At 38.3% G+C, this 57,671-nt stretch carries 46 protein-coding genes (1 of these 46 running past the window's edge); 26 read left to right on the top strand and 20 right to left on the bottom strand.

What is annotated here, in order from left to right; genetic code table 11:
* The 8 genes from H6G68_RS16875 to H6G68_RS16840 all read left to right on the top strand — a co-directional run.
* A protein-coding gene (locus H6G68_RS16875; protein ID WP_190907678.1) for a glucose-1-phosphate adenylyltransferase crosses the window boundary here: on the top strand, window positions 1–70 show its final stretch. It extends 1,220 nt beyond the left edge of the window; only the last 70 of its 1,290 coding nucleotides appear in the window; its start codon lies off the left edge, out of view; its stop codon occupies window positions 68–70.
* Between the two features lie 66 nt (window positions 71–136).
* Complete coding sequence (locus tag H6G68_RS16870) at window positions 137–610, top strand: AAA family ATPase (protein WP_190907677.1); 474 nt, start codon at window positions 137–139, stop codon at window positions 608–610.
* A 275-nt stretch (window positions 611–885) separates the two neighbouring features.
* The gene (locus H6G68_RS16865; RefSeq protein ID WP_190907676.1) at window positions 886–1,875 is read left to right on the top strand and encodes a DnaJ C-terminal domain-containing protein; all 990 of its coding nucleotides are present in this window, start codon (window positions 886–888) and stop codon (window positions 1,873–1,875) included.
* A gap of 159 nt (window positions 1,876–2,034) precedes the next feature.
* Complete coding sequence (locus tag H6G68_RS16860) at window positions 2,035–2,901, top strand: glycine-rich domain-containing protein (RefSeq protein ID WP_190907675.1); 867 nt, start codon at window positions 2,035–2,037, stop codon at window positions 2,899–2,901.
* A 111-nt stretch (window positions 2,902–3,012) separates the two neighbouring features.
* Window positions 3,013–5,382 carry a tetratricopeptide repeat protein gene (locus H6G68_RS16855; protein WP_190907674.1) on the top strand — a complete coding sequence of 790 codons (2,370 nt, stop codon included), beginning with the start codon at window positions 3,013–3,015 and terminating at the stop codon, window positions 5,380–5,382.
* Window positions 5,383–5,459: 77 nt separating this feature from the next.
* Window positions 5,460–6,125 carry a sigma-70 family RNA polymerase sigma factor gene (locus tag H6G68_RS16850; RefSeq protein WP_190907673.1) on the top strand — a complete coding sequence of 222 codons (666 nt, stop codon included), beginning with the start codon at window positions 5,460–5,462 and terminating at the stop codon, window positions 6,123–6,125.
* 6 nt (window positions 6,126–6,131) lie between these two features.
* The gene (locus tag H6G68_RS16845; protein WP_190907672.1) at window positions 6,132–7,253 is read left to right on the top strand and encodes a DUF1822 family protein; all 1,122 of its coding nucleotides are present in this window, start codon (window positions 6,132–6,134) and stop codon (window positions 7,251–7,253) included.
* 168 nt (window positions 7,254–7,421) lie between these two features.
* Window positions 7,422–9,863, top strand: a complete 2,442-nt coding sequence (locus tag H6G68_RS16840) for an ABC transporter substrate-binding protein (protein WP_190907671.1) — start codon at window positions 7,422–7,424, stop codon at window positions 9,861–9,863.
* 104 nt (window positions 9,864–9,967) lie between these two features.
* Here H6G68_RS16840 and H6G68_RS16835 read toward each other — a convergent pair whose 3' ends face one another.
* From H6G68_RS16835 to gap, 3 genes are all read right to left on the bottom strand, one after another.
* Window positions 9,968–10,969, bottom strand: coding sequence for a transaldolase (locus H6G68_RS16835; RefSeq protein WP_190907670.1), 1,002 nt, complete (start codon window positions 10,967–10,969; stop codon window positions 9,968–9,970).
* A gap of 169 nt (window positions 10,970–11,138) precedes the next feature.
* Window positions 11,139–12,569: a pyruvate kinase gene (gene pyk, locus H6G68_RS16830; RefSeq protein WP_190907669.1), complete on the bottom strand. Its 1,431-nt coding sequence runs from the start codon at window positions 12,567–12,569 to the stop codon at window positions 11,139–11,141.
* Between the two features lie 128 nt (window positions 12,570–12,697).
* Window positions 12,698–13,723, bottom strand: coding sequence for a type I glyceraldehyde-3-phosphate dehydrogenase (gap, locus tag H6G68_RS16825; RefSeq protein WP_190907668.1), 1,026 nt, complete (start codon window positions 13,721–13,723; stop codon window positions 12,698–12,700).
* A 508-nt stretch (window positions 13,724–14,231) separates the two neighbouring features.
* On the opposite strand from gap, the gene H6G68_RS16820 reads away from it, so the two are divergent.
* Entirely contained in the window at window positions 14,232–14,582 is a 351-nt protein-coding gene (locus H6G68_RS16820; protein ID WP_190907667.1) for a hypothetical protein, read from the top strand.
* Between the two features lie 222 nt (window positions 14,583–14,804).
* Here H6G68_RS16820 and H6G68_RS16815 read toward each other — a convergent pair whose 3' ends face one another.
* The 4 genes from H6G68_RS16815 to H6G68_RS16800 all read right to left on the bottom strand — a co-directional run bounded on the left by H6G68_RS16815 (window position 14,805) and on the right by H6G68_RS16800 (window position 20,017).
* The gene (locus H6G68_RS16815) at window positions 14,805–15,326 is read right to left on the bottom strand and encodes a DUF29 family protein (protein WP_190907666.1); all 522 of its coding nucleotides are present in this window, start codon (window positions 15,324–15,326) and stop codon (window positions 14,805–14,807) included.
* Window positions 15,327–15,470: 144 nt separating this feature from the next.
* Window positions 15,471–17,852 carry a phosphoketolase family protein gene (locus tag H6G68_RS16810; RefSeq protein ID WP_190907665.1) on the bottom strand — a complete coding sequence of 794 codons (2,382 nt, stop codon included), beginning with the start codon at window positions 17,850–17,852 and terminating at the stop codon, window positions 15,471–15,473.
* Window positions 17,853–18,091: 239 nt separating this feature from the next.
* Window positions 18,092–18,421: a helix-turn-helix domain-containing protein gene (locus tag H6G68_RS16805; RefSeq protein ID WP_190907664.1), complete on the bottom strand. Its 330-nt coding sequence runs from the start codon at window positions 18,419–18,421 to the stop codon at window positions 18,092–18,094.
* 114 nt (window positions 18,422–18,535) lie between these two features.
* The gene (locus tag H6G68_RS16800; RefSeq protein ID WP_190907663.1) at window positions 18,536–20,017 is read right to left on the bottom strand and encodes a protein kinase domain-containing protein; all 1,482 of its coding nucleotides are present in this window, start codon (window positions 20,015–20,017) and stop codon (window positions 18,536–18,538) included.
* Window positions 20,018–20,162: 145 nt separating this feature from the next.
* Between H6G68_RS16800 and H6G68_RS16795 the strand changes: the two genes are divergently transcribed.
* Together H6G68_RS16795 and H6G68_RS16790 are read left to right on the top strand one after the other, a co-directional pair.
* A complete protein-coding gene (locus tag H6G68_RS16795; RefSeq protein WP_190907662.1) occupies window positions 20,163–20,903 on the top strand; it encodes a dienelactone hydrolase family protein in 741 nt (246 codons plus the stop codon).
* A gap of 111 nt (window positions 20,904–21,014) precedes the next feature.
* Entirely contained in the window at window positions 21,015–21,866 is an 852-nt protein-coding gene (locus tag H6G68_RS16790; protein WP_190907661.1) for a Uma2 family endonuclease, read from the top strand.
* Window positions 21,867–22,012: 146 nt separating this feature from the next.
* Here the strand turns inward: H6G68_RS16790 and rimM are convergent, their stop codons facing one another.
* Both rimM and H6G68_RS16780 read right to left on the bottom strand, forming a co-directional pair.
* Complete coding sequence (gene rimM, locus H6G68_RS16785; RefSeq protein WP_190907660.1) at window positions 22,013–22,702, bottom strand: ribosome maturation factor RimM; 690 nt, start codon at window positions 22,700–22,702, stop codon at window positions 22,013–22,015.
* 5 nt (window positions 22,703–22,707) lie between these two features.
* Window positions 22,708–23,991, bottom strand: a complete 1,284-nt coding sequence (locus tag H6G68_RS16780) for a valine--pyruvate transaminase (RefSeq protein WP_190907659.1) — start codon at window positions 23,989–23,991, stop codon at window positions 22,708–22,710.
* 360 nt (window positions 23,992–24,351) lie between these two features.
* Between H6G68_RS16780 and H6G68_RS16775 the strand changes: the two genes are divergently transcribed.
* Window positions 24,352–25,461, top strand: a complete 1,110-nt coding sequence (locus H6G68_RS16775) for an S-(hydroxymethyl)glutathione dehydrogenase/class III alcohol dehydrogenase (RefSeq protein WP_190907658.1) — start codon at window positions 24,352–24,354, stop codon at window positions 25,459–25,461.
* 173 nt (window positions 25,462–25,634) lie between these two features.
* Here H6G68_RS16775 and H6G68_RS16770 read toward each other — a convergent pair whose 3' ends face one another.
* The 4 genes from H6G68_RS16770 to H6G68_RS16755 all read right to left on the bottom strand — a co-directional run bounded on the left by H6G68_RS16770 (window position 25,635) and on the right by H6G68_RS16755 (window position 29,517).
* Window positions 25,635–26,327, bottom strand: coding sequence for a manganese catalase family protein (locus H6G68_RS16770; RefSeq protein WP_190907657.1), 693 nt, complete (start codon window positions 26,325–26,327; stop codon window positions 25,635–25,637).
* 61 nt (window positions 26,328–26,388) lie between these two features.
* Window positions 26,389–26,661 (bottom strand): GlsB/YeaQ/YmgE family stress response membrane protein, encoded by a 273-nt coding sequence (locus H6G68_RS16765; protein WP_190907656.1) that lies wholly within the window; start codon window positions 26,659–26,661, stop codon window positions 26,389–26,391.
* Window positions 26,662–27,093: 432 nt separating this feature from the next.
* The gene (gene hemN / locus H6G68_RS16760; protein ID WP_190907655.1) at window positions 27,094–28,476 is read right to left on the bottom strand and encodes an oxygen-independent coproporphyrinogen III oxidase; all 1,383 of its coding nucleotides are present in this window, start codon (window positions 28,474–28,476) and stop codon (window positions 27,094–27,096) included.
* Between the two features lie 366 nt (window positions 28,477–28,842).
* Complete coding sequence (locus H6G68_RS16755) at window positions 28,843–29,517, bottom strand: biliverdin-producing heme oxygenase (protein ID WP_190907654.1); 675 nt, start codon at window positions 29,515–29,517, stop codon at window positions 28,843–28,845.
* Between the two features lie 394 nt (window positions 29,518–29,911).
* Here H6G68_RS16755 and H6G68_RS16750 point away from each other — a divergent pair, with 394 nt between their 5' ends.
* The gene (locus tag H6G68_RS16750) at window positions 29,912–31,207 is read left to right on the top strand and encodes a thioredoxin domain-containing protein (RefSeq protein ID WP_190907653.1); all 1,296 of its coding nucleotides are present in this window, start codon (window positions 29,912–29,914) and stop codon (window positions 31,205–31,207) included.
* 129 nt (window positions 31,208–31,336) lie between these two features.
* Window positions 31,337–32,413: a magnesium-protoporphyrin IX monomethyl ester (oxidative) cyclase gene (gene acsF / locus H6G68_RS16745; RefSeq protein ID WP_190907652.1), complete on the top strand. Its 1,077-nt coding sequence runs from the start codon at window positions 31,337–31,339 to the stop codon at window positions 32,411–32,413.
* Window positions 32,414–32,984: 571 nt separating this feature from the next.
* Here acsF and H6G68_RS16740 read toward each other — a convergent pair.
* The 3 genes from H6G68_RS16740 to H6G68_RS16730 all read right to left on the bottom strand — a co-directional run bounded on the left by H6G68_RS16740 (window position 32,985) and on the right by H6G68_RS16730 (window position 36,551).
* On the bottom strand, window positions 32,985–34,109 hold the full coding sequence (locus tag H6G68_RS16740) for a HAMP domain-containing protein (protein ID WP_190907651.1): 1,125 nt from the start codon (window positions 34,107–34,109) through the stop codon (window positions 32,985–32,987).
* A 133-nt stretch (window positions 34,110–34,242) separates the two neighbouring features.
* Entirely contained in the window at window positions 34,243–34,911 is a 669-nt protein-coding gene (locus H6G68_RS16735) for a response regulator transcription factor (RefSeq protein WP_190907650.1), read from the bottom strand.
* A 119-nt stretch (window positions 34,912–35,030) separates the two neighbouring features.
* On the bottom strand, window positions 35,031–36,551 hold the full coding sequence (locus tag H6G68_RS16730; protein ID WP_242045296.1) for a sensor histidine kinase: 1,521 nt from the start codon (window positions 36,549–36,551) through the stop codon (window positions 35,031–35,033).
* 768 nt (window positions 36,552–37,319) lie between these two features.
* On the opposite strand from H6G68_RS16730, the gene H6G68_RS16725 reads away from it, so the two are divergent.
* The 7 genes from H6G68_RS16725 to recN all read left to right on the top strand — a co-directional run bounded on the left by H6G68_RS16725 (window position 37,320) and on the right by recN (window position 48,013).
* The gene (locus tag H6G68_RS16725; RefSeq protein ID WP_190907648.1) at window positions 37,320–38,606 is read left to right on the top strand and encodes a glycosyltransferase family protein; all 1,287 of its coding nucleotides are present in this window, start codon (window positions 37,320–37,322) and stop codon (window positions 38,604–38,606) included.
* Between the two features lie 78 nt (window positions 38,607–38,684).
* Window positions 38,685–39,908, top strand: coding sequence for a glycosyltransferase family 4 protein (locus tag H6G68_RS16720; RefSeq protein WP_190907647.1), 1,224 nt, complete (start codon window positions 38,685–38,687; stop codon window positions 39,906–39,908).
* 176 nt (window positions 39,909–40,084) lie between these two features.
* On the top strand, window positions 40,085–41,242 hold the full coding sequence (locus H6G68_RS27810) for a glycosyltransferase (protein ID WP_190907646.1): 1,158 nt from the start codon (window positions 40,085–40,087) through the stop codon (window positions 41,240–41,242).
* 1 nt (window position 41,243) lies between these two features.
* Window positions 41,244–43,073: an ABC transporter ATP-binding protein gene (locus H6G68_RS16710; RefSeq protein ID WP_190907645.1), complete on the top strand. Its 1,830-nt coding sequence runs from the start codon at window positions 41,244–41,246 to the stop codon at window positions 43,071–43,073.
* A gap of 229 nt (window positions 43,074–43,302) precedes the next feature.
* Window positions 43,303–44,307 carry a phosphotransferase family protein gene (locus tag H6G68_RS16705; protein ID WP_339327870.1) on the top strand — a complete coding sequence of 335 codons (1,005 nt, stop codon included), beginning with the start codon at window positions 43,303–43,305 and terminating at the stop codon, window positions 44,305–44,307.
* 104 nt (window positions 44,308–44,411) lie between these two features.
* The gene (locus H6G68_RS16700; protein WP_190907644.1) at window positions 44,412–45,956 is read left to right on the top strand and encodes an iron uptake porin; all 1,545 of its coding nucleotides are present in this window, start codon (window positions 44,412–44,414) and stop codon (window positions 45,954–45,956) included.
* 329 nt (window positions 45,957–46,285) lie between these two features.
* Window positions 46,286–48,013 carry a DNA repair protein RecN gene (recN, locus tag H6G68_RS16695; RefSeq protein WP_190907643.1) on the top strand — a complete coding sequence of 576 codons (1,728 nt, stop codon included), beginning with the start codon at window positions 46,286–46,288 and terminating at the stop codon, window positions 48,011–48,013.
* Between the two features lie 500 nt (window positions 48,014–48,513).
* Here the strand turns inward: recN and H6G68_RS16690 are convergent, their stop codons facing one another.
* Window positions 48,514–48,681: a hypothetical protein gene (locus H6G68_RS16690; protein WP_190907642.1), complete on the bottom strand. Its 168-nt coding sequence runs from the start codon at window positions 48,679–48,681 to the stop codon at window positions 48,514–48,516.
* Window positions 48,682–48,727: 46 nt separating this feature from the next.
* Here H6G68_RS16690 and H6G68_RS16685 point away from each other — a divergent pair, with 46 nt between their 5' ends.
* Window positions 48,728–49,810, top strand: coding sequence for a photosynthetic reaction center family protein (locus tag H6G68_RS16685; RefSeq protein WP_190907641.1), 1,083 nt, complete (start codon window positions 48,728–48,730; stop codon window positions 49,808–49,810).
* A gap of 84 nt (window positions 49,811–49,894) precedes the next feature.
* Here H6G68_RS16685 and H6G68_RS16680 read toward each other — a convergent pair whose 3' ends face one another.
* Both H6G68_RS16680 and H6G68_RS16675 read right to left on the bottom strand, forming a co-directional pair.
* Window positions 49,895–51,250 (bottom strand): aminotransferase class V-fold PLP-dependent enzyme, encoded by a 1,356-nt coding sequence (locus H6G68_RS16680; RefSeq protein WP_190907640.1) that lies wholly within the window; start codon window positions 51,248–51,250, stop codon window positions 49,895–49,897.
* A gap of 112 nt (window positions 51,251–51,362) precedes the next feature.
* Window positions 51,363–52,244: an ATP adenylyltransferase family protein gene (locus tag H6G68_RS16675; protein WP_190907639.1), complete on the bottom strand. Its 882-nt coding sequence runs from the start codon at window positions 52,242–52,244 to the stop codon at window positions 51,363–51,365.
* Between the two features lie 370 nt (window positions 52,245–52,614).
* On the opposite strand from H6G68_RS16675, the gene urtA reads away from it, so the two are divergent.
* From urtA to H6G68_RS16655, 4 genes are all read left to right on the top strand, one after another.
* Entirely contained in the window at window positions 52,615–53,913 is a 1,299-nt protein-coding gene (gene urtA / locus H6G68_RS16670; protein WP_190907638.1) for an urea ABC transporter substrate-binding protein, read from the top strand.
* Between the two features lie 19 nt (window positions 53,914–53,932).
* Window positions 53,933–56,020, top strand: a complete 2,088-nt coding sequence (locus H6G68_RS16665) for a HAMP domain-containing sensor histidine kinase (RefSeq protein ID WP_190907637.1) — start codon at window positions 53,933–53,935, stop codon at window positions 56,018–56,020.
* Between the two features lie 169 nt (window positions 56,021–56,189).
* Window positions 56,190–56,546 (top strand): Rieske (2Fe-2S) protein, encoded by a 357-nt coding sequence (locus tag H6G68_RS16660; RefSeq protein WP_190907636.1) that lies wholly within the window; start codon window positions 56,190–56,192, stop codon window positions 56,544–56,546.
* A gap of 220 nt (window positions 56,547–56,766) precedes the next feature.
* Window positions 56,767–57,114 (top strand): hypothetical protein, encoded by a 348-nt coding sequence (locus H6G68_RS16655; RefSeq protein ID WP_190907635.1) that lies wholly within the window; start codon window positions 56,767–56,769, stop codon window positions 57,112–57,114.
* 52 nt (window positions 57,115–57,166) lie between these two features.
* Here H6G68_RS16655 and H6G68_RS16650 read toward each other — a convergent pair whose 3' ends face one another.
* A complete protein-coding gene (locus H6G68_RS16650) occupies window positions 57,167–57,571 on the bottom strand; it encodes an FHA domain-containing protein (protein WP_190907634.1) in 405 nt (134 codons plus the stop codon).
* Between the last annotated feature and the right edge of the window lie 100 nt (window positions 57,572–57,671).

Here is a 57,671-nt window from a genome sequence, read left to right as displayed (position 1 = left end):
TTTCTACATTCGCAGTGGTATTGTAGTTGTCCTTAAAAACGCCGTAATTCAGGACGGTACAATCATTTAGTTAGTTGTCATTAGTCATTAGTCATTAGTCATTGGTCATTAGTTAAGGACTCAGGACAAAGGACAAATGACAAAACTCATCTTACTGATTGGTCTTCCTGGTAGCGGTAAGTCAACTTTAGCAAAACAATTACTGACAGAAAGCCCCCAGATGCAGCTAATTTCTACAGATGCTATCAGGGGGCAACTCTTTGGCTCAGAAGCGACTCAAGGGGCGTGGCTGTTGATTTGGGGAGAAATAGAGAGGCAATTTCAACAAGCTACAGGGGCAGATAGAGGGGTAATTTTTGATGCTACCAACGCCAAACGATGCGATCGCCGTAAACTCATTATCCAAGCCCGTAATTTGGGTTTTACTCACATTACTGGGATTTGGGTAAAAACCCCAGTTTGGCTATGTTTAGCACGCAATAAAAGGCGGATTCGCCAGGTTCCAGAGGAAATAATTTTGCGAATGCATCGCCAACTCCGAGATGCACCCCCCAGCTTAGAAGAAGGATTAGATCGGCTGATTTACTTTCCTGAAAGCGAAGTCAGCTAATCGGCATTTAAATTGCATATTTTTCATTTTGTGGAAAAAGCGTTAATCCTTCTCCCCAGCCCCCTGCACCCCAGCCTACCTCAATGTCCAACTCTTATTGGTTTAACAGCTTAGTACGGGAATTGCCCTGCCAGTGAGAGCGAGAACCCCACTTGAGTTTTGAGATTGTTTGTTAATTTAATATCAGAATCTTTTGCCCAGAACTATAGCTGGCAAAGAGTAAATCTCATATCTTAGAAAAAAACATAACAGAAATTTGTATAGGAGGCTGGTAGATGGCTGCAACCGACTTTAAAGACTATTACGCAATTTTAGGAATCAGTAAGACTGCCACGCCAGAAGAAATTAAACAAGCTTTTCGTAAACTCGCCCGCAAGTTTCACCCTGATGTCAACCCCGGTAACAAACAGGCAGAGGCAAGCTTCAAAGAAGTTAACGAAGCTTACGAAGTTTTATCAGACCCAGATAAGCGCAAAAAGTACGACCAATTCGGTCAATACTGGAAACAAGCTGGCGAAGGCTTCCCCAGTGGCGGTGCTGGCGTTGATATGAACGGTTTTGACTTCAGTCAATACGGCAGTTTTAATGACTTTTTAAATGAATTATTTGGTGCTGCTGGCCCTCGCAGTGGACGACAAAGTTATTCTTATCGCACTTCTACCGGTAGACCTAGTAGTGGTGTTGGCGGTTTTAATGATTTTGGGTTTCCCGATGCTGGTGTAGGTGCTACCCAAGATACGGAAGCTGTGATCAAGTTAACTTTTGCAGAAGCATTTGCTGGAGTTCAAAAACGTTTTAACTTAGGTAACGAAACAATTGATGTCCGCATTCCCGCTGGTGCTAAATCTGGTACTCGTCTCCGGGTGCGAGGTAAGGGTCAAATCAACCCCATGACTCAACAACGGGGAGATTTATATTTAAAGGTAGAACTCCAACCTCATTCTTTTTTCCAAATTGAGGGTGATAATCTCGTTTGTGAAGTGCTAATTACACCAGATGAAGCTACATTAGGCGCTACTATTGATGTACCTACACCCGATGGCAATGTAAATGTTAAGCTGCCGGCAGGTGTGCGTTCTGGTCAATCTCTGCGCTTACGTGGTAAGGGTTGGCCTCTAGCTAAAGGTGGACGTGGTGATCAGCTTGTAAAAGTAGCGATCGCACCTCCAAAAGACCTCAGCGCCCAAGAGCGGGAATATTATGAGAAAATCCGGGCTATCCGTACATATAACCCCCGTAGTCATTTGGAGCAAGTTAAATTATAACCACCATCAAACTGAACCATTTTCGCTAGTTCATCTTGGAGACGGGAAATTTCCCGTCTTTATATTTTTTTATATTTGTAAAGTTTTGTAAAGATATAGATAACATAACTCTGTCTGCACAGAAGAACTCATAGAACCAAAAATTAATTCCCAAAATCTATGAATCTTCAACAAGCAGAATTATATCAACGTCTTCAAGAATTTTCTTTAGATGAACAAAACGTTTCTTTCTCTTTTAGTCAGAGATTAGCAAGGGAGAATAACTGGACAATTGAATATACTCAGCGTGTAATTGATGAATATAAAAAGTTTGCAGTTATTGCTGTTTTTGCTGGACATCCAGTTACACCATCTGATCAAGTAGATCAAGTTTGGCATTTACATTTAACATATACCCAATCTTATTGGGATGATTTTTGCAGAATATTAGGCACACAACTAGATCATGGCCCCACTCGTGGTGGTGACAAGGAATATAATAAATTTAATAATTGGTATCTGAATACTGTAGCCAGTTACGAACAGTTTTTTGGAGAAACTCCACCCATAGATATTTGGCCAGCTTCTCATATTCGTTTTGATAAAGAAGCTAATTTTCAGCGGATAGATACTCACAAAAATTGGGTTTTACCCAAACCTGTATTTAAGTCACCAAACATAAATATTTCTCGTTTTCTTCCCCCAAAATTTTATCTGGCATTTTTGTTTACCTTGACATTAATCCTCACCAATTCTCAGATTTTATTAGCATCAAATAATAGCAATTCCCAAAGTTTTCAAAGTTCTCAAAATTCTATAGGATTCTGGTTTTTCTTGATAGTAGTTGGTTCTGTGATCTTTGTGATATTTACATCTGCTAGAAGTGGTGGTGGTGGTAGCAGTGGTGGTGGTTGCGGTAGCAGTGGTGGTGGTTGCGGTAGCAGTGGTTGCGGTGGTAGTGGTTGCGGTGGCGGAGGTTGCGGTGGTGGTGGCTGCGGTGGCGGAGGTTGTGGTGGTGGTGGTGGCGGTTGCGGTGGTGGTGGTTAATAGTTTTCTAGGCTATTGATTTTTGTCTCACGCAGAGGAGCCAGTGCGTTGGGCGGCTCTGCCGACTTATAGCAACTGGCGTAGCGCAAAGAACGCAGAGAAAAGGAAAATATGAATAAATTTTTGATGAGAAGAATTGGGTTTTCTTTAATAGCTGTATTAATGACAGTTCTAATTACATTTACTCATGCTTTTGCCCAGGAATTACCGTTTTATTGGGACTATATCAACGTTAACATTGACGTACAAACCAACGGAGATATGTTGATTACAGAAGAACAAAAATATGTGTTCAAATCTGATTACTCAAATCAACGATATCGCTATATTCGTTTAGATAAAGTTGATGAAATTAAAGATGTAACAGTTGAAGAAAATAATCAAATCATTCCTAGTGAAACAGGAATTGAAAATAATCAATTTTGGATTCGTTGGCAACATGAATTAAAACCGCCAGAAACACATACTTTTGTTGTAAAATATCGTTTAATTGGTGGATTACAAATTAATGATGATAATACTCAGGTTTACTGGAAAGCGATTTTTGCAGATCGCAAAGCCCCAGTTCAAGCAGCAAAAGTTCAGGTACAATTACCGGAAGCTTTATCTGGTAAAGTCTTAGAGTTTAAAAATTTTGGTACTGCGGCTACAGCCCGTCAAGTAAATCCGAAAACATTCGAGTTTGTTGCTACTCAGCCTATTCAAGCACAAGAAAACTTAGAAATTCAGATTACATTTCCTAGCAACATTCTCAATATCACTAAACCTAATTGGCAACAAGGTAACTTCTGGGACAATTGGCAAATTATACTGGCTGGGTTATTTGTACTAGTTTTTTTTTCAAAAATAATTTTAGCAATTAATAATCGCCAATGTCCTCACTGCAAAAAATTTACCCTCAACTGGACTTATCAAGAGTTTATTGTTACAACGATTAGAGGAAAACAAAGAGTTATCCGATTTATACAGGAATGTAAAAACTGTTCTGACCATAACAAGGATGAAAAAGCGATTCCAGTAACTAGTAAAAGTAGTAGTGTTCGTGAGGATGGCGGTAATACACCCGGTGAATTAGGAGATGTGAAAGAGGCAATTAAATATTACAATCAAGGTAATGCCTGCGCTCAATCTGGTGATATGAAGGCGGCAATGGAATATTACAGTCAAGCCCTAAGTATTAATCCCAACTTTGCAGAAGCATACTGTAACCGAGGTAATGCCCGCAGTAAATTAGGAGATATGAAAGGAGCGATGGAAGATTATAATCAAGCTCTAAGTATTAATCCTAACTCTGTAGAAGCCTATTTGAGCCGAGGTTTTGCCCGTCTTCAATCGGGAGATATGAACGGGGGGATGGAAGATTACAACCAAGCTCTAAGTATTAATCCCAACTTTGCAGAAGCATACTGTAACCGAGGTAATGCCCGTTGTGAAGCTGGAGATGTGCAAGGAGCAATTGAAGATTGCAACCAAGCCCTGCGTATTAATCCTAAATTGGCAGAAGCTTACCTTAACCGAGGTTTTGCCCATTGTGAATCAGGAGATTTTAAAGGAGCAATTGAAGATTGCAACCAAGCCCTGCGTATTAATCCTAACTTGGCAGAAGCTTACCTTAACCGAGGTAATGCCCGACGTGAATCAGGAGATATAAAACGAGCAATTGAAGATTACAACCAAGGACTGCGTATTAATCCTAACCTTGCACAAGCCTACCAAAATCGAGGTTTTGCCCGCGCTCAATTGGGAGATATGAAAGGGGCGATAGAAGATTTCAACCAAGCTATACGTCTTAATCCTAACTTGGCAGAAGCATACTGTAACCGAGGTGCTGCCCGTTGTGAATCGGGAGATGTGAAAGGGGCGATAGAAGATTTCAACCAAGCTATACGTCTTAATCCTAATTATGCAGAAGCTTACTATAACCGAGGTCTTGCCCACAATTATTCAGGAGATAAGCAAGCGGAGATTGAAGATTTTGATCAAGCTTTGCGTATTAATCCTAACTATGTAGAAGCTTACATTAACCGAGGTGTTACCCGTCGTGAATCTGGAAATGTGAAAGGGGCGATAGAAGATTACAACCAAGCTCTGCATATTAATCCTAACTTGGCAGAAGCTTACTATAACCGAGGTTTTGCCCGCGCTCAATTGGGAGATATGAAAGGGGCGATAGAAGATTTTAACCAAGCTCTGCGTATTAATCCTAACTTGGCAGAAGCATACTTTAACCGAGGTCTTGCCCGCGCTCAATTGGGAGATATGAAAGGGACGATAGAAGATTTTAATCAAGCTCTGCGTATTAATCCTAACTATGCAGAAGCTTACTATAACCGAGGTGCTGCCCACCTTCAATCACGAGATAAGAAAGGTGCAATCGCTGATTTGCAAAAAGCATCTAAACTATTTGAACAACAAGGGAAAATAGTCCAATATCAATATATTCTCGATTTAATTCAGAAGATAAACATTGATCGAAAATAGGGGAAAATGTTTTTTGCCGCTTTATAGCAATCTCAAAAGAATAGTATTATGTATCACGATCAAATTAACCTAATCAAATGGATGAATTAGAAGCAAAAATCCTCCAACTTATTCAAGAAACCTGTCAACATCCTAGTGGTAGTCTTGCCCGTCAAAAAGGACTCAATCAAATTATTTTACTGATTCAAAAAACTGGTAAATTATTGCGCGGAGTTGGTATACCTGATGCAGAAGAAGCTTTACAGGAAACTTGGTGGTTTTTTTGCCGAAATCTTTGTGAAGCGACTACTGCAAAAGAATCTTATAATCCTGAGAAAAGTAGCGTTATCACTTGGATTAATAATTACTTAGGTTATCGATTGCAAGATAAAAAAAATAATTATTATGAACAAAAAAATAAATTTGATTTACTCCTAGAAGACAATGAACAACAAATAGATCCTACAAATTTAATTCCTGCACCACCAGAACCAAGACCAATATTAAATGAAATTAAAGAATGGTTAAAAACAAATTCTCTCGAACTACAACGTATTCATATAAGAGATCGTCCTGATGTTAATTGTTACGTTTTAATTGCTCGTCGTTTACCACCGGAAACATCTTGGATAGATTTATCTGTAGAGTTTGGTATACCTGTAGCAACTCTCAGCAATTTCTATCAACGTCAGTGCTTTCCCCGTCTCCTCAATTTTGGTAAATCTCAAGCTTATTTTGATAGCGAAGGTTATTTTGATATATAGTACCTCATGAATTATCCTACTGAACAGCAAAGCATTTCTATTCCTATTTCCGCAAAGTTCCGAGATACAGCCTTACAATTTGCCCAAGAACAACCAAATCAACAAAAAGCTAAACAAGTATATCTGAATACTTTAGCTGTACAAGTTGTAAATAATTATTTGCAAATGTTAGATATTTCTACAGCCATAGAAGCTAGTCATAGTTGGGATTGCTGGGGAAGAATGGGTGCAGATGTGGCAGATTTAGTATTAACTGGAATCGGACATTTAGAATGTAGATATATCAGAACAGGAGAAGAAGTTTGTTATGTTCCTCCTGAAGTCTCGAATAATCGTTTTGGTTATGTGGTAGTTGAAATTAATAAAACCTGCCAAGAAGCCAAAATTAGAGGATTTTTACCACAAGTTAGCACAACAGAAATTAACCTAGAACAGTTACAACCATTAGAACTTTTCATAGAACATTACCATCAATTTTCAGGTGTACAATTAAGACAATGGTTAGAGGGAATATATACATCTCAATGGCAAAGTATTGAGGAATTAGCTTTACAGAAAAGTCCGCAATTAGCCTTTCGTTCTTTAAAAGTGCGGGGATTTGAAATAGACACACCCAAAAAAGTTTGGCAAGTTATTGAACAATTATATCCCCAGCGCAGTTGGGAAAAAATCTTGCCATCAACATTATTACCTAATTCAGATGTAGAAGTAACGGATATTCTTGTTCATCTTTTACAAACTACCAATGATGAAGAAATTCGTTGGACTCTAGCAGAAGTTTTATGGAATATAGCACCAAATCATCCTGTAATTACTGCTAGAAGGATTATGGATTTAGGAATGCAGTTAGCGGGAAATCCTGTAGCTTTAATGGTGGCTATTTTACCCAAAGTAGATAAAAGTTTTGCTGTGCTTTTGCGAGTATATCCAATGGGAAATCAGACTTATTTACCAACAGATTTATTATTAGCAGGATTATATGAAAATGGACAGCCATTTTTAGAAGTTCAAGCTAGACAACAAAGAGATAATTACATCCAATTAAAATTTTGTGCTGAATTAGGTGAAAAATTCCAAATTCGGGTTACTCTAAATAATGCAATCATTACAGAAAAGTTTGTCATTTAAACCAATACGGTTTAGTTAAGAAAATTGTAGGTTGGGTTGAACAACGTGAAACCCAACATTAGCGGTAGTATAGTAAGAGTTGTTGGGTTTCGTTCCTCAACCCAACCTACATAGACTAGCACAGAAAAATTTGTCATTTAATCAGACGAATCAATTAAGGTAACAACAGTGGGTAAGCTGGTAATATTTGAAATTGGGGAAGGTAGTTTTGAAACAGGATTTCCGGTCAAAATCAGAATTGGGGAAGACGGTAAACCCCATTTCGCAGAAATTTCTGGCAGGTTTCCGTCGGCTTTAGAAATTCCTCAAACTTATTATGAATGGCAATCAGCTTATTATAAATTGCCTGGGAATTGGTTAATTACTGTTCCGCAAACGCAAATCACTAATGTATCTACTACAGAAGTTTGTGATACTGCTGCTCAAAAATTTCAATCTAGTTTTAATGATTGGTTAAATCAACCATCTGTAAGAAAATTAGAAAGGCAATTTTTACAAAAAATCGGTGAATGGGATAATGTCCGCTTTATTTTAGAAACACAAGATTCACTGTTAAGAAGACTTCCTTGGCATTTATGGGAAATATTTCATACCACTCATATTCAACCAGAGGTTGTAATTAGTTCAGAGTATAAACCATCAAAAATCCAATTAAAAACTCCAGTGAAAATTCTGGCTATTTTAGGGAACAGTGAAGGAATTGATATTCAACCAGATTTACAAGCATTGACAGCAAAATTACCAGGTGCAATTATTGAACCTTTGCTGCAACCTTCACGTCAAGAAATAGTAAATAAATTATGGAATCAATCTTGGGATATTTTATTTTTTGCTGGACATAGTTGTAGTCAAGAAGGTGATAGTTGGGGAGAAATTCAAATTAATGACAATGAAAGTTTATCACTTTTACAGTTGCGTCATTCTCTGGGATACGCTGTTAAAAAAGGATTGAAATTAGCAATTTTTAATTCTTGTGATGGATTAGGATTAGCACGCAATTTAGCTGATTTGAGAATTCCTTATACAATTGTGATGCGAGAACCTGTTCCTGATATTGTCGCTCAACATTTTCTAGAATATTTTCTCACAGTTTTTGCATCTGGTGAATCTTTATATACTTCTGTTCAACAAGCGCGTGTGCGTTTACAGGAAGAATTAGAAAATCAATATCCTTGTGCTTCTTGGATACCTGTAATCTTTCAAAATCCAGCCGCAGCATTACTCAAATATCCCCAACCTCGTAATTTACAAAAGATAGCTGTACAGTCAATCATAGCTACGATGTCATTAGTAATAATTGGTGCTGTTTTCTGGCTGAGTTTAAAGGAAATCAAATTGCAGAATCGGTTTAGTTATGGTGATAAAATATTATTTAGTTCGTTGACTAATTTAGATAAACCAGAAGCCGTAAAATTATTTTGGTGGAAAAATTATCATCAAGCAATTAGAAGATTTACTACTTATTTACAGGAGTATCCCCATGATCCAGAAGCGAGAATATATTTAGAAAATGCGAAGATTGCTAATAAAGAAGTAATCAAAATTGGTGTAGCTGTACCTATAGGTAATAATCCTCTTGTAGCGCAAGAAATTCTTAGAGGAGTCGCACAAGCGCAACAAGAGATAAATAATGATGGTGGAGTGAATAGTAAGTTTTTACAAATACAAATTGCTAATGATGATAATAATCCAGAAATTGCTAAAGAAATCGCTCACAGATTTGTAAAAAATGCGGATATTTTAGCAGTGGTTGGTCATAATAGTAGTGATGCCAGTGTACCTGCTGCTGATATATATCAAGCTGGAAAGTTGGTGATGATTTCCCCAACTAGTAGCTCTACAAAATTAACAGATCGTCAAGATCGAACTCATGGTAATTATATTTATAGGACTGTAATTAGTTTTAATGCTACTGCGGAAGCTCTGGCTGAATATGCCAAAAACACTAAAAACAGTAAGATTGTTATTTGTAGTGATTCTAAAGCCACAGACCAGTCTTTTGATCGAGCTTTTGTTAATGCTATGAATAGTAGAAACTTGGAATTAGTTAATGATATTAATTGTGATTTCGCTGCTGAAAATTTCCAAAGTGAGAAGATTATTCAAAATGCAATTGAGCAAAATGTAAATACTATTCTCCTTAATCCTCAAGTTGACAGAATTAATCAAGCTCTTGAAATTGCTAAAAGTAATCAAGGCAAGTTATTATTATTAGGAAATCCCAGTTTAGAAACTCAAAAAACTATTGCGGCTGGTAATGCAGTTAATGGTATGATATTGGCAGTTCCTTGGAACATTAATGTTGCAGATAATCAAGAATTTGTGCAAAATGCTAAACACCTTTGGGGTGAACAAAGTTTAATTACTTGGCGTACAGCTACGGCTTTTGATGCTACTAAAACGGTGGCTATTGCTATCCAAAAAAAAGGTAGTACGAGAATAGATATTGAAAAGGCTTTGACTAATAATTTTTCCTTTCCAGGTGTTACAGGGACAATTAAGTTTTTATCATGGGGCGATCGCACTGGCGATAGAATTGGTAAAGCTGTGATAGTTCAGATACAACCAGATTCCACTACACCCACTGGCTACAACTTTGTACCAAAATAGGTAATTAGTGAAAGGACGGGCAGGATGCCCATCCCACAAGATTGGATAATTTATTTTCTGGAACTCCTTAAAAAGGTATAAGGTAGCTCAATTATCTCAAATGATTACGCTGTCACCTTTTCACTTTCTAAACGAGCTAATCTTTCTGCTAGTAGTTGTTCTAAAGAAATCAAAGCCTTGGTAAAACCATCAATACCTTCCGCAAGTTTATCAGATGCCATCCGGTCAGCGGCGTGCATCTTGTCAAAGGTGGCTTTATCAACGGAGATTTTTTCCATAGATAACCCTGTAACCTTCGCAGGGTCAAGTTTGCGGGGTAGTTCGGCGACAGTATTTTGCAATTCTGTCAATAGACCAGGAGAAATGGTCAACAAATCACAACCAGCAAGTTCAGTAATTTCGCCAAGGTTACGGAAGCTGGCTCCCATAACTTCAGTTTTGTAACCGAACTTCTTGTAGTAGTTATAGATTTTAGTTACAGACAATACACCAGGGTCTTCAGCAGAGGGGTAGCTATCGCGTCCGGTATCTTTCTTGTACCAGTCGAGAATGCGACCAACGAAAGGAGAAATGAGAGTGATACCAGCTTCCGCGCAAGCGATCGCTTGGTGAAGACCAAATAGTAAAGTCAGATTACAGTGAATACCTTCTTTTTCCAGAATTTCCGCAGCCTTGATACCTTCCCAAGTAGCAGCAATTTTAATCAAAATGCGCTCTTTAGAAATACCAGCAGCTTTATATTGAGCAATCAAATCCCGTGCTTTAGCGATAGTAGCTTCTGTATCGTAGGATAAACGAGCATCTACTTCTGTAGACACCCGACCGGGGATAATTTGCAAAATCTTTAATCCAAAAGATACCGCCAAACGGTCAAAAGCTAGAGAAACTACCTGTGATTGAGTAGCACCTGCACCCGCATCTTTCTTAGCTTTGAGTAAAGTTTGATCAACAATTTCTTGATATTCCGGCATTTGTGCCGCAGCGGTAATCAGTGAGGGATTGGTGGTAGCATCTTGGGGCTTGAACTTGCCAATAGATTGGATATCGCCAGTATCAGCCACTACAACGGTTACTGCCCGCAATTGTTCTAGTAAATTCTTAGGCATAACATACTCCGTGATTTTTTTGGTTTAGGATTTACCCAATCCCCAATTATTTAAACTCTTTCATCTTCCACAAAATTCCGATTCTGGCAATTTTTCTTAACTATTGCCTAATGAAAGCCGATTAAGCAAGGTAGAAACTGCTTCCTTCCTCAGCCCCATTTTAGATGTCTCATGCTGTAATTGGCTGTCCAATAGAATGCACTTTAATTAAACTAGTTGTTCCTGACATACCAATTGGGACACCAGAGGTAATGACCACCTTGTCATCTTTTTTCGCAAAACCCATCTCCACAATAGTGTTGACCACATTGGTAAACATCTCTTCTGCATTATAAACCGGTGGAATTAGCAAAGGTTCTACACCCCAAGATAGTGCTAACTGTCGGTAAGCAGTGGCCTCAGATGTGAGGGTAATAATAGGAGTCAGAGGACGGTATTTAGAAACAAGTCTAGCTGTACTGCCTGATGTAGTATTACAAAGAATTGCTTTAGAACCAGTTTCATAAGCAATACGACAAACTGCTTGTGCTACTGATTCGGTAACACTCAGAAGACCAGCTTCATGATTCCAAGAATGTCTACTACCTGGTTTGAGCGCCTTTTCTGTTTCCACAGCGATATTGTGCATCATCTGAACGGCAGCAATGGGATATTCCCCCACAGCGGTTTCTCCAGAGAGCATGACTGCATCCGTACCATCTAAAATGGAGTTAGCAACGTCGGTAGCTTCTGCACGGGTAGGGTCAGGGGCGCTAATCATCGACTCTAACATTTGGGTAGCTGTAATAACAGGCTTACCAGCTTGATTACAACGACGAGTAATGTCCTTTTGAATCAGGGGGACTTGATGAATCGGTACTTCGACTCCCAAATCACCACGAGCAATCATAATTGCGTCAGCAACTTCGAGAATAGAATCTAGCTCTTGTACAGCTTCTGCGCGTTCGATTTTGGCAATGAGGCGAATTTTTGCACCAGCGGCTTCAATCATTCTCCGGGCTGGTTCGAGGTCTTGGGGCGATCGCACAAAAGAAACTGCCACCCAGTCTACACCTAACTGAATCCCAAACCGCAAATCCATTAAATCCTTTTCTGTAATCGAACTTACAGGTAAAGGAGTTGCGGGTAAATTCACACCTTTATGAGTCGAAACCAAACCCCCAGTATTGACATGAGCGCGAATTTTATCAGCATCACGACTCGTCACAGTCAATTTCACCCGACCATCATTAATTAAAATCGGTTCACCAGGGCGCACCATTGCAAACAAAGTGGGTAGCGGTAGGGGTAATTCATCAATAGTTTCACCCTTATCTTGCAACAGAAAAGTCACTTCGCTACCAGCTTCTAACATCAGTCCTTCCGGTGGTAACTTCCCCAGACGGATTTTCGGACCACATAAATCTTGCATAATAGCGATCGGTCTTTGTAAGTCGCTACTAATGCGCCGCAAATGGTGAAAAGTTTGGGCGTGAGCCTCATAAGCCCCATGAGAAAAATTCAGCCGCGCCACATTCATTCCCGCCCTCACCAAAGCTTCTAGCTTTTCAGGTGTACAAGTAGCAGGACCAACAGTACAGATAATTTTAGTTCGACGCATAAAAAAATTAGGGAGTAACGGTAAAGTAGCGCACCCCGTTAAGCCCTGGTTTGTAATTCGTAATTCGTAATTCGTAATTAGAGAAACTCTTACCAATTACCCATTACCAATTACCCATTACCAATCACCTAAATCAATCCTTCTTTCTGTGCCATTGACAACATCAAATCAACAACACGGTTGGAATAACCCCACTCGTTGTCATACCAAGAGACAACTTTGAAGAAGTTGGAATTAAGTTCAATTCCTGCACCTGCGTCGAAGATGCTAGAGTTAGTATCACCCTGAAAATCTGTAGATACTACCTCTTCATCTGTATAGCCCAAAACACCTGCTAACTCACCAGCAGATGCTTTTTTCATCGCCGCACAGATTTCTTTGTAAGTAGTAGCTTTAGTAGTTTTGAAAGTTAAGTCAACCACCGAGACATCTGGTGTGGGAACTCGGAAAGCCATACCAGTTAACTTACCTTTCAATTCTGGTAACACCAAAGCCACCGCTTTCGCTGCACCCGTAGCTGAGGGAATAATATTTTGAGCCGCACCCCGTCCACCGCGCCAGTCTTTTTTGCTGGGGCCATCTACTGTGGGTTGGGTGGCTGTCGTCGCGTGAACTGTAGTCATTAACCCTTCAGCTAAACCGAAGTTATCATTAATAACTTTAGCAATAGGCGCTAAACAATTTGTAGTACAACTAGCATTAGAAACAATTAAATCCTTTGCTGGATCAAACAAATGATGATTTACACCCATCACCATTGTTTTTATCTTGTCTGGTTCTTTGGTAGGTGCAGAAAGTATTACCCGCTTTGCACCTGCTTTGAGATGGTTTTCTGCACCAGCGTAATCTGTGAAAAGTCCTGTAGATTCCACAACATAATCTACACCCAATTTAGCCCAAGGCAATTCCGCCGGATTTCGCACCGACACACAAGGGATAAAATGACCATCAATGACCATTCCATCTTCTCTAGCTTCCACCTTACTTTTTAATCTACCGTGTGTAGAGTCATACTTTAAAAGGTAAGCGAGATTATCAGGTGGAACTAAATCATTAATTCCCACAAACTCAATATTGGGGTTAGTAATACCAGCACGAAGTACCAACCGTCCAATACGACCAAATCCATTGATACCAACTTTCAACTTCGTCAAAATTAAACCTCCTGTTTTTGGAACTGCAACCAAGGATGATTGGCCGGGTTAATTCTAATCTGACTTAGCTGATCGTTACAGTCACAAAAGGCATAAAGCCGATTTAGCTGGCATATTTTAATATTTGAGTCAGGTGAGGGATAATCTATCCTACTAGTGCTAGAAGGCAGGAGGCAGGAGGTAGGAAAGTTTATTTAATAGGTATTTATTTTGAAACTATTTGAATTGGATAGTTATTTCTGTCAAACTGCACAAGATTTAATATTAAAACGCAGAGGGGCGCAGAGAATTAAAATTTTCAATTATGTATATTTGTAACAATTTTAACGATTAGATAATATTTTGGCATACTTAATATTAGAAATATCTATCCAAAGATAGAAGACGGCAGGGAAAGCCTCTGATCATCTGAGTTTTCAGTTTTAGTTTATACCTCATTTACCTGAAATGTGGTGTAAAAATTGTAATTAATGGCTCAAAAATTAAGTTATTTAGAGGGTTTCTAATAATGTTTAGAAGAAAAGCAGGTTTATTATTATCTGTTGCGGGTTTAACGACTACTTTCATCATAGGAACAGCTAAAATTGGTTTAGCCGAAGAGCAAATGTTTTCAAATCCTCTTGTAAGAGGAGGTCCAGTAGAAGTTGCTAGAAAAGGAGAAAATGGTGGTGATGCTGATGCACAACAGAGAGGGGCAAATGCCTACTGCAAATATGTTGGCTATAGATATGCACTAGATTTTGAAATTAAAAGTCTCGGATCTGAAACTGGTGCATGGCAGTGGGATGTAGCAACTAGAAAATGGTGGTATTGCCCTACTTGTAGTTTAACTTTTGATTACGTGCTTTGTAAAAAGTAGTAAAACCTGAATTTGCTGCTTAGGCAGTCACTGCTAAAAGGTATTTAATTTTACGATCGCTCATTTTGTGTAGTAGCGCAACCCGACATTAATTTTAAAATATAAAGAGGAAATGTTGGGTTTCGTCCCTCAACCCAATCTACGATAAATATGTTTTGCTAATTTATAGTTGATGCACATTAAAAAAAGTTTTCAATTTCTGGACAAGAAGGAATGCAAAATTTAATTTTTCCGGTTCATCCAATTTTCTCCTCCTGGTAATTGGATCAAAACTTCAGCGATTGCAGCAGGTAAGGTTTTAGCTGAATGTTCATAAGTTAGGTGTAAAAATTTCAAGGCTGTTTGTACTAAATCAGTTTTATCTACCATTTCTCCTAGTTGAAATTGATTGTATGCACCGTTTAAAACTTCTTCACTAGCATTAGCGATCGCTTCTTCTATTACTTCTTCTAAAATTAAGTTTTCCCATTCATCTAAGTTGACATAATATGATTTTTTATTATCTTTAAGATTCAGTCTTTTAATTTCCGTGACTGAATTACGAATTGAAGCTACCCAAGAATGAGTTAATCGTTGTTCCAGTTGATTCTTAATCAAATGAATTAACAGAATCCTTAAAAAGGCTTGGATATTGCGTAAAATAGCTTGTCTACTCATCCCCTCTAATTCGTCAACAATAGCCAAAGCATCAGCATAACGCCCTGCTAAAATACTATTTCTGAGGTCGATTAACTCCTGCGTCATCTCCATTAACCTCCAACCCAACTAATTTCAATATAACAAAAACCTCCGCGAACCTCTGCGTTTACCTCCGCGTCCCTCTGCGTTTAAAAAATTCCCCTCAAAAAAAGTAGAGACATTTACAAAAAACGTCCCTACATTCTCATTCTAATAAGTCCACTTCCAATCGCGGATTTCTGGCATATCTTCGCCGTGAGTCTCGATATAATGCTTATGTTCAATCAGCTTATCTTGCAGTTTTTGCTTCACATAAGCAGCTTTATAACCTAATTTTGGTACACGGTCTATCACATCCATTACCAAGTGGAATCTATCTAAATCATTCATCACCACCATATCAAAAGGTGTGGTTGTTGTTCCCTCTTCCTTATAACCACGGACATGAAGATTTTTGTGGTTGGTATGACGATAAGTGAGGCGATGAATTAACCAAGGATAACCATGAAAAGCAAAGATAATCGGTTTATCAGTTGTGAAAATAATATCAAAATCTTTGCTGCTTAAACCGTGAGGATGTTCACTTTGTGGCTGTAGTTTCATCAAATTAACTACATTCACTACCCGCACTTTTAAATCTGGGAAGTTCTGACGCAAAATATCTACTGCTGCCAGAGTTTCCAAAGTAGGAATATCCCCAGCACAAGCCATGACTACATCTGTTTCTCCATCTAAATCACTGCTGGCCCATTCCCAAATACCTAAGCCTTTGGTGCAATGTTTAATTGCCGAATCCATGTCTAAATATTGTAATGCTGGCTGCTTGCCGGCAACAATAACATTGACATAATGACGACTTCTTAAACAATGGTCAGTAACAGATAGCAAAGTATTAGCATCAGGTGGCAGATAGACGCGAACAATTTCGGCTTTTTTGTTCATTACATGATCAATAAAACCGGGATCTTGGTGAGAGAAACCGTTGTGGTCTTGTCTCCAAACGTGGGAGGTTAGCAGATAATTTAAAGAAGCTATAGGTCTTCTCCAGGGAATTTCATTAGTTGTTTTCAACCATTTGGCGTGTTGGTTGAACATGGAATCAATGATGTGAATAAATGCTTCGTAACAGGAGAAGAAACCATGACGACCTGTGAGGAGATAGCCTTCTAACCAGCCTTGACAATTGGTTTCACTGAGGACTTCCATGACTCGACCGTTGGGTGATAAATGGTCATCTTCTGGGAGAATTTCAGCAACCCAAGTGCGGTCTGTGACTTCTAATACTGGGTCTATGCGATTTGATGCGGTTTCGTCAGGACCAAAAACTCGGAAGTTGCGGCTTTCTTCGTTGAGTTTCATGATATCCCGCAGGAATTTACCACTAACTTTAGTAGCTTCTGCGATCGCTTTACCAGGAGAAGGAACAGGTACAGCATAATCTTCAAATTCGGGCATAATCAAGTCACGCAGCAAAATACCACCGTTTGCGTGGGGATTATCTCCCATGCGACGTTGACCTTGGGGTGCTAGTTCTGCAAGTTCGGGAATTAGTGTACCGTTAACATCAAAGAGTTCTTCTGGCTTATAACTCTTCATCCAATCTTCTAGAAGTTGCAGATGTTCCGGTTTACCAGCTATATCACCAAAGGGGACTTGGTGCGATCGCCAATAATCTTCTGTTTTCTTCCCGTCAACTTCTTTCGGACCAGTCCAACCTTTAGGAGTCCGCAATATAATCATCGGCCATTGCGGTCGTTCTTTGAATCCATGTACCCGCGCTTCTCTTTGGATACCTTGAATTTCAGGAATAATGGTATCTAATACTGCTGCCATTTTTTGGTGAACATCCACAGGGTTAGAACCTTCGACAAAGTAAGGTTTATAGCCATAGCCGATAAACAGGCTTTCTAATTCCTCATGGGGTATCCGTGCTAATACTGTGGGATTGGCAATTTTGTATCCATTCAAATGCAGAATTGGTAAAACCGCACCATCAGTAACGGGATTGAGGAATTTGTTAGAATGCCAACTGGTAGCTAATGCGCCGGTTTCCGCTTCTCCGTCTCCGACAACCGCAGCGACAATTAAATCAGGGTTATCAAAAGCAGCACCAAAGGCGTGAACTAATGCATAACCTAATTCTCCCCCTTCATGAATAGAACCAGGGGTTTCTGGGGCGACGTGGCTAGGAATACCACCAGGAAATGAGAATTGTTTGAACAGTTTTTGCATCCCTCCAGCATCTTCGGAGATGTTGGGGTAATATTCGCTGTAAGTTCCTTCTAAGTAAGTGTTGGCGACGAGTCCGGGGCCACCATGTCCAGGGCCTGCTATGTAAATTGTACTTAAATCGTACTTTTTAATGACTCGGTTGAGGTGGGCGTAAATCAGGTTTAGTCCTGGTGTAGTTCCCCAATGTCCTAATAGTCTGGGTTTGACGTGTTCTTGTTTTAGTGGTTCTCTCAGTAGGGGGTTGTCGAGGAGGTATATTTGCCCGACTGAGAGATAGTTAGCTGCACGCCAGTAGGCGTTGATTTTCTGTAATTCTGTGTCTGATAATGGCTTTATTTGTGGAGTGCTGGTAATGGTCATTTTAAACTCCAAAATGGTATTTGCACGAATGGTGTCAGTGTATTGATTTGCTGACTCTGTGTCATCTTACCTGTGATTAATTTTTTTGGTGGGAAGTTAAATATTTTTTTTATCTCACGCAGAGACGCAGAGGCGCACAGAGGAGGAAATGATTTTAAAGTTATTTTTTCTTAAAATAAAAGTAGGTTGGGTTAGCGACAGCGTAACCCAACATTTATTAGTAGTAATATGAACTTAAATTAAGCTATTCTTTGATAAACAACATTAATTTGAGGATTAGATTTATTTGAAATTTGATTTGTTACCACTATTTCTATATTTTGTACCAATTTTATTAAGTAAGTTAATAAATTCTCAATTGTAAAATCTTTGAGAATCCCATTACTTAAATTATTTACTTTTTCAATTTCTAACCCTAAAAGTTGTGCAGCTTGTTGAGGTGTGATTTTTTGCTGTTCTAAAATATCAGCAATGACAGAAGCTAATTTAACTTTGGCTAGTTTTTCTTCGGCATTAGCAAATCCTAAATCTTGAAAGATGTTGCCGGAACTGATTGTATAATCTAACATAATTTTTATATCATGATTATCTAATTTGTGAAATTTTCATTGCTGTGTGTAATCGCTGTTGAATTAAATCAATAAAGCTGATAAAACAGCGAAATTAATTCCTACTGTAATTGACTAATTAAGCTGCTGTGATTGCTTTAATGAGTCATTCAAATCATTCCAATTTTTTATGCTATCCATAAAATCTTTCAGGCTATTCATAAAATTAATTAACTCTTGATTATCTGGCTTAATATCGATTGCCTTTTCGCATGATTGTATTGCCTCTTCATGCCTTTCCAATCTGAATAGACTGACACTTCGAGACCACCAACCAAAATAGTTGTCAGGTTTAATGGCAATAACTTTATCGAAGGATATAATCGCTTCTTCATATCTTTCTAATTTATTTAGGGTAGAACCTCGCCCATACCAAGCATGATCGCTATCAGGTTTGATAGTGATAGCTTTGTTATAGGATTCAAGTGCTTCCATGTACCTCTGTAATTTTTGTAGGGAAAAACCTCGGTTATACCAAGCATTATCATCATCAGGATTGATAACAATGACTTTATCGAAAGATGTGAGTGATTCTGTATACCTTTCTAAATTACCTAGAGCAACACCTCGACTATGCCAAGCATTATCATCATCAGGATTGATAGCAATGGCTTTATCATAAGATATAATTGCTTCTTCGTAAAGTTTTAACTCAAGTAGCTTATTTCCTTCTTCAAACCAATCTTTACTTGATTGAGTTGGTGTTAATGGAAGCATATTTTGCTGTTTAACAATTCCAAAAATTTGATTTAATTCCTCTAAAGCTTCCTTTGCATCTCGATAACGTTGTCGCCAATCATAACGTACCATTTTATTTATGAACTGCTCCAACTTATCACTTACTTGAACTTGATCACTCCAAACAATTTCCCCATCATTATCTTCGTCGTGTGGTAATAAATGGGGAGACAGATCAATTAATGCCTGAATTGCTGTCATCCCCAAAGCATAAATATCACTACTCAATTTAGGTTTACCGATAGCCTGTTCTGAAGGCATATATCCCCATGTTCCAATGTTAATAATACTACTGCTAGTGAAGCCAGATTTAAGAGCAATATTAGTATTAATTTGTTTGACTATTCCAAAATCAATCAATACTAATTTTCCATCTTTGCGGCGCATTATATTTGCAGGTTTAATATCACGATGAATAACTTTATTGTCATGAACATAAGCCAATATTTCTAAAATGTCTCGTAACAGTTGAATTACATCATCTTCACTCAACTTTTTGCCAGGACTTATTTCTTGAGTTAAATCATATCCATCAATCAATTCTTGAATCAGATAAAATTCTTGATTCTCCTGAAAATAGGCATACAATTTAGGTATTTGATCGTAATTTTGTCCTAATTGATATAAAATTTGTGCTTCTTGTTCAAATAAACGGCTAATATCTCGGTCAATTTCTGTAGGTTTTAACCGTTTCACGACACAAGTCGGTTTAGGAGTAACGGGAATATCTAAATCTTCTGCGAGGTAAGTTTCACCAAACCCACCTGCACCTAGTTCTTTGACAATCTGGTAACGTTGACGGAGGATATTACCAATCATAGGATGTTGCTTTTATAACCCTGTTTCTGTATATCATAACTCAGAGATCCCTGGCTTCTTTAAACAATCGGGTATTTTGGGAAAATTTACTGATTATTATTAAATCTGAAGAATTACAAATTAACACATTACCAAAAAACGAAAAATGCAAATCGTTAAACGCAATATTGAATTAAGAGTAGATGATAGCTTAATGCGGGTTTATGTTGCATCTCCTAAACCAGAGGGTAAATATCCAGGAATTGTTTTTTACAGTGATATTTATCAGTTAGGTGATGCCATAATTCGGTTAGTTAATTATTTAGCTGGTTTTGGTTATGTTGTCGCCGCACCGGAAATTTTTCACCGCATTGAACCTGTGGGTTCTGTGATTGAACCTAATGATCTTGGCAGAATGCGCGGTAATGATGATGCACGACGCACGTTAATTTCTGAATATGATGCTGATACTCGTGCTGTAATTGATTTTCTCAAAAATGATAATTCAGTTATTGCTGATAAAATCGGCACTTTGGGTTTTTGTATTGGTGGACATTTAGCTTTTCGCGCTGCTTTTGAAAGTGAAATTAAAGCTTGTGTTTCTTGTTATCCTACTGGTATTCCTAGCGGTAAATTAGGTAAAGGTGTGGCGGACACTATTCACAGATTTGAGGAAATTAAAGGAGAAATGTTGTTAATTTTCGGAACTCAAGATCCACATATTCCAGAAAATGACCGACATACGATAATTAATGCTTTAGAAGCTGCAAAAATACCTCATCAACTTTTCTGTTATGAAGCGGAACATACTTTTATGAGAGATGATGGTTATCGTTTTGATGCTGTTGCTGCTACTTCAGCTTGGGGAGAAATTATCGCTTTCTTGGAACGGAAATTTAAAAGGTAATTATAAACATAGATCCTCGACTTTTTAAAGAGGTCAAGGATCTTGTTGTTCTTGTATTATAAGAGTTTGTTAAACTAGAATTTAAGGAAGCGAAATTTATTTAATTTATTTATGACTTTCTCCCCTCTCCTGATTTCTCAATCAGATCCTCCCCTTCCCCCTTGGGAAAACCTACCGACAATGTATGATTTACCTAGTGAAAACCCAGAGGAACCCGGTTTGCCAGACGAATTTCATTTTTTACAACCTTTACTTTTATACCTAACCTTTCAACCTATAAACTGGAGTCCAGAACTTGTTTATAGTGCTGCGGATCTTAATCTTTATTATGATCTTGAACATCCTTTATGGTATAAACGTCCAGATTGGTTCGGTGTTGTTGGAGTTTCCAGGTTATATAAAGGTCAAGATTTACGTTTAAGTTACGTTACTTGGCAAGAAACAGTAAATCCTTTTGTGGTGGTAGAATTATTATCTCCTGGTACAGAAGATGAAGATTTAGGTAATAAGGAAAGTCAAAAAGATAAACCTCCGACAAAATGGGAAGTTTATGAGCGCATTTTGCGGATTCCTTATTATATTGTTTTTAGTCGTTATACTAATGAACTCCGCCCATTTAATTTAGTCGGTGGTCATTATGAACCGATGAATTTGACTGAAGGGCGTTTACCAATGCCAGAATTAGGGTTAAGTTTAGGATTATGGGAAGGTTCATTTCGAGGGATTTCTAAGTTGTGGTTAAGGTGGTTTACACTCGAAGGAGAATTAATTCCTGAACCTACAGAGGAAGCTGTTGCTGCTACAGAACAAGCTGCTGCTGCGACAGAAAGAGCTATTCTTGCTGAGGAAAATGCTAAAGAAGCTAAACAAGAAGCGACTGAAGCAAAAAGAAAATCTGAACAATTAGCAGAAAGGTTGCGTCAGTTAGGCATTAATCCTGATGAATTAGATGATGATTTATAGTTAGTATGCAAATCCCCAATTTGTTAAAGAAGTCGGGGATCTCAATTTCACTCTATTGGTAGGTTTTGTTCAGCGATAGTGCAACTCAATAAAGTCTCGATCATGTTGGGTTTCCTTGCGTCAACCCAACCTACAATTATTAAAAACTAATCATTAATTGACAACAAACCGGGGGGAGGAGTAATTTCAACTCGACGGGTTTCTAAATCTACAACAGGAACAATTTCCATAACAAAAGGAATTAAAACATTTTTTCGTTCTTTTTCCGTTGCTGGTTCTTCTTTATTAGTTGCAAAAGCTGGATCTAATTGTACTTCTAATAAATCATGACCTGAAGGTAATATATCCACCACTGTTCCTACAAATTCCCCAGATTCTTGCATGAAGACTTGCAATCCTATCAAGTCTAAAACATGATATTCCCCTTCGTCTAATTCTGGGCGATCGCTAATTGGGACAAAAAATCGACAATCACGCATATTTTCAGCTTGATGGCGATCGCTTACTCCCTCCAATTTAATCACATAAAGATTCTTATTCTCAATATACCGCCCATCTAATAACTCTACCTGTTGAAGTTCTGTTTCCCCTGGACGTAATAACCAGCGTGTTCCCGGTTCCTCAAAGCGTTCGGGAAAGTCAGTATTAGGATAAACCCGCAACTCCCCAGCTAAACCTTGAGGTGAAACAATTTTACCAATTTCCAACCAATCATCAAGATTGGGAACTGGGGACTGAGGCTTAGGAGTTTTAGGTTTAGGAGGGCGGGGAGACCCCGCCCCTACAGCCTTCCCTTGCTTCTTCTTCTTCGCGTTCTTTGCGTCTTCGCGGTTCATTTCTCTTACACACTCACAGGCGCAACTTGATAAACTCGTTCAGCAACCTTAGCTAAACGCTGCATACCGATAGTAATTTCCTCATCACTACCAGTTAAACTAATTCGCAGACATTGGTGTTTGTGTTCCCACTCCTCTTTTAAACCAGGGAAGAAACTACTACCAGGGACAACAATGACACCCACTTTCTTTAATTCCTGGTAAAATTCCCAGTCAGTCATGGGTAAATCTTGCAACCATAACCAACCAAAAATCGCTCCTTCACCACGATGTAAAAACCAAGGTAAATTTTTGGGCATTGCTGCTTCTAAAGTGCTTTCTAACACATCAAACTTTTTCTGGTAGAAAGGACGAATTACATTTTCAGCAATATTCGCTAATGTACCTGATTCTATCGCACGAGCAGCGATCGCTTGACCATATCGAGAAGAATGAATTCCCACATTGGTTTGGAAACATTCCAAAACCTGAATTAGCTTTTCATCACCAATTGCTACCCCAATTCTTTCTCCTGGCAATCCGGCTTTTGATAAACTCATACAGTGCAGGATATTTTCCCCAAATACCGGAGTCATTTCTGTGAAGTTCAACGCCGGGAAAGGAGGTGCATAAGCTGAATCAATGAACACAGGGACATCATAAGGTGCAGCTAAAGCCGCAATTTTATGAACTTCATCATTAGTTAAAACGTTACCCGTAGGATTGCAAGGACGAGAGAAAATCACACAACCAGTATTTTCTGTAATCGAAAGTTGGTTAAAATCAGGACGATATTTAAATCTGTGGGCGGCTGTATCAATATCTAGAGTGGGTTTATAGGCAACCAAAGCTTCTGGGAATAAACAAACACCACCATAGCCAGTATAATCTGGACTTAATGGCAGCACAATCTCTTTTAAACCGCCATCAATCGTATATCCACCAAAAGCATTAGCCGCGTAAAAATAGATAGTTTGACTACCCGCAGTGATTAAAATGTTACGCTCAGTTAAACTTAACCCATAACGCTGGTTAAAATCCTTGACAATTGCGTCAATTAATGGTGAGTAGCCTTGACTAGAACCATAACGACATACAACTTCACCATATTCAGAACTAGCTAATAAATCTGCTGTGCAGTCCCGCCATAACTGTTCTACCTCTGGTAAAATCAACGGGTTTCCCGCACTCAAATTATATAATTCCTGTCCCTTACTAGCTCTGAGGGTTTCGTTAATATCTTTCATAATCGCTCTCACACCAGTTAAGTTAGACATTTGAGAGCCAATTTTAGTAAGGGCAGGTTTCATAGGCTTTTGTACAGACTTAAATAATCGCAGAAGTGGATAAATTAGACAGTGGTTGCGGCCCAGACAAAGACAGATGCTGCCGCCTTTTACCACTCTAAACCAGTGAATGCGATTTTAACAAACTCTGGGAGTTCTTGAGTTTGAGCAATGTATAAACAACGAAAGAAAAAATAAAGCCCCACTTGTGAGGTGGGGGATTTCTCTTGTAATCGTACAAATGTACTATATCAAAAAGTCGTTTGGCAAGTGGTTACTAAAAAAATCTTTATGCATATCATATAAAAGACAGCAAAATCATAAATTTATGTATCCATTTGCTGAGATAAACTCATTAAAAGTCAATATCAGGAGAACTAAATTTTGGAAGTTAAAGCAGCAGTAGCTTACAGCCCAGGTAAACCGCTAACGATTGAAACCGTACAATTAGCAGCACCACAAGCTGGAGAAGTATTAATTGAGATTAAAGCCAGTGGGGTATGTCATACTGATGCTTACACTCTTTCCGGTGTTGATCCTGAAGGGTTATTTCCGGCGATTTTGGGACATGAAGGCGCTGGTATAGTGGTAGAAGTAGGGGCTGGAGTAAAAAGTGTAAAACCCGGAGATCATGTAATTCCCTTATACACACCCGAATGTCGCCAATGTGAGTATTGCTTAAGTTTTAAAACCAATCTTTGTCAAGCAATTCGCACTACACAAGGAAGAGGTGTCATGCCCAACGGTACTAGTCGTTTTAGTATCGGTGGAGAAATGATTCATCACTACATGGGTACATCAACCTTTGCTAATTATACCGTATTACCAGAAATTGCCGTTGCCAAAATTCGAGAAGACGCACCTTTTGATAAAGTTTGTTACATTGGTTGCGGTGTGACTACAGGTATAGGTGCAGTAATCAACACAGCTAAAGTAGAACCAGGTGCAAATGTTGTAGTTTTCGGTTTGGGTGGTATTGGTTTAAATGTCATCCAAGGGGCGCGAATGGTAGGTGCAAATATGATTGTTGGGGTAGATATCAATCCCAACAAACGGGCTTTAGCAGAAAAATTTGGCATGACACATTTTGTCAATCCCCAAGAAGTTGCAGGTGATTTAGTTCCTTATTTAGTAGATTTAACAAAAGGCGGAGCTGATTATAGTTTTGAATGTATTGGTAATGTTAATGTCATGCGTCAAGCATTAGAATGCTGTCATAAAGGTTGGGGAGTAAGTGTAATTCTAGGTGTAGCTGCTGCGGGAAAAGAAATCAGCACTCGTCCATTTCAATTAGTCACTGGAAGGGTTTGGAAAGGTTCAGCATTTGGTGGTGCAAGAGGACGTACAGATGTGCCAAAAATTGTAGATTGGTATATGGATGGCAAGATAAATATTGATGATTTAATTACCCATATTATGCCAATTGAAAAAATTAATGATGCTTTCGATTTGATGCACAGAGGAGAATCAATTCGCAGTGTAGTGACGTTTTAAATTATTGACTGATGGAAATCTAACTTGCATATTATCTATCATTAAAACTCTGATGGTAGAGCCACTGCCTGGGGCGGATTTACCGACTTTTAGCAAGTGGCGCTGGAAGGGTGGACAACTAAAAGCCCACCCTATTTAATGCAAAATTGTAGCCAATTAAAATCCATCAATCATTAAGAATGAGTTTCTAGGGGATTAGCGATGTATTGAAATGTTGGTTCAGAATTCCAAGGACCGCGCTCATTTTGCTCGTTGCCATTTGTCGATAAGTTGTAGTAGAGAGAAACGCTTTCATCAGGTTGAATATTCCCAAAAAGAGGATCAGTCAACTTACCCAAAGACTCCAAAGCCTTCATAAACATCTGGGTATGAGAAATTTCTCGCGTTAATAGATGCACTAAAGTGTTTTTAGTTCCCTCATCTGTTGCCAGCTTAATTAACGCTTCATAGGTTTGACGAGCGCCTGCCTCCGCCGCAATATTAGCACGTAAATCACGCACAACATCGCCGCCTTCATTCAAGTATTTTGCACTCCAAGCATTACCTTGACTATCAAGAAAATGGGGACCAACTCCTCGGATCGCAAAAAGAGTACTTTTGTAAGCTTCTGTTTGATCGGAATTTTTGGTATGAGATTCGATGAGTTTACCCACCATCTCTAAATGCCCAAACTCTTCAATTGCAATATCTTGGAGCATATCGCGGATACCAGGATTTTCTACATGAAAAGATTGTACCCAATATTGCAAAGCTGCTGAAAGTTCCCCTGTTGCTCCTCCGAATTGTTCTAGAAGTAATTGTGCAAAACGGGGGTTAGCTTCATCAACTTTGACTGCATGAATAGGTTCTTTTTTGTGGAAAAACATACAACTAATTCAAAATTTACAGCGAATTTACATCAAATCCAAAACAACGTAAAATCCAAATTTAAGCTCTACTACTACTTTTAAATAATCCCCATAGATAAATCGCAATTATTGCCCCAATCATTCCTACAAAAAGTCCAGGAATACTTAAACTAGTAGATGTCAATTGCAGGGTTCCTGTTTGGATTAGTGTGAACAAAGTCCCACCAATAAAAGAGCCAACAATACCTAAAATTATGGTTGAGAGAATTCCGCCACCTTGATAACCAGGATAAACAGCTTTAGCAAGAGCGCCAGCTAATAGTCCTAGAACTATCCAAGCAATTATATTCATTATTTTTTCTTTCCTTAAAAATCTCACTCATCCAGTATTAAACTTATCAATTATTAATTACCTTTCTTTCTACCAAATGAGATAAATGTAAAAATCAAAAGGTAGACTTATTAAAAATAAACTTATTTTTTTGTATTTCTTGTATTTTCAATTGTGCTACTATAGTGCAGCAGATTGCAGGTGAATAAAGTAAGATACTTCTTGACAAAGCCCAGGAAAAAAATAGGTTTATTACTAACCGCTAAAAGCTGCTGTACCCATATTTAAGCGTCGTAATATTACTTTTGGATGATGCATAAAAATAGGTTGTGTCATATTCGGGACTGGTAACAGGTAAAGGTAATAATAAAGTGAAAATTCAGAAGTCAAAACCAATAAATTTCTACTTACTCCATTACCAATTACCAATTACCAATTACCAATTACCCATACTTAAATTGCGCGAGAGAATTTTGTCTCTCTGGTTCTTGTATGAGTATCGAAGATGACAGCAATATTTCTTACCAATAATCTACCAGTATCGGTAATTTGGATTTCATCAGCTAATAAATTGACTAATCCATCAGCTTCTAAGGGTTTTAACTCCTCTAATTCGGGAGAGAAATACTGATCAAAACTGATGTGGTATTTGGCTTCAATGTCTGACTTATGTAGCTGAAAGTGAGACATGATAGACATAATGACATCCCGTCTGATGATATCATTCTGGCTTAGTTTGACACCTTTACTAGTAGGGATTATACCTGCTGTAACGGCTTGGTAATAGTCCTTCAATCCTTTGTGATTTTGAGCATAAGCATCTTCTAGCATACTAATCGATGTGGAACCAAAACCAAAAAGTTCCGTTTCCGCGTGAGTAGTGTAACCTTGGAAGTTACGTTTTAGAGTACCATGACGTTGAGCGATCGCTAATTCGTCATTAGTTTTCGCAAAATGATCCATCCCAATAAACAGATATTCGTTACTTGTTAACTCCTCGATAGTCATTTTCAGCATATCTAACTTTTCCTGTGCTGCGGGTAATGCATCTTGGGGAATCCTTTTCTGCACAGGTTTCATCCACGGTACATAAGCAAAATTAAACACCACAATTCTATCAGGATCTAAAGCAATGGTCTTGTGTATAGTTTCCCGAAAAGTCTGAAGATTTTGGTAGGGTAAACCATAAATTAAATCCACATTCACACTATCAAATTTAGCTTCTTTAATCCAACCCATTGCATCAAACAGCATTGCTTCTGGTTGAATACGGTTCACCGCTACTTGCACTTGTGGGTTAAAATCCTGGATACCAAAACTAATGCGATTAAAGCCAATATCTTTCAGAAACTGGATGTACTCTCTAGTCACATAGCGCGGGTTAATTTCAATTGAGACTTCAGCTTGCGAATCAATGTTGAAATAATGATTAATCTTGTTCCACAAAAATTCAACTTGGTGAAGTTCCAAATAATTAGGTGTACCACCACCCCAATGAACCTGAAGCACTTTCCTACTTGTGTCAATCAAAGCTGTGGTGTTTTGGATTTCTTGCACCAAATGTTCTAGGTAGGGTTTGGCAATATTCTTATTACTAGAAATCACCGTATTACAGCCACAAAAATAGCAAGCACTCTGACAAAAGGGAATGTGGAAATACAAAGATAGGGGTGTTTGTCGTTGATTAGAAGCAGTAATTGCAGCTTGAAAATCCTTAGTAGTGAATGTCTCACTTAATTCTGTAGCGGGTGGGTAGCTAGTGTATCTGGGTGCGCGAGTATCATACTTCTTAATCAGATCCAGATCAAATTTTACACCAGGTAATAGAAAGACCATCAAAACCTCCGAGTATCTTTAAGTTTAGTTCCTAGTGGTCATAGCAATTTTGAATTGGGAATACTCACGGTTATTTTTCCCAATTTGGTGTTGTAAGATTGACAATTTTTTTGATTACTAATTGCCAATATATTTGTATGCTTCAGTTTAGAAGACTGAAACGAACTAGCTAGGACTTACGTTAAGAAACCCGGTTTTGATCAAAAATACTATAAACCAGTTGTAGTAAATAGAATTCACGACTACACAAACTAGTTTAGTTGTGAATTCTACTATTTTTAATAAACCGTAAAAGACGCAAAATAACAAGAGTTTAAGAGATATTTTGCGTAATTCATAATTTCATTAATTTGCAGAGTTACCTAATCAAATTAAGTCATTATACGTAGCTCGACCAAGAGCTAGAATTAAAATACTTTCTAACTCCTTAATTATCTGCGTATTCAAGTAAAAAGCATGGTTAGCTTCTGCTACAATTTTATCAGCATTTGTATCATCTACAGGTACTGTATCTAATGCTTGACGATACTTGTTTTTGAATGCTTGCTTATCTGGAATTTGCTCAAAGTTGTAAAAGGAAGTTCCTTCATATCCAGACAATTTTAAAGCTGACTGAGCAATTTTTTGTAGCATTTGTCCTCCAGAAAGATCACCCATATAACGAGTATATGAATGACCTAACAATAATGCAGGTTCATGAGCAGATATTTCTTGAATACGAGCAATGTAATTTTGAGCAGCAGTTGAAGGTGAGATTCTCTTGTACCATTGACTTCCATAATAAAACTCCATGTCTTTTTCTAGGGAAGCTTGGCGCTTTAGTTCAGGAAAATAAACTACACTAATAACAGGATGTTGTTTATTTTTCTCAATTGCTGCTTCTAGTTCACTGTAAACAAAATACAAATTCTTCAACAACTGAATAAAGCAGTCTCTATCAATAACACCTTGGACAAAACATTTCATGAAGCCGACATTTTCTGCGTCTGTATGAGCTTGTTGAGTACCAGAACGCAGTTTGATTGCTAAATTATTACTCATTATTGCTTCCTTCTTGTTCAAGTGCAAAGTTTCTAGAATGTCACCGACTTGTTTATCAGTTCACCGTCGATGTCACAGTGAGAAGATTGCTATTGTAGAGATATGGACTCTCTGCACTAATCTATCCAGCAAATATCACGGCTGAATATATCCTGGCTATTTTGATCTCTTACAAAATATTTAACTATTAATCTTCTTAATAAATATAAAGATATTCATATTTCTTTAGACTTTCCTGAGTAAATTTACTCTACATGTTGCTTTTCAAGGCAAAATTACCTTAGATATGGAATAATTACTTAATTTCATGTATATAACCAGAAAAATTAGCAAGTAGATATATCAAAAATTAAGTGCCATACTGGGAACATTCAACTAAATCACTTTTAAAACCATGAAGTTTACTAATTTGCAACTCCCATTTATTTTTATTTTAGCTGGTTGCGTTTTTTCCCAAGCTGGTTATACGCAGGATACCAATTTAAACACATCAAAACTAAGTGAAGAAGTTACAAGATTACGTCAACAGGGAGCAACGGGATTACAAACCTTTCTCAAATCCCATGCTAATGAATTAACATCCCAACCTTCACCACAAATCAAAACAGCTTTAGACATATTGTGCCAACAACGAGATTGTTATGCATCTAAATTGTATTGGTACACGGATTTAGAACAAGCTAAAGCTGCTGCTAAAACTAGTGGTAAACCAATCCTTTCTTTGCGGTTGTTAGGTAGATTAGATACAGACTTGAGTTGTGCTAACAGCCGATTTTTTAGAGTAGCATTATATCCAAATGCAGAAATTTCTCAACTATTAAGAGAAAACTTTATTTTGCATTGGCAAACAGTACGTCCTGTACCCAAAGTAACAATTGATTTTGGTGACGGACGCAAGTTAGAAAGAACAATTACGGGGAACAGTATTCATTACATTTTAGATAGTTCTGGTCGTCCCATTGATGCTATTCCCGGACTGTATGGACCAAAAGCTTTTCTTAAACAACTAAAAGAAGCAGAAATAATTGCAACAGAGTTGGGTAAAAGTAGCGGTACAAAATACGAAAATTTATTACAACAGTATCATCTACGTCAGCTGGATGGAATTCAAAACCAATGGAGAGCAGATTTATCCCAATTGGGTATTCAGTCTCCACCTCAGTTAGTACCACTGACCAATAATTCTACTTTATCTCCTAGTGCTGGAGTTGCAGGTTCTCTCGCAGTTTCTAAGTCCGTCGTAGAAAGACCTATTATCAATGCGATTCAACCTGAGACATTAGATAATAAATCTAATCCTTTAGAAATTATTGATCAGGCAACTTGGAACGGATTAGCGCAAATATACCAAAGTGATGCTAAACTTGATGGTAATAGTATAGCTTTAATTCAAGCTAAGAAGTTACCAAATACAACCAGCAAAAATAATTTATCCAGAGTAATTAGTAATTTTGAAACAGTCATGGCTCTGGATACAGTGAGAAATGAATATATGCTACATAGGCAAATTCATCAATGGTTTTCCCAAAGAAATGAAACATTAGATGTCAATAAACTCAATGAAAAAGTTTATGCTGAACTGTTTCTAACTCCTAGTTCTGATCCTTGGTTAGGTTTGGCAAACAATGATACTTATAGTGCAATTGATAACGGTGGCATTATTGAGAATTCTGCATCACTAAGCCGCTAAAAATTCATCCAATTACTAAAGCTGCTCAGATGATTTGGTACAATTTAGTTTCAATAATTTAACTGATGACTACTAATAACTATTTATGCTTAGATAATTTTAAAAGCATAAAATAGCAAAAGGAGTATCATGGTTAAGTCTTTAGAAACTCCCCCAGTTGAGTTATTGAAACCAGGTGTCAAAGCACCGGTTCAAGAAACATTATTAACTCCCCGTTTTTATACCACAGATTTTGATGCTGTGGCAAAAATGGATATTTCTGATCATGAGGAGGAAATAAGGGCAGTAGTTGAAGAACTCAAGGCTGATTATAACCGCCATCACTTCGTTCGTGATGATGAATTTAAACAGTCTTGGGATCACATTCAGGGAGAGAAAAGACTAGCCTTTATTGACTTTTTGGAACGTTCCTGTACTTCGGAATTTTCAGGTTTTTTACTGTTTAAAGAATTATCTCGTCGGATCAAAGATAGTAATCCTTTGCTATCAGAAGCATTTGATTATTTAGCACGAGATGAAGCCCGTCATGCAGGGTTTCTAAATAAGTCAATGGCAGATTTTAATCTTTCCCTTGACTTAAGTTATCTAACTAAAAATCGAACTTATACCTTTTTTCCTCTAGAGTGGGTAATTTACACAGTTTACCTATCAGAGAAAATTGGCTATTGGCGTTATATTTTAGTGTATCGCCATATGGAAAAAAATCCAGATTTCCAGTTTTATCCACTGTTTCGGAAGTTTGAAAGCTGGTGTCAAGATGAAAATAGACACGGGGATTTCTTCAAAGCTTTGTTACGTTCTCAACCCCAGTTATGGAATAATTGGAAAGCGCGGTTATGGGTGCGGTTCTTCTTATTAACGGTGTTTGTTACCCACACAATGACTGTATTTGAACGGGCTAATTTCTATGAAATATTAGGAGTTCATCCTCGTAAATACAATAATCAGGTAATTGAAGAAACCAACAAAACGGCAGCGAGAGCATTTCCCATTATCTTGAATACAAATCACCCCTACTTTTTCTGGTATTTGGAACAATGTGCAATCAATAATCAGAAAATCATCGAACTCAATAACAGTAAGCGTGGGCTAATTGTCAAGTTTTTCAAAAAAATACCTTTGATGAAAAACATCGTTTGGTATATGTTAAAACTTTACCTAATTAAACCCATAAACGCGGAAAAGACTCGTCAGGCTGTTTGTTAATTGATATTTTGCATTTTGACGGTTTGTATTATTCTTAATTTCTAATCTCGCGTAATTCCTAATATCTTTTAAACTAATACAGGGTGTCTGGAAAACCTATCACTAAATCTCTCTTCTAGAAAGAGAGAGATTTTGAATTTTCTCCCTTTCCTCATTGGGAAGGGGGTTAGGTTTTTTGTGGGCTGTTCTCGATGAAATAAAAAGTTAGGGACGTTACTCAACGGGAAGCTGACGCTATATGAAACGTCTTTACAGTATTGTATTCTTCCAGAACAACCTGAGCCTATTTTATTAGCCCAGATTTTTGCCAAGCTTACCTCTCGCTTGTCGTATTCACAATATTTCTACAGCTGTTGAACCCTCGTAATTTGGCGAAGGTATTGTCATTAGAAATGATTTATCGCGGTTTGAAAAGTCTTTTGGTATCTAGGTTTTATAATCATTTAGTGTCCTAATTGCCCTGCGTGAAAACACTTATAGCCCACATTCCACACCCCAACTGTCACAATAGGGAAATTACTAAGAGAAAAAGCCAAGCAAGCATAAAATTTGCAGATTTTTTGGAGTTCCCTTACTCACCATTTTGTTCTGTTTCTATAAGTTGAGCTTGAGTACGACGCAATTTTTCTAATGTCAACTCTAAACTGAGATTTTTCTCGTTTAACTCCCGCGTTCGTTCATGTACTTTTTCTTCGAGAATCTGGCTGTATACTTCTAGTTGTTCATTAGCATCATTTTGGATGTTAATGAGTTGCTTAACTTCCAGGATGAGACGATTAAGAGAAGCTGCTAAAATCCCAACTTCATCATTAGTTGTTACTGGTGCTTGCAAATCAAAATTAGATTCTTCTGTCACCTGTTGAGCAATATGAGTGACTAATTGAATAGGACGCGCAATGGTACGACTGGTGTAAATTGCTAATAATGTGGCGATCGCAATTGATAATGATAAACTACCTAAAATAATGTATAAACGTAATTTTTCTGCCCTTTTCAGTTCCCAATTAGCTTGCTGATACTCCTCGGCTATTACTTCCACAAGCATCGAAATATCATCAAGAAAATCATCAATCATAAAAACTGATGAACCGTGCATGAAATTAAACAGTTGGGTTTGTGCTGTTCTAATCTCATTTGGTGATAATTTACTAGGATTGTTATCTTGAAAAGAACCTCCCGTGTGTTGTAAGTAAGCATCAAATCCTTTGTAGGTTTGTAATAAGCGATAAATAGCTTTTTTCTCAATTATAGAATCATAGATAATTGATTTTTCAATATTGTAGTTAGCTTGGAAATCAAACCAAATTTGTCTAGCTTGCTCAACATACCTCAGTAATAAAGTATATTGCTCTTGCCATCTTTTTGGTTGTTCCATATATAAAATCAGCTTGTGTTGGTTGGTACGAACACGAAATACAATGGTTTTGAGTTGGTAGATTTGATATAACTCTTCAATTGCTGCTTCTTCCCGTTTCTGGGCTTGTCGCTGGTAATGATCCGCAATCAAAAAGCCAATACTAGTTCCCAACACAGCAATACTCAAAAGCAGTCCATATCCAATACCAATTTTTTGGCCAACTTTCAAATGGCTGAACCAATACCGAGGATTGCTTGTGTCTGGACTTGAATTACCTAATTTCAAGGGGATATTTGACAAATCAAAGGTCTGTTTATCTAAGTTGTGATGCTGTTTCATACTCAACCACGACTCAGATAAACTTGAATCCGTTCCTGTCAAGCAAGAAGGCAGGGGGCAGAGAAGGAAAATTCCTACTCATGACTCGGTACTCGGTACTCGGTACTCGGTACTCGGTACTCGGTACTCGGTACTAAGTTCGTAACCGATAACCCATGCCTCTCACGGTCTCAATTAGGTTGCCGCCAAGTTTTTTGCGGAGATAACCGACATAGACATCGACAATATTAGAACCTGGGTTATAGTCGTAACCCCAAACAGAATCTAGGAGTTGTTCTCGACTGATGACTTGTCCTGGATGCCGACAAAACATTTCAGCCATGGCAAATTCACGGGCGGGTAGTTCTATAATGCGATCGCCTAATTTCACTTGTCGAGTCCGCAAATCTAGGACTAGATTACCAGCTTGAAGGGTAAACTCCTGAGCATCTCTAACGGGTCTAACACTCCGCAACCGCAATCTTACCCGTGCCAGTAATTCTTCAAATCGGAAGGGTTTGGTGACATAATCATCTGCACCTCCTTCTAGTCCCGCAACTTTATCATGAATGTCACTGCGAGCAGAAAGGATAATTACAGGGATGTCTTCTCCCTGTCCTCGTAGTTCTTCGAGAACTTGAAATCCATCTTTTCCCGGCAAACGCAGATCCAAAATTAACAAATCAAACGTGCTACTTTGGATCACATCCAGCACACACAACCCATCGGTCAAAATTGTGGTTGTGAATCCTTGCGATCGCAATCCTTTTTGAATAAATGACGCAATCCGAGGTTCATCTTCAACAATGAGAATGTTGGGCATAGATACAAGTAAGGTAAGTTGCTGGTTAGGAGAGTACCGAGTACCGAGTATTGAGTACCGAGTGTTGAGTAATCAGTTGTCAGTTGTTATTATCCCCCTACTCCCTGCTCCCCTGCTTCCTACACCCCTTTTTGTGGGGGATCTAGGGGTAAAATGATGGTAAACATCGAACCTTTGCCTAACTGACTGCGAAGTAATACTTGCCCATCATGAGCTTGTGCGATCGCTCGCACAATAGAAAGTCCTAAACCCGCACCTTCTGAACGACGACGACTATGGGAAGTGCGGGCAAATCGTTCAAAAATCCTTTTTTGATCAACTAGTGGAATACCTTCACCTGTATCACGTACCCAGAAGCGTACCTTTCCTTTAGCGATCGCTGAACCTATGGAAATAGTATCACTGTGATTAGTATGCTGAGTAGCATTTTGCGCCAGATTAATTATAGCTTCGGTAATTCTTTGGCGATCTACAACAATCTGACCTTTAGCCACAGCGTCCAGTTGCCAATCCCTTTCTGCCAGTGCTTGGGCTTTGATCAATAACTCTTGGGTTAACTCTGCCACATTCACCGTTGCTACCTGTAAAAAGTCTGCGCGTTCTGCTTTAGCCAGCAAAATCAGATCATCAACTAAACGGCTCATCCTGTCCAGTTCTCCCATCACCATTGCCAGGGTTTCCTGTTGTTCTTGGGGGTCATCTCCCATCAGTTCTAAATGTCCACGAATGATAGTGATAGGAGTTCGCAGTTCATGTCCAGCATCATTCACAAATTCACGCTGACTGGCAAAAGCCGCTTCGAGTCTGTCCATCATTTCGTTGAATGTTGTTGCCAGTTTTCCCAATTCTCCCTTATCTCGCACTGGCAAACGCTGAGTTAAATCTGACTCACTAATGGCATGAGCCGTAGTGATAATTGTTCTTAGAGGAGTCAGTATCCGCCCTGTAGCTAACCAAGCCAGAATTAACGACACCACAAAAACCAAGCTGGAAACTTCAATAATTGCCGTCACTGCTTCTAAAGCTTGTGTCCTATCCCCAGCAGCATTGTGAGCAACCACAAACACCCCTCGTGTTTCTCCATTGATGGTAATCGGTTCCACAATGTACATAATATTATTAACATCAGAGGTGAAAAATTCCTTTTCTCCCTGTTCTGCATGGGTCTGTTTTGCCCACTGTCTCATTAATAGTGAATTTCTGGCTAGGAGCTTAGGACGGGCGCTAGGACTGGATTTATAGAATTCACCATCTATAAAAGTGATGAAATAGGATTCATCTTTGGGTAGCCGATACAGCAAATAAGCTTTGAAAAGCTTACTTAAGTCTTGTACTGATATGGGAGTAGTGAGTTCTTCTTGTTCAAAGATTAACGAGTTTAATTGCTTTGGTCTGATTACCATCTCTTCAGTGAGTTCATCCTTTGGAATCAAGGTTTGTCCGTTAATCAATGCCTTAAAAGCCTTGATGTCTGCTGCCATATTTTGACGAACACGCTGATCAATGCGGTGATAGAGATGGTAGCGAAATGCAGGAATGGCAATGAGAAACGTTATTCCTAAAATCAGTAAGTACCACAGCAAAATTCGGGTGCGGGCTTCTCCAAATACTTGCTGCCCAACTAAAAGCAACTGAGACATTTTAAAAATAGATAAGATAGATATGCGCTCACGAAACCGGTTTATTATCATCCTCATTTTAAATATTCTTGATTTCAATTTTTCTTGTTCTCTATTTTGATTTGAGTTATTAAGTAGCTTGGCACAATTAAATATAAAACCTCTCTGGTCAACCTCTCCCTAACCCTCTCCTACAAGGAGAGGGAAAAGGAATAATTCTTAATACTGGAGAGGCTTTGACTCCCCCTTCCCTGGTAGGGAAGGGGGTTGGGGGGTTAGGTTTATATTATATTTTTTAACGCCCACTTACTATCACGGTTAAACTCATGCAAATTGGGTTATTTAAAATTATGTTTGTTCCCTGCAAATTATTTTTGCAAATGATAACTATTTGAATATGAGAAAATTTTCATCTATTTTTCATGTGCTTTTCATGATTAATTGATATGTTAGCAATAATCTTTAATATTTCTTAAAGAAAACAAAACCAAATCTTAATATTCTATTTGAAAAACAAGGTTTGGAAAATCCATCTACCCAATGATTACAAAAATGATACTACTATTTAACCCTATTAAATTCAATATCTGGAGAGAGTTAAATAGGTAATAAATCAATTAAATGTAATAAAGGGAGTATGGCTCGCACCAACCTCCGCTATCAGTAGTAAGAATTAGTTCTTAGTCCTGTCTGTTGTCTAATACCTCTGAATCTAGGAGCAAATTTATCAATTGCCATTAATCATTGTTGTGGTTAATTACCCTCATGAAAACTTTGTCAGGATTGCCCATGAAAAACTTATTAGCTCACTCCAGAGAAATAGGAATAACGGTGGCTAGAGAAGAATCTGCGGAAGTTAGTAGTTCATCTAGCAATCCTCGTAAGTGGCGCATTGCTTTATATTCCCATGACACAATGGGACTGGGACACAAACGCCGCAATTTGTTAATTGCTCAAACATTAGGATATTCACCCCTAGAAACCGATATTTTGATGATTAGTGGCATACAGGATGGCAGCAATGTCCCAATACCTCCAGGGGTTGATTGTTTGAGCCTACCTGCACTGTACAAAAACATTGATGGTCAATATCAGGCACGACGATTAGATTTGTCATTGCAGGAAATAATTACACTGCGATCGCAAGTTATTCTCACCACAATCAAAACTTTTAAACCCGATATATTCATTGTTGATAATGTACCCAGAGGAGCAGTCAGAGAACTAGAACCAACGCTAAATTACTTGCGTACCCAAGGAGAAACACGCTGCATTTTAGGTTTACGGGATGTGTTAGATGAACCTGCGTCCGTACAGCGAGACTGGAAACGCCTAGCTAATGAAGAGGCCATTCAAACCTATTATGATGCCGTTTGGGTGTATGGAGATCCAGCCATTTATGATTTAGCACGGGAATATAGTTTCCACCCTACGACTGTTGCCAAATTCCGGTACACTGGCTATCTTGACCAACGTAGCCGCCTCAAGTTCATGGATCTCGATAGTGTTCAGGCATTTAAATCGCTCAATTTGCCATCAGGACGATTAGCATTATGCTTGGTGGGTGGTGGACAAGATGGAGCGCGGTTAGCAGAAACATTTGCCGGTGCGGAACTACCACCAGACATGAATGGCATCATTTTGACAGGCCTGTTTATGCCGCCAGAGGTGCAGCAACGGCTTCAAAAGTTGGCAGCTAAACGTACTAATCTGCGGGTATTAAAATATTTATCTGAGCCGACACTGTTGATAAATCAGGCCGAACGCGTCATTGCCATGGGTGGATACAATACAACTTGTGAACTGTTGTCATTTCAAAAGCGATCGCTCATTGTACCCCGAATTAAACCCCGTCGAGAGCAATTGGTTCGTGCAGAACGCTTACAGTCACTTGGTTTAGTGGATATGCTGCACCCCCACAACCTCACATCTCAAGCATTGACAGATTGGTTAATACAAGAAAGCGAAAAACCACAGATTCGCAACTGTGTCAACCTCAACGGACTCAACCACATTTCTCAATTTATAGACGAAATACTCATACCTGTTCAAAACCCATCAAAACAAGCTTATTAAACAAGGCAGAAGTCACAAATCAGAGGAATAAATACATTATTTTCCCAATTACGAATTACGAACTACGAATTACGAATTATGCCCATTGTTGGTTACGTTCTCAAACGCTATCCCCGTTATTCTGAAACCTTCATAGTCAATGAAATTTTGGCACATGAAGCCGCTGGCTTAAACATTGAAATTTTCGCTTTAAGACCGCCGAGTGATACTCACTTTCAAAATATTATTTCCCAGGTACGAGCTTCCGTAACTTACATTAAACAGCCAATTCAAGGTCGTGTGAGTCAATCTCTCAATAGTCTTGCTCCCACAGCAGCCTGCTATTTTTGGGCAGAATTACAAGAGGCTAGTAAAGTCATTCCCGATTTTTGGTCAAAGTTGGCAGTTGCTGAAGGTGAACAAGCCAGTACAGTCTACCAAGCTGCATGGTTAGCACGGGAGGTAAAACTTAAAGGCATCACTCATTTACACGCTCACTTTGGTAGTGTAGCGACCAGTGTAGCTAGATTAGCATCTCATTTCACGGGCATTCCCTACACATTCACGGCTCATGCTAAAGATATTTTTCATGAGAGTGTTGAATTTGCAGATATGGACAGGAAACTCCAGGATGCGGCTACTATCGTCACTGTCAGCGACTACAACCTCAATTATTTACAAAAAACATATCCTACAGCAGCACAGCAAATTAAACGCATTTACAATGGTTTGGATTTGCGACAATTACAATATTCTTCTCCCGCTAACCGTCCTCCTTTAATTATCTCAGTCGGTCGGTTAGTCGAGAAAAAAGGGCTATCTATTTTGATAGATGCTTGTACCATTCTCAAGCAGAGAAATTGTGAGTTTCAATGTCAAATTGTTGGTACAGGATCATTAGAACTTGTATTAAAACAACAAATCCAAGATTTAGAATTGCAATCTTTTGTAGAAATTATTGGTCCACGTCCTCAAAATGATGTGTTTCAACTGGTACAACAAGCGGCTGTGTTTGCAGCGCCTTATGTGATTGGCAAAGATGGCAACCGGGATGGATTACCTACAGTTTTACTGGAAGCGATCGCATTGGGAACTCCCTGTGTGAGTACGGATGTGACTGGTATTCCCGAAGTGGTACGACATGGTGAGACTGGGTTGATTGTGCCACAAAATCATCCTGACAAATTAGCGATTTCAATTCAAGAACTGCTTACTGATTCGGCTTTGCGGGTTAAGTTGTCAATTCAGGCTAGGCAATTAATTGAATCTGAGTTTGATATTCATGGAAATACTAAAGTTTTACGGGAATTGTTTTTTATGTAGATATGACAGCAGTTTTAAAGGTTGTAGAGAATCAGGTATCAAGAATAATTAAACGCAGATGGACGCAAATGGACGCAGATAAATACAGATAATTAAATTTATTTGTTCATTTTCTACTGTCTTAAATTGAATTGGTATAAATCTGAGAAGTTTATTAAATTCAGGAGTTATAAAGAGTGAGAATTGCATACATTTGTGCTGATCCGGGAATTCCTGTTTTTGGACAAAAGGGTTGTTCTATTCATGTTCAAGAGGTGATACGAGCATTACAAAAGCAAGGTTGTGATGTTGATTTGTTTGCTACTAGAATTGGGGGAATAGCACCAGCAGATTTAGCTAATATTGTTGTTCATCAATTGCCAGCTATCCCCAAAGTGAAAAGGGCAATTAGGGAACAAGTCGCTTTAGAAATTAATTCTGATTTACGTTTAGATTTGCAGAGGTTTGGAACTTTCGACTTCATTTATGAGCGCTATTCTCTTTGGAGTTATAGTGCCATGAAATTTGCCCAAGAAAGGGGAATTCCTGGTTTATTAGAGGTGAATTCTCCTTTGATTACAGAACAGGCAAAGCATCGCGGTTTGATAGATATTCATAGTGCTGAACAGGTGGCGCATCAGGTTTTTCAAGCTGCTACAGCCTTGATTGCTGTTTCTGAGGAGGTGAAAACCTATTTAATGAATTATGTGGATAGTAGTAAAGTTCATGTCATCCCTAATGGTGTAAATCCTGAACGGTTTTCTAATATTAATACTTCCACTGAATCGGAAACTTTTATGGTGGGATTTGTGGGAACATTGAAACCGTGGCATGGTTTACCAATTCTCACAGAGGCTTTTGCTCAACTACATCAAAAAGTACCTGAATCTCGACTTTTAATTGTTGGTGATGGACCAGAAAGAGAAAATATTGAAGCTGAATTATCAGCACTGGGATTAAATACTTTAACTCAATTTACTGGTGCGGTAAGTCCTGATCAAGTTCCGCAATTTTTAGCAAAAATGGATGTGGCTGTTGCACCCTATCCAGCACAATCAGATTTTTACTTTTCACCGTTGAAAGTTTATGAATATATGGCTGCTGGTTTACCTGTAGTTGTTAGTAAAATTGGGCAATTAGTCGATTTAATTGAGCCTGGAGTGAATGGTATTCTTTGTCCTCCTGGTGATGCGATAGCACTAGCAGAAGCATTAGAAAAATTATGGCGATCGCCAACTCTCCGTCAAAGTCTAGGACAAGCTGCACGCCAAAAGGTGATGAAACATCATACCTGGGATGCCATAGTCACACAAATTCTGCACATAGCCGGACTCTATGGGGGTGTAAGACGATAAAATGGCAAAATCCCTCAAAAAAGCTGTTCCTGGTCTTTGGGGAATTCTGGTTTATTTCTGGCCTTATATTCGCCCACAGTATAGATTAATTGTAATTTCTGCGATCGCTCTAATTGCAGATGTGGGACTCCGGGTACTAGAACCTTGGCCGCTCAAGTTTGTATTTGATTATGTTCTCATCCGCAATAATCAACCAAGCAATATTCCAGTAATCGCAAATCTCGAACCGCTTACTTTACTGACACTTTCCGCCGTTGCAATCCTTGTATTTACAGGATTACGCGCTTTTGCTGCTTATTGGAGTACGGTGGGATTAGCCACAGTCGGCAGTCGAGTCATGACCGAAGTGCGTAATCATTTATATCGTCATCTGCAAAATTTGTCTTTGGCTTATCACACCCAAGCCCGTAGCGGTGATTTAATTATTCGTGTGAGTGGTGATGCCAGCCGTCTGCAAGAAGTTATGATTACGGCTGCATTGCCCCTAGTAGTAAGTATTCTCAGTCTATTTGGCATGATTGGGGTGATGTTTTGGATGAATCCCAGCCTTACCCTATTATCACTCCTGACGTTACCGTTATTTGTGTTAGTTACCAATCGACTCAGCCAACAAATTAAAGATTCTTCATTAAAGCAACGAAAACAAGAAGGGGCTGTAGCTGCTACTGCGGCTGAATCAATTGCAGCCATTAAGTTAGTTAAAGCTTTGTGGTTGCAAGATGCTTTTGCACAGGTTTTTTCTCAACAAAATCAGCGTAGCCTCAATGAGAGTGTCAAAACCCAACGTCTGGCTGCTCACCTAGAACGGACTGTGGATGCTGTCATTGCTTTAGGAACAGCTATTGTCCTCTGGTATGGTTCTTGGTTGGCGTTGCGAGATGCCTTGACACCAGGAGATGTACTGGTATTTATCACCTATCTCAAGAATGCCTTTAAACCGGTGCAGAACTTCGCTAAATATACCGGTAGACTGGCTAAAGCTGCCGCTTCTGGGGAGCGAATTTTAGACGTATTAAAACAGCAGCCTGATGTCCGCGATTTACCAGATGCAATTCCTGCGCCGATTTTTCGAGGTGAGGTGTGTTTTGATCAGGTTAATTTTGGCTATGAACCAGGACAAGTTCTGCTAGAAGATATCAACTTAAATATTCAACCAGGACAACAAATAGCAATTGTCGGTACTTCTGGGAGTGGAAAGTCAACATTAGCTAGCTTATTGTTGCGGCTTTATGACCCCTCGCTGGGTCAAATTATGATTGATGGTAAGGATATCCGAGAGTATACATTGGCATCATTACGCCCGCAAATTAGTGTGGTTTTACAAGAAAGTATCTTGTTTGCGGCGACTATTCGGGAAAATATCGCTTATGGTGTTGCAGGGGTGTCTGATGTTGAGATTGAAGATGCGGCTCGTCTGGCTAATGCTCATGATTTTATCCAAGCTTTACCGCAAGGATATGACACTTTTGTGGGGGAAAGAGGGGCAACACTTTCGGGGGGACAACGCCAACGAATTGCGATCGCACGGGCTGCTATTCGTCAAACTCCAATTCTCATTTTAGATGAACCTACAACTGGTTTAGATAAGGGTAATGAAAAGGCTGTAATTAATGCTCTACAACGGCTTTCTCAAAACCGTACAACCTTCTTAATTACTCATGATCTTAACTTTGCTACTCGCGCCGATATGATTATTTACATGGAAAATGGGCGGGTTTTAGAGAAAGGTACTCATTTGGAATTGATGCAAAAAAATGGGCATTATGCAGCATTGTATCAAATACAAAGTGCAATTAAAAATGATAACTTTGAAACAATACAGTTCAGTTAAGAACTTATTTTTTTCTTCTCTCTGCGTCGCGCCAGTTGCTGCCTCTTTCAGAGGAGCTATGCCTACGGCACGCTGCGCGAACGCTAACAAGTCGGGAAACCCGCCCAACGCACTGGCTTCTCTGTGCCTCTGCGGTTCGTTTTAAAAAAAGAGTTTTGGGATTAAGGTAAACATATTGGGTGTTGAGGATGCAGCGGGTAAAGAATTTGTAAACATAGAGGTACGCAAAGTGTTACCAAATTTAATTAACTTGAATAGTGTAAATGATACTAAAATGCCGTTTTTATCAGAGGTAATTGACCCTTTACAGGTGGAAGAATGTTTTAGTAAATATTTATCAATTGCTCAAAATACTCATCTGGAAAAAATTGAAGTTATTCGTCACAAACCAGGAAGACGTTGTTTAATTGAATATCAATTGATTAATGATTATGGACAAATAATAACGCTGATTGGTAAGGTTCGCGCTAAGGGGACTGATTTTCATAGTTATGAGTTACAGAAATCTTTGTGGGAATCAGGATTTGGTGAGGATAGTGTTGATGGAATTTCTGTCCCTGAACCTGTGGGTGTAATTCCTGAATGGCAAATGTGGTTACAGCGTAAAGTTGAAGGTGTGACATTTACTCAATTATTAACACCAAATAACAATGTTTTATTAGGAAAAAAAATTGCTGAAGCTGCCCATAAACTTCACACAACTAATATTTCTCCGCGTCGTTCTCATACTATGAATGATGAGTTAAGAATCTTGCATGAACGCATTTCCTTGGTTATCGAAAAATATCCACAATGGCAAGAACGTCTAGAAAGAATTTTGGCAGAATGTAATCATTTAGGAAATAACACTCCAGAGATAGAAGTCTGTGGTATTCATCGAGATTTTTATCCAGATCAATTAATTATTAATAATGAGCGTTTGTATCTAATTGATTTAGATTTATATTGCCAAGGTAATCTAGCCCTGGATATTGGTAATTTTATTGCTCATATTCAAGAATACAGTCTGCGTGTATTTGGTAATTTCGTGGAGTTGCACGAGTTAGAAACATCTTTGATTGAACGATTTCTTGAGATTACAAGTGATGAGTTGCGAGGCGCAATTGCATCTTATACGACTTTAACTTTAGTCAGGCATATTTATATTAGCACTCTATTTTTAGACCGTTCTTTTTTTACGGAAGCATTATTAAATTTATGTGAACAGCGTTTAAATATAATTTGTAATTCGTAATTATATATTACTTGATATTTCATGAATTTATTTAAATTTATTTTTTCTCACGCAGAGACGCAGAGGGCGCAGAGAAGAGAGATTTCTTATTTCAGGAGATTGCTGTGAAGAATTTTGGCTGTTTACTAAAAGCTGGTTTAATTAGTTTAGTTGTTTCTTGCACTCTGAGCATTAGAACTCAAGCTAATTCTATATCTCCAGATATTAATAACTTCAATCAAATTAACTCTGTCTCCCAATTATCAAATATTAGTGCCGATAGTTGGAAATTTAAAACCCTACAATCATTAGCTCAAAAGTTTAATTGTGTAAATGGTTTGTCTAAAAATAATGACCTGACTAATAAACAATTAACTCGATACCAATTTGCGGTTAAACTCAATACTTGTATAGCTAGTATAAGTCAGCTAATTATTAATAATGATTCTGCTGCAATTGACCAAGAAACATTCATTACTATCCAGCGATTACAAAGGGAATTTTCACCAGAATTAAATATTTTTGAAACACGAGTCAGTTTATTAGAAACCAATGTTAATAAATTAGAATCACAGCAGTTTTCACCCCATGTAGAATTAGAGGGAGAGGTGATTTTTGCCGTGACTGGGGTTGCTGGTAAACAAAAAGCTGGGACTACTAATAAGCCAATCAATGATAATTTAGTATTGAGTAATCGCGTCCGTCTCACTTTAGAAAGCAGTTTCACAGGTAAAGATAAATTGCAAGTGCGTTTACAAGGCAGCAATACACCCGAATTGGAAGATGTCACTGGCACTAAAATGGCCAATTTAGGATTTGATGGTGATGATGAAAATGAGGTCGAATTAGATGAAATAGAATATAGGTTTGGGTTAGGTAAACAAACCCGGATGACTTTGTATGGGTTGGGAGGAGGTTTAGGTGATTTAGTTCCTAGTATTAATCCTCTGTTTAGCGGTAGTGGGGATGGATCGATTTCTACATTTGGTCGAGAAAATCCTATTCGACGACAAGGTGGTGGAGTGGGTGTTGGTATTTCTCATAATTTGAATAATGCTGTTAATTTTTCGTTGGGATATATTGCTAGTAATGCAGCTGATTCAAACAAGGGAATTTTTGCTAGTCCTAATGGTGTTATTTCTCAACTCACTCTCGAAGCTACTAAAACAACTGCACTTAGTTTTACCTATGTCTACTCTCACAATAATCTGAATACGGGAACCGGCAGTGAATTAACCAGCGATCCATTTAATGATCAAGCAAATTCTATTACTGCTAATTCTTTCGGTGCAGAAGCAGCTTGGCAAATTAACCCAACTATTTCTCTTGGTGGTAGAGTTGGTTTTATTAATGCTGAAACAGAAGATTTACCAACAGATGCAAATGCGACTATTTCCACATGGGCAGTTTTGCTAACTCTCAAAGATATTGGTAAAGAAGGTAGCTTTGCTGGTTTTGTATTCGGTCAACCCCCGAAAGTAACTCATAATAGTTTTGGTAAAGCCTTTGAGGATAAAGATACGTCTTTACATCTAGAAGCTTTTTACCATTTTTCTATCACGGATAATCTAGCAATAACTCCAGGATTATTTGTAATTATAAGCCCGGAACATGATAATAGTAATGACACTATTTATGTAGGTACTGTGCGGACAACATTTACCTTCTAATCGAAAATTTGTTGCAGTTGGCATCCCCGTGAGTGGGATTATAGCTATGTGGAATATTGATTGAGGTATCTTTTCTCGCATCAAGACTTGTAAGCAGCACACACAGATTTTGACCGCAGATGAACGGATGGAATGTTGATTTAATCCTGTTCATCCTAAAATCCTGTCAATCCTGATATGGCTTGCGCCACGCTACGCTATCAGACAAAGTTTCGTAAAATCCGTTACTTAACCCCCTTCTCCAAAAAATACCCGTGTATACATTACCAATTAGATAGAGATAAAATTGATAAGTATCCGGCATTTGCCCTCACGGAGATTTTGGCCTGATGTTGCTATGCCTCAGAATTGAGAATTTTGCCCTCATTGACCAACTAGAATTGGATTTTGGCGCTGGGTTGAACGTGTTAACAGGGGAAACTGGCGCGGGAAAGTCGATTATTTTGGATGCGATTGATGCAGTTTTAGGTGGTAAAGTTTCTAGTCGTGTAATTCGCACCGGCACGAGTCGCGCTTTGGTAGAAGGTACTTTCAGTTTAAATCCTTTCCTAGCGGCTTGGTTGAGTGAACAGGAAATTGATTTAATTGATGATAACTCTGTAATAATTAGTCGAGAAATCAGCACGACCATAAGTAATATCCGCAGTAGATCGCGTGTAAATGGGGTGTTAGTAAATCGGCAGATTATGGCTGGTTTGCGCGATCGCTTGGTGGAAATTACCGCCCAAGGACAAACTGTACAAGTGGGACAATCTACCCAAGTCCGAGATTGGTTAGATTTATATGGTGGCGACTCTTTGATGCAACAACGCCAAAAAGTTGCTGTTGCTTTTATTGCTTATCAACAAGCACACCAAACTTTAGAAAAACGCCGTACTTCCGAACGAGAACGTTTACAACAACTGGATTTACTCACCTATCAAGTGCAAGAATTGGGTGCAGCAAATCTTAGTGATGCTCAAGAAATGGAACAATTGACGCAGGAAAGAGAACGCCTCAATCACGTTGTTGATTTGCAACAAATGAGTTACAAAGTTTATCAGGCTTTGTATCAAAATGAAGATGAAACTCCCACCGCTGCGGATTTGTTAGGAGACAGTGAAACGACATTAAATCACATGGTAGAGTTCGATTCTCAATTACAATCTTTGCTGGAATTGGTGCGAGATGCAGTAGCAGCAGTGATGGAAGTGGGAAGACAAATTAGTGCTTATGGGGAAGGATTAGAAGCAGATCCACAACGGTTAGAAGAGGTTGAGGAACGGATTCGGGAATTAAAACAAATTTGTCGCAAATATGGCCCAACGCTCACGGAAGCGATCGCTTATTATGAACGTATCCAAAAAGAATTAGCTGAACTTAATAACAGTGAATTATCAATAGAAACTTTAGAACAACAAGAACAAACTTGTTTACATCACCTCAACAAAGTTAGTCAGACATTAACCCAACTGCGTCGTCAAACTGCGGCTAATTTAGAATCTCATTTGTTAGCTGAACTCAAGCCATTAGCAATGGAAAAGGTGAAATTTCAAGTTGAAGTTACACCAATTCCTCCTACCACTATAGGTGCAGATAAAATTACTTTTATGTTTAGTCCTAACCCTGGTGAACCTATACAACCATTAACAGAAATTGCTTCTGGTGGGGAAATGAGCAGATTTTTACTAGCTTTAAAAGCTTGTTTTAATCAACATGATGGGGCTGATACAATGGTATTTGATGAAATTGATGTAGGGGTGTCAGGAAGAGTTGCTCAAGCTATTGCTGAGAAATTACACCAACTTAGTCAAAATCAACAAGTATTATGTGTTACTCATCAACCTTTAATTGCAGCAATGGCAGATCGACATTTTCGAGTTGATAAACAAGTTATTAATAAAAATGGTAATACTGAACAGCGTACAGTTGTCAGAGTTACCAGTTTGGATAATTTAAGTACTCGTCGGGAAGAATTAGCACAGTTAGCAGGTGGTAAATCTGCCAATCAAGCGATTGCATTTGCCGAATCTCTGTTATTACAAGCTGCAAACCATCGTCGTCAAGAACAAAGTTAAATTCTCAACTGATAGTAAATTGTGTGTATTATACATCGACCGAGTTTAAATATGCGTTTTTCATACTCCCTTCCCACTAGAAGGATACGGATTAAATGAACCGCGAAGACGCGAAGGACGCGAAGGAAGAAGGAAGAAGGAAGAAGGAAGAAGATAAGTAATCTTACACTGGGAAGGGAGTAACCCTTGTAGAGGCGTTGCATACAAAGTCTCTACATCCTTTTCCACTCCTATGTCTATTGCGTAAGTCCTAAAAATGGTGACGAAAGCTGATAGCTAATAACTAGCCAATGAATACTTACTCAACAATTGCAAAGATATTTGACAAATATTCATTCTAATTAGGACTTTTATTAGAATAAAGATGATTCAGATAAATTCTGAAGTTAAGTATCTCTTACCATTTCTTTGTGAAGTTGGGCCAAATTCTAGCTTTTTTCAACGCAAAGGTACGCAGAGGTTAGCGCAAAGGTACGCAGAGATTTTCTCAAGATAATTCGCTATGTTCCAAAATAATTAGGTGCATCTAGGGCTACGCCACGCAAGCTATCATAGAGAATTGGTATCTCAACATTGTTAACAAACCTACTACTTATCGTTAAATTCCACTCCAAAAAACCAACACTAACAAAAGAAAAAACTTCCGGTTTTCCAGAATTTGACAACATTTTGAATCCATTTTAATCATCATCTTCAAAAAATGAGGTGTAGACAATGACTATCATTGCTCCACGTCGAGAAGAATTCGATTTCTTTGAACTATGGGATCGCTTTTGTGCTTGGGTGACTAGCACAGAAAATCGTCTCTATATAGGCTGGTTTGGCGTTTTAATGATTCCCACCTTGTTAGCTGCCACCACTTGTTTTGTAATTGCTTTTATCGCTGCACCGGCAGTAGACATGGAAGGGATTAGAGAGCCAATCCGAGGTTCTCTAATGGATGGTAACAATATAATTACAGCCGCAGTAGTGCCAACTTCTGCCGCAATTGGTCTTCACTTTTACCCAATTTGGGAAGCTGCTTCATTAGATGAATGGCTTTATAACGGTGGTCCATATCAACTCATTGTCCTGCATTTTTTGATTGGGATTTGGTGCTATTTAGGGCAGTTATGGGAGTTAAGTTACCGTTTGGGTATGCGTCCTTGGATTTCCATTGCTTATTCTGCACCAGTCATAGCAGCCACATCAGTATTACTAGTTTACCCAATTGGTCAAGGTAGCTTTGCTGACGGTTTACCCCTTGGTATAGCAGGTACATTTCACTTTATGTTGGCATTCCAAGGAGACCATAATATTTTGATGCACCCCTTCCATATGTTAGGAGTTACGGGAGTATTTGGCGGTGCATTATTGAGTTCCTTACATGGTTCTTTGGTAACATCTACCTTACTACGGAAAACTGACGAAAATGAATCTCCCAATGCTGGATATAAGTTAGGTCAGCGTCACATAACCTATGACTATTTAGCAGGACATTATGGTTATTTAGGTCGCTTGTTGATTCCCCCTTTTGCAAGTCGAAATCACCGGGCATTTCATTTTTTGCAAGCTGCATTACCAACAATTGGTATTTGGTTTGCCGCAGCAGGGGTAGTGAGTATGGCATTTAATTTGAATGGTTTCAACTTCAATCATTCGATTTTAGATAGCCAAGGTGCAGTAGTTAGAACCGATGCGGATATGCTCAATCGAGCTAATATTGGGATTCAAGCAATGCACGCTCCTAATGTCCATAATTTCCCAATTATTATGTCCAGCGGTGAGCCTATTGCCGTGAATTTTGTGATGTTGTAGATATTTGAGGGTGGGTTAGTTAGCGATTAACCCACCATGTAATTTTTCAAAGTTTGATATTGTTTTTTTGCATTGATTGAGAATTTAAATCTCAACTAACACCGACAAAAGTTGATTAATTTCTTCCACATTATTATAGTGTGCTAATCCCATTCGCAGTAAACCACCAGTTGTTTCCACACCTAACCTTTCGGTGAGAGTAATTGCATAGAAATTACCGTGCCAAGTAAAGATTCCTTTCTCTCCTAAAATCTTAGCTATATCTGCCGGTGTTTTTCCCTCAATCCGAATAGAAACAGTTGGTGTCCTCCAGATAAATTGACGAGGTTCAGTAATACCATAAACCCTTAAACCTGGAATTTCTAACAATCCAGAAATGAGCTTTTTACTTAATTCTCTTTCATATTGCTGAATGGCTGACATTGCAGCTAACAAAGCCGCACGACGACTGTGATAAGCTGATGCTAACTCATGGTTAGGTTGTTCAGGTTCAGTGAGAAAGCGAGGACAATGAAATGTAGTTAAACCTTCTCTATCAGCTTCCATTAAAGACGAAAGCAATTCATTATCTAAAGTTGGAGAAACATGACAACCTAATTTTGCTAAATAATTAATTGTTGCTACTAATCCCGCCAAACCTTCATGATTTAAAGTTCCTGTTTCCCAACAAGATGGAACTTCATCAGATGCAGGTTTTACTTTATAAGGAGAAAACCGCGCTAAATGTTCTTTTTTTCCGTAGAGAATCCCAACATGAGGAGAGAAAAATTTATAAGCAGAACAAGCGAGAAAATCACAGTTTAAATGATGGACATTAATCGGTGCATGAGGTGCATAATGGACAGCATCAACAAAAACTAAAGCACCAACAGCATGAGCTAGATTAACAATTTTAGCAATATCATTAATAGTCCCCACCGCATTGGAAGCATAACTTACCGCTACTAATTTTGTGCGGGAATTAATTTTCTGTTCCAAATCATTCATGTCGAGAGTGCAGTCTTCAACATTAATATCCACAACACGGATAATGACACCCTTTTCTTCTAAAGCATACCAAGGAGAAACATTAGCCGCATGATCAAGACAAGTCACAATAATCTCGTCACCTGGTTGCAATTCTCGACCAATAGCGCGACTGACAGCAAAAGTGAGAGTAGTCATATTTGCACCAAATACGACTTCATCATGATCGCATCCTAAAAAATCTGCGATCGCAGCCCGTGCAGAATTAATCACCGCATCCGTTCGCACACTGGTAGCAAAATAACCGTGAGCATTAGCATTAGAACGTACTAGATAATCATTCATCGCATCCAGCACCGCACCAGGTATCTGAGTTCCACCAGGGCCATCAAAGAAAATTGCTGGGTATCCATTAATAGTTTGTGTTAATGCTGGAAATTGTGCGCGAATCCATTTTAAATCAAGAGATTCCATAAATAAATTTCCTCATTTTTTAATAACTACAAAGAGCAAAAATAAATTATATCTCCATCTCAAAAATAACCTCCTCCTTGTCCCTCTGCGCTTAACTCTGCGTTCCTCTGCGTTAAAACTCCACTACAGCCACATTCCTCAAAATATTCATTGGCCCTATATCTTTAAGCAGTTGCAGTTGTTCAGCATTCCGCACCAACAAAGCACCAGCAAACCCCAAAGAATTCACAGAAATTGACTCAAATTCCTCCTGCGATCGCGGTACAATTAACATCCATTCTCGCGTAGCCAAAAGATTATATGCAATAGATTGTATATTATTAATCGGTTCAATACCCACCGCCCGCATTAAATCGTGATATTTAGCTAAAGTTACCTCAGCACCTGCTTGAATATCTAGAGTTGTGAACGCGTGTAAAAAAGGAAATCCAGGTATAGTTGCCACAGAATCTTGAAATTTAGCTGCTGTTAAAAGTGGTGTAATAGGAATATTTTTCCCAGAAAAAGGGACAATTTGCAAATGTTTATGTCGCTGACTAGCACCAGCAAGTTTGCCACTATTATAAAACACTAAACCATCAAAATCAGCAAGAATTGCCCACATCGCTGCAAAATCTTCTAAAGTTAGTAAGCTTTCCTGTTCTTCAAAAGCACGGGTGATAATCAACAAGTGATAATCAACGACATTGAATTTATTTAAAATGCAAACGTGAGTATCAGAAATATCCGCCACAAATAAATCTTCTTCGTAAGGTAAGAAAGGATTAAACTCTTTACCAGTTGTGGTAGTTTGTTTTTCTTGTTTTTCCTTAGCTGCTTTTTTGAGGTTGAGGTTCGATAAAATTCTGATTAAAAATTTAATTCCATCTTCTTCAATAAATTCAAACTCTGTCGGGAGAGATTTTAGCGCCCCGCATTTTAAAGCTTGTTCTGTGGTTTGTTTGACTTTTGTCCATAATGTGCCTGGTTCGAGTAATATTTTTGCTTGTTTCATCTGTTTTTATATATTATGAATTTTCCCTATGTGAATTTTTAATAATTACCATCAAAATCAGCCCTACATTCCTGATCTTTAGAATTATCCCCCTGTTTGAGAGCGATCGCAACTAATCCCCTAACGATTACACTCATATCAGCAGGACATAAGTAGTAATTTATACTTTTAAAATATTAATAATCACCATCAAAATAGCCGAATTACAGTCCATATCTCGTTAGCCATAACCTAACCATATTAGCTGAAATAATTAAGATAACTTTAAATAAAGTATTGGAAATTTCACCTATACTGAGTCCATTCACAAGAAAAACGTTGAATACTACCTTACAGCCATTTCATCTTCTCTGACTGCTTTTGCAAAAATATGTTTCAGCAAAATACCACATATAAATTCCATTTAGTAAAACGTAAGCATCAAAAAAATATTCTGATAATACTAGCTTTTATATTGGGAATTACACTATTTTATTTAACTCATTCCCAGATCAAAGCCTCTCACCAACCCATTAAAGTTGGTATTCTCCATTCCCTCAGTGGCACAATGGCAATTAGTGAAAAATCCGTTGTTGATGCTACCTTATTAGCGATTGCAGAAATTAACAAAAAAGATGGAATTCTTGGCAGAAAAATTCAACCAATTATTGTTGATGGTAAATCAGATGATCATACATTTGCAAAAGAAGCTGAAAACCTAATTACTCAGGAAAAAGTCGTCACAGTCTTTGGTTGCTGGACTTCTTCTAGTCGAAAAACCGTTAAGCCTATATTTGAAAAACATAATCATCTACTGATTTATCCAGTCCAGTATGAAGGTTTAGAGGAGTCACCAAATATAGTTTACACAGGTGCTGCACCCAATCAACAAATTATTCCTGCCGTCAAGTGGTCTTTTGATAATTTAGGTAAACGGTTTTTTCTAGTGGGTTCTGATTATATTTTTCCCCGCACCGCCAACGCTATTATTAAAGACCAAGTAACCGCACTAAGGGGAGAAATTTTAGGAGAAGACTACATCCTCTTGGGTAGTAATAATGTGGAAATAGCGATAAAAAATATTTTAAAAACCGAACCAGATGTAATTTTAAACACGATTAATGGTGACAGTAATCTGGCATTTTTTAAAGCTTTAAGGAAAGCTGGAATTACCCCCGATAAAATTCCCACTATTTCTTTTAGTATTGCTGAACAAGAATTGAGTTATTTGCCGAGAGAATATGTGGTTGGTGATTATGCAGTTTGGAACTACTTTCAGAGTATTAATGATAACGTTAATAATGATTTTATTGGGAATTTTCAAACAAAATATGGTAAACATAGGGTTACATCTGATCCCATTGAAGCTGGTTATTTTGGAGTTTATTTATGGGCGCAAGCTGTTGCAGATGCAGGGAAAGATGAAGTCAATCTTATTAAAGAAAATATTAAAGACCAAAGTTTTAAAGCACCGGAAGGTATTGTATATATAGATTCAGATAACCAACATACCTGGAAAACAGTCCGAGTTGGTAAGATAAAAGCAGATGGACAATTTGAAATTGTGTGGAACTCAGATAAACCAATTCGTCCTGTACCCTATCCTCTTTCCCGTTCCAAAGCAGACTGGGAAATGTTTCTAAATTCTCTCTATAAGAATTGGAATAACAACTGGGCTAATCCTGGTTGAAAATAATTGAAGAAAGGAGATGCTAAAATTGAAAAAAATTACAATTGTCAATAAACTATTATTATGGTTTTTATTAATTGCCTTAGTCCCGCTGACAACTGTTACCTGTTTAACCTATTATATTGTAGGAAAAGCCCAAGAAAAACAAGTAAATAATAATCTTATTTATATTGCTGAAACCAAGGCAAAAAGATTAGATAATTATATCAATGAACGTAAAAAAAATGCCGCAGCTATTGCCCAAATACCAAATATAGTTGATGCTATAGAAAAATATCAAAAAATCTTTAAACAATCAGGAATTAACTCACTAACATCTTGGCAGTTAGATGCAAAATATCGACCGTTTATAGCTAAATATTTAGAAATATTTGATTATTCTGATATTGTGTTAATATCACAATCCGGCGATCATATTTTTTCGGTAAAACGGGGCAAAGAATATGGTCAAAATTATTATAATGTGCATTTAAAGAATTCAGAATTAGCCAAAGTCTTTGATCGAGCTAAAACCTTGATGCAAGTAGAAGTTTCTAATTTTGGATATTATAAAACTATCAATGAGCCAGCCGCTTTTATTGCTGCTCCAGTGTTTAAAAAAGATTTGATTATTGGTGTAGTAGTCTTGCAATTGAATAATCAAGAATTTAATAAAGTAGTAAACGATTACACGGGTTTAGGTAATACTGGTGAAACAATTGTCGGTTCCTTAGTAGGGGAAAAAATAATTTTTACTTCTCCAACTAGACATGATCCAAATGCTGCTTTTCAAAGAACTGTCAAGATTAGTCAACAGAAATTAAATCCATTAGATCAAGCTGCACATGGGATTAAAGGAACGGGTATTACGATTGACTATCGCGGTCAAAAGACTATTGCAGCCTGGAGATATTTACCTTCTTTAAATAGCGGGTTGTTGGTGAAAATGGATACCTCAGAAGCCTTTGAAGCTTTAACAACTCTCAGAAATATTGTCATCTTTTTAGGAATAATTACAGTTTGTTTCGTGATTTGTGCTGCTCTTGTAGTTGCCAAATCAATTTCTAAACCAGTTGTGCAACTCACTCAAATTGTTCACGAATTAGCACAAGGCAATCTACATAAAAAAGTACCAGTTCTTAGCCATGACGAAATCGGTCAATTAGCGCAATCATTTAACTGCATGACTGAACAACTAGAAGCATCTTTTACAACTATTCAAGAACGAGAGCAAGAATTAGCTATCGCCAAAGAAAAACTAGAAGTGGTTTTAGCACAATTACAGCAAGAGGCACAACAACTAGCTTCTCAATTGGTGCAAAGTGAAAAAATGTCTAGTTTAGGGCAGTTAGTAGCTGGTGTAGCACATGAAATTAACAACCCAGTTAACTTTATTTATGGTAATATTAATCCGGCTCATGAATACATTGAAAATTTACTTAAGCTGATACAACTTTATCAACTCTACTATCCCCACCCAGTCCCCGAAATTCAGGCTGAAATAGAAGCAATTGATTTAAGTTTCTTAATTGCCGACTTGCCTAAATTACTGAATTCAATGAAAATTGGTACTCAAAGAATTAAAGAAATTGTTCTATCTCTGCGAACCTTTTCTCACTTGGATGAAGCGGAAATGAAAGCAGTAAATATCCATGAGGGTCTAGATAGTACTCTGATGATTTTGCAAAATCGTTTCAAAGCTACATCTAACCGTCCTGCAATTGAATTGATCAAAGAGTATGCTAACTTACCTTTAGTCGAGTGCTACGCTGGACAACTCAACCAGGTATTTATGAATATTCTGGTAAATGCGATTGATGCTTTGGAAGAGTCTATTCTCAGTCAAGAATTTGCATTAAGCAAACCACAGATTCGCATTTATACTGAAATCGGGGAAGATAAAAAAGTAATTATTCGCATAGCTGATAATGGAATTGGCATTCCCGCAAATATCTACAAGCGAGTCTTTGACCCTTTTTTCACTACTAAACCCGTAGGTAAAGGTACAGGTTTAGGTTTATCTATTAGTTATCAAATTATCACTGAGAAACATCTGGGAAAATTGGAGTGTATTTCCTCTCCTGGAAAAGGTACAGAGTTTATAATTGCAATTCCCCTACATCAGTAAGCTGTCTAGAGCATAAGTTCTGATCTTGTGGAAAGGTTATCCGTATCACTGAGTCTTTGCGTTTTCGTCTCTTCCTTAACCGCGTTTATCTGTAGTTAATTATTAATTTAATCATACCGCGCACAATTGCGGGAAACTGAGAACAGATTTGTAAGCAAAGGAAAACTGTATGGCCTGGATTAAGGTTCTGTCAGCTAATGCACTGGCTTCCGGTGCGAGAGAAGTTGTGAAAGTGGGTAAGCGGAATATCTTGCTGTTAAACCACGAAAATCAGATTTATGCTGTAGAGAATAGCTGCCCTCACTTAAAATTACCGATGAAATCCGGGAAAATTAAAGACGGGGCGATTGTCTGCTCTTTCCATCGTAGCGCTTTTGACCTGAGTAGCGGTGAAGTAAAAACTTGGTGTCCCTGGCCACCTGGAGTGGGTAAGTTACTTTCAATGGTTTCCGAAGCTAAAACCTTACCTGTATTTCCTCTGCGTGTGGAAGAAGGCAATATTTTGGTTGATGTCCCAGAGGAATAATAGCTAGGAATAATAGCTAATATCCTGTTCTGTTGAACAGAAGAAGCACGGGGGAAAGGGGGAATTGCCCCCATATCCCCGTTTCCCCGCATCTCTTCTTCAGATGTAGAGCGATCGCTTGCGAAAAAATTCGGCTTCAGGTAATAAATTTATAACAACTTGTCTTTTATTTGCTTCAGTATTATAGGATGGACGGAGTGTTGTAAGGCGTGGGGCTATTATGGCTCGCTATACCTGTTCATTTATTGTTTCTGTTCCCATTGAGCATCTCCAAGCATTACTTATAGAACTGCTACAAGACTGTGACTTGGATGTTCAATACTACACAGCCGACTACATTATGGCTCGTGAAATTCCTGGTAATGTATCTTTTTCTAAGTTAGTCACCGTTGAAGTACTGATTGATAAATCTACTGCTACGGAAACGGAAACCCGATTAAGTATAGTGATGAAAAATGAGGAACTGCCACTGCAATTGAATAATCATTGCCGACAAATGTTTGATTTTGTCAAGCAGGCAATTGAACATAGCCGACATTGGCATCTAATTGAAAGTCTTGCAGGATAACAACGTAAGTTGCTAGTATCGCCAGCTACTAGCAACTTGGGTTCTTACTTTGTCATTCCTCTATATCCTCTGTTGTTCCAGGGTTTATTAATGTAATATCATACTCACAAGCATCCGTTTGTCCTGAAAGGCGAGTATTTTTTAACACATAATAAATTGCACGTACTTGAGGGCCAAAGACAATTTCGTCTTCATTTTTGAGGTTATGGGTTGGTAGTTTGCGTCCGTTAATTACTAAACCGTTGGCACTGGGCTTACCCTTGGAATCACCATCTATAATCCGGTAATAATAGCCATTATTCTGATTCTTGCGTGGGAATCGGACTAATGTGGCATGGTGACGAGAGACAAACTGTGATATCAACCGAATACTGCAATTACGGTCTCTACCGATAGAATAGACGGAGTTTTCCAGAGGAAATTCTTTACGTCCTTGATCATCTTCTATAATAGACATCTCCGAAAAAGAATTAAATTATGGTATAAGAATATAAAAGTGTATTTTTTGGTAAGACGTTATGGGCAGTATATTTGAATATATTCAGAGCAATCCTCAC

Source organism: Anabaena catenula FACHB-362, from assembly GCF_014698735.1.
GTDB lineage: Bacteria > Cyanobacteriota > Cyanobacteriia > Cyanobacteriales > Nostocaceae > Anabaena > Anabaena variabilis_A.
This window is presented reverse-complemented; position numbering and strand designations above follow the sequence as displayed.

Excerpts from the sequence above, each read along its gene's own strand:
- H6G68_RS16690 (WP_190907642.1), bottom strand. The coding sequence starts at position 48,681 with ATGTTGTCAAATTCTGGAAAACCGGAAGTTTTTTCTTTTGTTAGTGTT.
- H6G68_RS16810 (WP_190907665.1), bottom strand. The coding sequence starts at position 17,852 with ATGACCATTACCAGCACTCCACAAATAAAGCCATTATCAGACACAGAA.
- H6G68_RS16790 (WP_190907661.1), top strand. The coding sequence starts at position 21,015 with ATGACTTTCTCCCCTCTCCTGATTTCTCAATCAGATCCTCCCCTTCCC.
- hemN (WP_190907655.1), bottom strand. The coding sequence starts at position 28,476 with ATGGTCTTTCTATTACCTGGTGTAAAATTTGATCTGGATCTGATTAAG.
- H6G68_RS16780 (WP_190907659.1), bottom strand. The coding sequence starts at position 23,991 with ATGAAACCTGCCCTTACTAAAATTGGCTCTCAAATGTCTAACTTAACT.
- rimM (WP_190907660.1), bottom strand. The coding sequence starts at position 22,702 with ATGAACCGCGAAGACGCAAAGAACGCGAAGAAGAAGAAGCAAGGGAAG.
- H6G68_RS16675 (WP_190907639.1), bottom strand. The coding sequence starts at position 52,244 with ATGAAACAAGCAAAAATATTACTCGAACCAGGCACATTATGGACAAAA.
- H6G68_RS16845 (WP_190907672.1), top strand. The coding sequence starts at position 6,132 with ATGAATTATCCTACTGAACAGCAAAGCATTTCTATTCCTATTTCCGCA.
- H6G68_RS16740 (WP_190907651.1), bottom strand. The coding sequence starts at position 34,109 with ATGAAACAGCATCACAACTTAGATAAACAGACCTTTGATTTGTCAAAT.
- H6G68_RS16680 (WP_190907640.1), bottom strand. The coding sequence starts at position 51,250 with ATGGAATCTCTTGATTTAAAATGGATTCGCGCACAATTTCCAGCATTA.
- H6G68_RS16665 (WP_190907637.1), top strand. The coding sequence starts at position 53,933 with ATGCTAAAATTGAAAAAAATTACAATTGTCAATAAACTATTATTATGG.
- H6G68_RS16870 (WP_190907677.1), top strand. The coding sequence starts at position 137 with ATGACAAAACTCATCTTACTGATTGGTCTTCCTGGTAGCGGTAAGTCA.
- H6G68_RS16710 (WP_190907645.1), top strand. The coding sequence starts at position 41,244 with ATGGCAAAATCCCTCAAAAAAGCTGTTCCTGGTCTTTGGGGAATTCTG.
- H6G68_RS16795 (WP_190907662.1), top strand. The coding sequence starts at position 20,163 with ATGCAAATCGTTAAACGCAATATTGAATTAAGAGTAGATGATAGCTTA.
- H6G68_RS16800 (WP_190907663.1), bottom strand. The coding sequence starts at position 20,017 with ATGATTGGTAATATCCTCCGTCAACGTTACCAGATTGTCAAAGAACTA.
- H6G68_RS16730 (WP_242045296.1), bottom strand. The coding sequence starts at position 36,551 with ATGTCTCAGTTGCTTTTAGTTGGGCAGCAAGTATTTGGAGAAGCCCGC.
- recN (WP_190907643.1), top strand. The coding sequence starts at position 46,286 with ATGTTGCTATGCCTCAGAATTGAGAATTTTGCCCTCATTGACCAACTA.
- H6G68_RS16770 (WP_190907657.1), bottom strand. The coding sequence starts at position 26,327 with ATGTTTTTCCACAAAAAAGAACCTATTCATGCAGTCAAAGTTGATGAA.
- H6G68_RS16720 (WP_190907647.1), top strand. The coding sequence starts at position 38,685 with ATGCCCATTGTTGGTTACGTTCTCAAACGCTATCCCCGTTATTCTGAA.
- H6G68_RS16765 (WP_190907656.1), bottom strand. The coding sequence starts at position 26,661 with ATGAATATAATTGCTTGGATAGTTCTAGGACTATTAGCTGGCGCTCTT.
- H6G68_RS16655 (WP_190907635.1), top strand. The coding sequence starts at position 56,767 with ATGGCTCGCTATACCTGTTCATTTATTGTTTCTGTTCCCATTGAGCAT.
- H6G68_RS16820 (WP_190907667.1), top strand. The coding sequence starts at position 14,232 with ATGTTTAGAAGAAAAGCAGGTTTATTATTATCTGTTGCGGGTTTAACG.
- H6G68_RS16835 (WP_190907670.1), bottom strand. The coding sequence starts at position 10,969 with ATGCCTAAGAATTTACTAGAACAATTGCGGGCAGTAACCGTTGTAGTG.
- H6G68_RS16660 (WP_190907636.1), top strand. The coding sequence starts at position 56,190 with ATGGCCTGGATTAAGGTTCTGTCAGCTAATGCACTGGCTTCCGGTGCG.
- pyk (WP_190907669.1), bottom strand. The coding sequence starts at position 12,569 with ATGCGTCGAACTAAAATTATCTGTACTGTTGGTCCTGCTACTTGTACA.
- H6G68_RS16865 (WP_190907676.1), top strand. The coding sequence starts at position 886 with ATGGCTGCAACCGACTTTAAAGACTATTACGCAATTTTAGGAATCAGT.
- H6G68_RS16815 (WP_190907666.1), bottom strand. The coding sequence starts at position 15,326 with ATGACGCAGGAGTTAATCGACCTCAGAAATAGTATTTTAGCAGGGCGT.
- H6G68_RS16650 (WP_190907634.1), bottom strand. The coding sequence starts at position 57,571 with ATGTCTATTATAGAAGATGATCAAGGACGTAAAGAATTTCCTCTGGAA.
- acsF (WP_190907652.1), top strand. The coding sequence starts at position 31,337 with ATGGTTAAGTCTTTAGAAACTCCCCCAGTTGAGTTATTGAAACCAGGT.
- H6G68_RS16750 (WP_190907653.1), top strand. The coding sequence starts at position 29,912 with ATGAAGTTTACTAATTTGCAACTCCCATTTATTTTTATTTTAGCTGGT.
- H6G68_RS16855 (WP_190907674.1), top strand. The coding sequence starts at position 3,013 with ATGAATAAATTTTTGATGAGAAGAATTGGGTTTTCTTTAATAGCTGTA.
- H6G68_RS16860 (WP_190907675.1), top strand. The coding sequence starts at position 2,035 with ATGAATCTTCAACAAGCAGAATTATATCAACGTCTTCAAGAATTTTCT.
- H6G68_RS16735 (WP_190907650.1), bottom strand. The coding sequence starts at position 34,911 with ATGCCCAACATTCTCATTGTTGAAGATGAACCTCGGATTGCGTCATTT.
- H6G68_RS16805 (WP_190907664.1), bottom strand. The coding sequence starts at position 18,421 with ATGTTAGATTATACAATCAGTTCCGGCAACATCTTTCAAGATTTAGGA.
- H6G68_RS16755 (WP_190907654.1), bottom strand. The coding sequence starts at position 29,517 with ATGAGTAATAATTTAGCAATCAAACTGCGTTCTGGTACTCAACAAGCT.
- H6G68_RS16850 (WP_190907673.1), top strand. The coding sequence starts at position 5,460 with ATGGATGAATTAGAAGCAAAAATCCTCCAACTTATTCAAGAAACCTGT.
- H6G68_RS16685 (WP_190907641.1), top strand. The coding sequence starts at position 48,728 with ATGACTATCATTGCTCCACGTCGAGAAGAATTCGATTTCTTTGAACTA.
- H6G68_RS16725 (WP_190907648.1), top strand. The coding sequence starts at position 37,320 with ATGAAAAACTTATTAGCTCACTCCAGAGAAATAGGAATAACGGTGGCT.
- urtA (WP_190907638.1), top strand. The coding sequence starts at position 52,615 with ATGTTTCAGCAAAATACCACATATAAATTCCATTTAGTAAAACGTAAG.